The sequence below is a fragment of the Acinetobacter sp. genome (assembly GCF_050285345.1).
In the GTDB taxonomy this organism is placed as follows: domain Bacteria; phylum Pseudomonadota; class Gammaproteobacteria; order Pseudomonadales; family Moraxellaceae; genus Acinetobacter.
This window is the reverse complement of record NZ_JBLZXR010000035.1, coordinates 1-44320: the sequence shown is the minus strand read 5'-3', so window position 1 is coordinate 44320 and position 44320 is coordinate 1. Positions and strand designations below refer to the sequence as shown.

Here is a 44320-nt window from a genome sequence, read left to right as displayed (position 1 = left end):
GCCCGCTAGCTATCAGCCCGCTCAAGAGATATTTGTATGACAACTATTATCAAGCAAGATGACTTGATCACATCGGTTAAAGATGCGCTTCAGTTCATTTCTTACTATCACCCTCAAGACTTCATCCAAGCGATGAGTCGTGCGTATGACCGTGAAGAAAACAAAGCGGCTAAAGATGCGATCGCGCAAATCTTAATTAACTCTCGTATGTGTGCAGAAGGACATCGTCCAATCTGCCAAGATACCGGTATTGTAAACGTATTCGTTGAAGTGGGCATGGACGTTAAATTTGATTTAACGATGAGCTTAGACGACGCGATTAACGAAGGTGTACGTCAAGGTTATTTAGAAAATTCAAATATCCTTCGTGCATCTGTACTTGCTGACCCTGCTTTCGGTCGTAAGAACACCAAAGACAACACCCCTGCTGTGATCTATCACAAACTTGTTCCGGGTAACAAAGTTGATATCACCGTTGCTGCAAAGGGTGGCGGTTCAGAAAACAAATCTAAATTGGCAATGCTCAACCCATCTGACTCAATCGTAGATTGGGTACTTAAAACTGTTCCGACGATGGGTGCAGGCTGGTGTCCTCCTGGTATGTTAGGTATCGGTATTGGTGGTACTGCTGAAAAAGCCATGATGCTTGCTAAAGAAGCATTAATGGAAGAATTGGACATGGACGAATTGCTTCGTCGTGGCCCACAAAGCAAACTTGAAGAACTTCGTATCGAAATTTTCGAAAAAGTAAATGCTTTAGGAATTGGTGCTCAAGGTCTTGGTGGTCTAACTACAGTTCTCGACATCAAAATCAAAGATTACCCATGTCACGCTGCGGGCAAACCAGTTGGTATGATTCCGAACTGTGCTGCAACACGTCACGCACACTTCACTCTAGATGGTTCAGGTGTTGCTCACATTATCGCCCCTAGCCTTGATGACTACCCTGAAGTTACTTGGGATTCTTCATCTTCTAAACGTGTTGACCTTGATAACATCACACAAGAAGAAATGAACTCATGGCAACCAGGCGACACGCTGCTACTTAACGGTACAATCTATACAGGTCGTGACGCTGCGCACAAACGTATGGTGGACATGTTAAACAAAGGTGAAGAACTTCCTGTCGACCTTAAAGGTAAATTCATTTACTACGTTGGTCCTGTTGATCCTGTCGGTGATGAAGTAGTTGGTCCTGCTGGCCCAACAACTGCAACACGTATGGATAAATTCACACGTCAAGTGCTTGAATCGACTGGTCTTTATGGCATGATCGGTAAAGCAGACCGTGGTCCTGCTGCCGTTGAAGCGATTAAAGATAACCAAGCAACTTACTTGATGGCTGTTGGTGGTGCTGCGTACCTCGTATCAAAAGCGATCCGTGAAGCTGAAGTTGTAGCATTTGCTGACCTAGGTATGGAAGCAATCTACAAATTTGTCGTAAAAGATATGCCAGTATCTGTTGCTGTAGACGTAAACGGTACTTCGGTACACGCGACTGCACCAAAAATCTGGCAAGCAAAAATTGGTAAAATTCCAGTAGTAGACGCTGCTGCGGGTTAATTTCACCACAATAAAAGAGCACCCTTATTGGGTGCTTTTTTATTGTTTATACAACCAGATCATAGATAAATTTAAAATTTTATTTCAACCATTTACCATGTCAGTGGATTCCATAACTTAAAAGGTTTGGTCAATTGAACGTCCTCAGCAGGATCATAATCTGGTGCTTTTAACTTTTGCACACTCCTATGCACCTTCCCTGAATTTTGATCTTCTGCGACAAAGTTAAAACTATTGGATTTTAATTCAGTAAATGCAATTTCATTGCGTCCAACTTTTTCTGGCATCAGTAAGATAGGACCAGATACACTACGTTTACTGGCTAAATTTTCTTCATCATATTTAATAAAATAAGACTGCCTAGCTTCAACCTCGAAATCTAAATATTTCGGTTTCTGAAAATGATTAATCCCCAATGGCCGACTGCTTGAAAGACGATAGTTACCAGCAGGCAACTCCACCCAATAATAATGATTATTCAATAAACTCGGAATCCGCTCACCATTTAAGAATAGGCTGCTGGCAACAATTTCCTGTCGATTCCATTTTGAATCTGGACGGTATAAATACACCACAGCAGCCTGATCATGCTGTGGTTTGATTTCCTGAAAATATTGACCGTGCTTTTGATTGACCCAACCACCAATCGTAAACATCCCCAAACGATATTGTTCGATATGCCCCGGTACACTTGCGGGGTCCACCGGTTTAAGTGTTGAAGCCAACTGAGTATTTTCAATTGAAGATTTTCCATGGCAACCCAATAAAGCTAGGCTGCTTAAAAGTAGAATTAAGACTCCACGCATGATTATCCCTCACTGCGTCTTTTTTATTTTAGATCTTTTGTTTTAAGTTTTAGCTTTCAGGCATCCACGCCATCTTGCTGAGATTAACATTGCATTTTTATTTTTGGCAATAAAAAACGTGTGCAAACTCTCGATTTACACACGTTTCAGACGAACAGCGATTAGGCAGATTTAGAGTTTACAACTTTCAAATCTGACTTAGGCGCTACTGCTTCTTCTTTTTTTGGCTGACGCTCTGCTTTAAATTCTGGTGCTGCTTCACCATTAATCACAGCTTCATTCACTACTACTGTCCCTACATCATTACGACTTGGTAAGTCGTACATAGTTTCAAGTAATGAATTTTCCAAAATTGAACGCAAACCACGTGCACCAGTATTACGATCCAAGGCTTTTTTCGCCACAGCGCGCAGTGCTGAATCTTCAAAGACTAAGTCGACATTTTCCATATCGAATAAGTATTGATATTGACGAGTTAATGCATTTTTCGGTTCAGTCAGAATCTGCATCAACGCTTCTTCATCCAACTCATCCAAGGTTGCGATCACCGGCAAACGACCAATAAATTCTGGAATCAAACCAAATTTTACAAGGTCAGCTGCTTCAACTTGACGAAACAAGTCAGACAACTTTTTGGTTTCATCTTTTTTACGTACTTCTGCAGTAAAGCCAATACCACCTTTTTCCTGACGTTGTTGCACGATTTTCTCTAAACCAGAGAAAGCACCGCCACAAATAAACAGGATATTCGAGGTATCAATTTGAATGAACTCTTGCTGCGGATGCTTACGACCACCTTGGGGTGGAATCGATGCAACCGTACCTTCGATCATTTTCAATAAGGCTTGCTGAACACCTTCACCCGACACATCACGCGTAATCGATGGGTTTTCAGACTTACGAGTAATCTTATCGATCTCATCGATATAGATAATGCCTTTTTGCGCTTTTTCGACATCGTAGTCTGCTTTTTGAAGCAGTTTCTGAACAATGTTCTCAACATCTTCACCGACATAACCCGCTTCCGTGAGTGTTGTCGCATCAGCCATTGCAAAAGGCACATCAAGCAAACGAGCAAGGGTTTGCGCAAGTAAGGTTTTACCTGAACCTGTTGGTCCAACCAACATAATGTTACTTTTTGAAAGCTCAATACCATCTTCAGGTTTTTTACCCGTTGTACCGACTTTTAAGCGTTTATAGTGGTTATAAACGGCAACAGACAAGGTTTTCTTCGCGATATCTTGCCCAATGACATATTGGTCAAGTGCAGCACGAATTTCATGGGGCTTGGGTAAAGGACGAGTTGCCCAGTCATTTGATTCAACTTGCTGACTGGTCTGAACTAGGTCAAGACATACGTCCACACACTCATTACAGATGTACGCGTCCTCACCTGCAATCAGTTTCCCGACTTCAGACTGCGTTTTACCGCAAAATGAACAATGCTTTTGTCCTTGAGGATGTTCGGACATATTCACTCCAATAATTAATTCTTTAAAACTTATGGGCGTTTAGATAAAACTTCGTCCACAAGACCGTATTCTTTTGCAGCTTGCGCTGTCATAAAGTTGTCACGGTCAGTATCTCGAGCAACAGTTTCGTAGTCTTGACCGCTATGCTCTGCCATTAAACGGTTTAAACGTTCTTTAATGAATAGAATTTCACGTGCATGAATTTCGATGTCCGATGCTTGACCACGGAAACCACCCAGTGGTTGGTGAATCATGACACGGGCATTTTCAAGACAGTAACGTTTACCTTTTGCACCTGCATTGAGTAAGAACGCACCCATAGAGGCTGCTTGTCCCATACAGTAGGTGACAACATCAGGCTTAATGAATTGCATGGTATCGTAAATTGCCATACCTGCAGTCACTGAACCACCTGGTGAGTTGATATATAAATGAATATCTTTATCTGGGTTTTCTGCTTCTAAAAACAACATTTGCGCAACAATTAAGTTAGCCATGTTGTCTTCAACTTCACCGGTTAAAAAAATCACACGTTCACGCAAAAGGCGTGAGTAAATATCAAAAGAACGCTCGCCACGAGAAGATTGCTCAACCACCATGGGTACTAGTGCGTTTTCAATTGTTGGAACATACATACTTTATTTATTCCTAAATTTTTCTGACTCAACTCATAAATCACAATATGAGGGATATTTGTCAAAATTGCAAAAGTTTCCCAATTAAATAACAGATATTTTTTTCATAAGCATTGTGAAATCAGGACAACTTATTTGGGGACGAATTCCGATAAAAAAAGGCGCTTAACGCGCCTTTTTTTTGAAAGCTAAGAATTAGCCTTGTTGACGAGCTTGTTGCTCTTTCAATAAATCTTCATAACTAACTTGAGTATCAGTGACTTTAGCTGAACCCAAGATGAAGTCTACAACTTGGTCTTCTAAAATTACTGATTCGATTTGAGCGCGTTGCTGTTTATCGTTGTTGAAGTATTCGATTACTTCTTTAGGATCTTCATAAGAAGAAGCCATGTCTTCGATGTATGCATCAACACGTGCAGCATCAACTTCTAGTTTAGCGTCAGCCAATACTTTGCTCACCAATACGCCAAGTTTCACTGATTTTTCAGCTTGCTCTTTGAACAGGTCATCTGGAAGCATGCTTGAATCAAACGCTTTAGCGCCTTGAGCACCAAACTGTTGAGTGAACTGTTGGATCATTTGTTGACGTTGACGGTCAATTTCTTGAGCAACCATTGCTTCTGGAAGTTCAACTTCGTTCGCTGCTACAAGCGCATCAAAAGTTGCACCTTTCACTTGGTTACGAAGACCGTTTTTCACTTCACGTTCCATGTTGTTACGAACGTCAGCTTTAAGTTTTTCAATGCCTTCTTCTTCAGTTAGACCGAAGATTTTTAAGAATTCAGCATCAACTTCTGGAAGCTTTTGTTTTTCAACAAGCTTAACAGTGATTTTGAATTGAGCAGCTTTACCCGCTAAGTTTTCAGCTTGGTAGTCTTCTGGGAAAGTTACATCGATAACTTTCTCTTCGCCTTTCTTCATACCAACGATGCCGTCTTCGAAGCCAGGGATCATACGACCAGAACCTAGAACAAGTTGGAAGTCTTCAGCAGCGCCGCCTTCAAACTTCTCACCGTCAACAGTACCTTCGAAATCGAAAGTTACTTGCATGTCTTTTTTAGCCATGCCTTTTGTTTCAGTCCAAGAAGCACGTTGTTTTTGAAGATTTTCAATCATCTTCTCAACGTCTTTGTCGTCAACAGAAGTTGCTTTACGTTCAACTTCAAGACCTTCAAACTTCACTTCAACTTCTGGATAAACTTCTACAGTTGCTTCATAAACTAAAGCATCATCTTTCATTTCAGTTTTTTCAATGTTTGGCATGCCAACAGCATTGATTTTTTCTTGTTGGATTGCTTCGAATACTGTGTCACGAATGATGTCGTTAACCACTTCTTGGTAAATACCCGCGCCATATTCACGACGAACAACGTTTACAGGCACTTTACCCGGACGGAAGCCGTTGATCTTCACAGTTTTGGCAGTGCGTTTCAAGCGAGCTTCAAACTGCTCGTTAATACGGCTCGTCGGTACAGATACATTTAAACGACGGGCAACGCCCGAAACCGCTTCAGAAGTTACTTGCATGGCTTCCTCGATATTTTGTTAATAAAACAATTTAAAAAAAAGTGCCACATTATATGACAACAATTCAAGATATACAAAAAAGGATTATAACACCATAAATTCAAGCTTTGCTGTCCTTATTCTTTTTAGGTATTTGCGGTAACTTCAAAAGAAATATTAATTATTTCCCCTAAGCATTATTGCAAATGATAAGCTTTCTCATTATTATTCTTAACGTTAATTTTTTAATTTATTTTCATATATTTATCTTATCCATATTTGGAATTTTTTTTATGAGTAATTTTAATCTCAACCCACTTTCTGCTGCTTTAATTGGGGCAATAGCAACTATCACAGGTTTTGCCCATGCTGAAACTGATAGTGCTCAAGTACAACAAATGGAAACCATTGTTGTTTCTGCTGCCGGCTTTGAACAAAAAATTAAGAATGCACCTGCTTCAATTACCGTAATTACAGCTGAAGACTTAAAAAATAAACGAATCACATCCGTTGCAGACGCATTAAGTGATGTAGAAGGTATTGATATTAGTCCTACAGCAGGGAAAACCGGCGGATTAAATATTCGTATTCGTGGTATGGACGCCGAATATACTTTGGTTTTAATTGATGGACGCCGACAAAATAGTACAGGTGACATTGCCCCTAACGGATTTGGTGAATCGAATAATAGTTTTATTCCACCCGTTTCTGCGATTCAACGCATCGAAGTCATCCGCGGACCAGCTTCCACTTTATATGGCTCTGATGCAATTGGTGGTGTAGTCAACATCATTACCAAAAAAGTTTCACCAGAATGGACAGGTTCAGTCACTTTAGAAGGCACAGTACTGCCAAACCACTCAGACTTTGGTAACCAACGCGCTGTCGACGCATTTTTAACAGGGCCGATTATTCAAGATTTATTGGGTTTACAAATCCGTGCACGTAAAGCGGAACGTGATCAATCAGATTTAATACGTAGTGATGACGATGATACTGGCACTGAACTCAGTGGCGGAAATAGCCCAACTAAATCAGATCTAGAAACTATCGGTGCTCGCTTAACCCTGACACCGCACAGCGATCATGATATTTCAGTTGAATATGAAAAAACTGAACAATGGTATGACAATAGCAAAGGTCAATTAGGTACTCTTGGCGCGAATGGCGGTTATGGTAATGCTCAAGAATACAACCGTGAGAAAATGATCCTCGCGCATACTTGGAATAATGCAATTGGTAAACTTGAGTCAAGTATTATCAATACTCAAACAGAAACGGTTGGACGTTTAATTCCTGCACGTGCACAAGGGATGTCAACCGCCATGACTCCTCGTGTATTAGAAAGTGAAGATACAATTTTTGATACTAAATTTACCACTCAATATTTTGATGACCACAGTATTACTTTGGGCAGTCAATGGTGGGAAGCCAGTATCAGTGATGGTTTACGTGTAAAAAAAGAAGTTGCTTTTGAGCAATTGGGTTTATTTGCCGAAGATACTTGGTCGCTAAACGACAATCTTGCATTAACACTTGGTCTTCGTTATGACGACCACGATACGTTTGGTGACTTTTGGACGCCACGTGCATATTTGGTCTGGAATGCACATGAAAACTGGACGTTCAAAGGTGGATATAGTGAGGGTTATAAAGCTCCACGTTTGGAACGCTTAACTGACGGTGTGGTCAATGTCAGTGGTCAGGGGCGTACGCCAACTTTTGGTAACCCAAATCTAAAACCTGAAACCAGCAAAAACTTTGAGTTTGGTACATATTTCTCTACCAATCATAATTTTGACTTCAATATTACGGCTTTCTTTAGCCAAATCGAAGATAAAATCATGACGGGTAATAAGGAAATTAGCTGTAATACTGATAACACAACGACTTCGGGTATTAATTGGTCTAAAGCGGATTGTGAGGCTTTCATGGCATCAGTTGGAACGCCATGGGTGATGGATTATAACCGTGGTACACCAGATTCATGGAATGTGACTCGTCCTGTGAATGCCGAAGAAGCTGAAGTCTATGGTATAGAAGCTGGTTTAAATTGGGCATTTGCTGATAATTGGAAATTTGGACTGAACTACACGTGGACTGAAACTGAAATTAAAGATAGTAGTTTAGGCAATCCTGTACTTAATGACACACCAGAACATATGGTCAATGCTTCGCTTAAATGGCAAGCTGCTGACTTTGTGAATTTATGGGCACGTGGTGAATATCGAAGTGAACGTGCACGTTTCACCTCAACCTATGACAATCTAACTGCAGCGAATCAACAGGTTTATGATGCCCTAGGCGACTACAAGGAATACGCATTATTACATGTCGGTTCAAACTTTAATGTCACGCCGAACTGGGATATTGGTGTTGCTCTGTACAACGTCTTTGATAAAGACTTTAACGACTATGAGAAAGTCGCAAATAGCTATTACAACCGTTATAGCAATACTCAAGAAGGCCGCCGTGTCCAATTAAGTACTACTTTTAAGTTCTAAAGTTAATCTGCTAAATAAATAACCTGCTTCGGCAGGTTTTTTACATCAACAATTTACGATTTATTCTTATTTAATTCACAATCATGTCTATATTCATAATCTCAATCAAACAAACAAACATAACTTATTTTTTCAATATTCAATAAAAACATTAGCTTAATTTTAGTTTGTTATATCATTACATTAAATACTACTATCACATTTTAATTATTCATCGTGATTTACAATCGTATAAAGATGAAAGAACAAATAAGAATCATTATTATTCGCATACAAATTCATTATTCCAAATCAGGTTTGAAATGGCCTTCATCAAAACACGTAAGAAAATTGTTTCTTCAGCAATTGCTTCGTCACTTTCCGTTATTGCTGTAAATGCAATCGCACAAGATCAAGTCACTCAACTTCCAACTATTAGCCAAGAAGTTGCTGCTGAAAAGGCGCCGAGCTTTAAAGTTGATAAATCAGCAAGTTCAAAATTTGTTGCCCCGCTCCTTGATACACCAAAATCTGTTTCAGTAATCTCAAAACAACTATTAGAAGACACTCAAGTCACTACACTTGCAGATGCTCTTCGTACTGTACCTGGGATTACATTAGGTGCAGGTGAAGGTGGTAACCCAAATGGTGACCGTCCATTTATCCGTGGCTATAACACTGAAAGTTCGATGTATATCGATGGTGTGCGCAACTCAACATCACAAAACCGTGAAATGTTTGCTGTAGAACAAGTTGAAGTCACTAAAGGTTCAGCATCTGCAATGGGCGGTGCAGGCACTGTTGGTGGTAGCATCAACATGATCTCAAAAGTGGCAAAAAAAGGTGACTTTTTAGAAGGTTCTGTTGCAGGCGGTACAGATAACTATCAGCGTATTACACTTGATGGTAACAAAGATTTTGGCAATGGAATCGCGGCTCGTGTCGCTGTGATGGGACATCACAATGAAAAAGCGGGTCAAGATGATGGTGCCGAATATAAACGTGCAGGTATCGCACCAAGTATTACTTTTGGTTTAGACACCCCTACTCGCGCAACTTTAAGCTATTACTACTTAAAATCGGATGATACACCTGATTCAGGTATTCCTTACTGGGATGCTGGTTTAGGTAAACCCCAAGGTAAACCTGCCGATGTTAAACAAGGAACCTATTATGGTTGGAAAGACCGTGACTTCCAAAAACAGGAAAACCAAGCAGGTACAATCAAGTTAGAACATGATTTAACTGATAACTTGACCCTTACGAACACTGCGATGTACAGCAAATCTAAAAATGATTACGTGTGGACGAACCCAGATGACTCAAAAGGTAATGTAGCAAATGGCAAAGTTTGGCATCGTCTAAATTCAGCAATTACCGATAGCGATACCTTTACTGACCAATTGGCATTAACAGGTAAGTTTAACACTGGTGCAATTAAACACAGCTTTAATGCTGGTGCTGAATATAGTAAGCAAGAAACCGATAAAGGTGGCTATAACATCATCGATAAAAATGGCAAAGTGTCGACTACAGGCTTCTTTAGTGACTGTTCTGATCTTTCAACCAATTGGTGTACTTCTCTCAACAATCCAACTCAAAAACCATTCTTAGATCGTTTAGAAGCACGTCAAGATTTTGATGCCACTGTGGAAAGTACTTCGGTTTATCTCTTAGATAGCATTGAATTTACACCAAAATGGCTACTTGATTTAGGTGTACGTTGGGACAAGTTTGAAGCAGAACAAAACTTCCGTGCAACTTCTTCTGCTGCGGCATTTACAGCCAACAATGATTCAGACTTTTTCACTTACCAAGCAGGTGTCACATTTAAACCTGTTGAAAATGGTTCGATCTATGCAAGTTATGCAACATCTGCAAGTCCAGTTGGGTTAAATGCAGGTTGGGGTGATAACAGCGAAACCATCAATGCAAATAACCAAATGATTGATCCTGAAGAAGCACAAACTTTTGAGTTAGGCACAAAATGGGATGTATTAGATGATCGTTTGAATTTAACCGCTGCGATCTTCCGTACTGAAAAACAAAATACACGCGTACAACTTGACCCAACAACATATGCCAATGTGGGTGAAAGCAAAGTTGATGGTGTTGAACTTAGCATGAATGGTAAAATTACAGATAAGTGGGATATATCTGCTGGATATACTTATCTTGACAGTGAATTAACCAAAAATGGTAAATCTTGCCGTGGTTCAGGTGCATCAGCGACATGTACTGACAACAGCATTTACAATGGCAATCAAATGCCAAACGTACCTAAACAAGCAGCAACTTTATGGACAACTTATAAAGTATTACCACAGTTAACGCTTGGTGGTGGTGCTGTTTACTCTGACAAAGTGTATGGTGATGTTGCAAACATTAAATGGGCCCCATCTTATGTCCGTTATGATGCAATGGCACGCTACGATGTAAATAAACAAGTAAATGTTCAATTAAACGTGAACAACTTGTCTGATAAACGTTATTTCACCAAAGCTTATGCATCTCACTATGCAACTGAAGCTGAAGGCCGTAGTGCGGTATTGTCTTTAAACTTCAAATACTAATTTATGCTAAAAGCCATAAATTAATTATGGGTTTGGTTTAAATAAGATAAAATAGCCTCTAAGATTAGAGGCTATTTTCCATTCAATACACATTACAAACTTGTTCATCCATATTTCAAGGTGTTGAAATGATCCATCACATTCCAAACGTACTGAGTCAAGAACAAGTCGCCTACTTTCGTGCTGAAATGGCCAAAGTAGAATGGATAGATGGTCAAAAAACCACAGGTTCACTGGCTAAAAATGTAAAGAACAATCAACAATTGGATGTCGAGCATCCACTATCGCAGCATTTGGGCGATATTATTTTGCATGCATTGTCACAACATGCACTATTTACCTCGGCGGCACTGCCTTTACATATCCTGCCACCTTATTTTAATCGTTATGAAAATGGCGAAACCTTTGGTTTTCATGTCGATAATGCAATCCGCTGGATGCCGAGTTCAACGCAACGCATCCGTACCGATTTATCCTGCACCATTTTCCTCAGTGAGCCAGAAGAATATGAAGGCGGTGAACTTGTAGTGGAAGACACGTATGGTTATCACGAAGTCAAACTGCCGGCGGGTGATTTAATTTTGTATCCGTCTACCAGTGTACATGAAGTCACGCCTGTTACTTCAGGTTGCCGTACCGCCTCATTTTTTTGGCTGCAAAGCATGATTCGTGAAGATGCGAATCGTCATATGCTATTCAATCTTGATCAAAGCATTCAAAATTTACGCATGCAGCTCGGCGATGCGCACGCAGAAGTCGTGAAACTCACTAGCCTATATCATAATCTGCTGCGTAAATGGGCTGAAATCTAAGCGTCAAAAACAAAATACAAGGATGCATTGGGCTTGCTATGACTGATCAAAATATTCTGCCTCCATTGACTCAAATTCCCGCCTACTTACAAACCGTGGCGGATTATGAGGTCGAAGCACAAAAGCATCTTTCGGATATGGTGTGGCAGTATCTGCAAGGTGGTTCCATGGATGAGCACAGTGTCCGTGACAATCTTGCACAATTTGCTCAAATTCATTTATTGCCGCGTATGCTCAAAGATTTAACTCAAGGCCATACTGCGATTGAAATTTTGGGGCAAACTTTCCCACATCCAATTTTTGTCGCTCCGATTGGCCATCAGCAACAGTTTCACCCTGAAGCAGAAGCTGCAACTGCACTGGCAGCCGAAGTTTTGGGTAGCAATATGATTCTCAGCACCTTTAGCAATACTGATATGCGTATGCTCAAACAAGAAAATCCTTACAAATGGTTTCAACTGTATTGGCAAGGTACGCGGGAAAAATCCTTGGCCTTGGTTCAAATGGCCGAAGCACAGCATTTCAAAGCAATTGTTGTGACCATTGATTCGCCACATACCGGGATTCGAGATCGAGAACGTCGAGTATTTTTTCATTTACCCGAAGGCATGCAGCATCCTCACACCCCTACCCATATTCCTTTGCCAGCGTTAAATCAAGGCGATCATCCGGTTTTTCATGGTCTGATGAAAATTGCGCCCACTTGGGAGGATATTGCTTGGCTGAGCGAACAGACGTCGTTACCGATTATCCTCAAAGGCATAGTCAATCCACATGATGCCCAACTCGCTCTACAACATGGAGTGCAAGGCATTATTGTATCCAATCATGGTGGACGGGTGCTCGATGGCTGCATTCCTCCTTTAACTGCGTTGCAACTGATTAAAAAAGTAGTGCCGACTGATTTTCCAGTTCTCTATGATGGTGGGATCCGTCGCGGCTCCGATATTTTTAAAGCGATTGCTCTGGGCGCATCGGCCGTTTTGGTCGGTCGTCCATGCATTTATGGTTTAGCCACCGCAGGCGCTTTAGGCGTAGCGCATGTACTGAAAATTTTAAAGGAAGAATTTGAGATTACGATGGCTTTAATGGGAACGGCTACCGTAAGCGAAATCACGACAGATTATATTTTTCAAAAATAGCGTTTTTATAGAAAAATATTTTCCATAAACAAGCACCCAACGCAAAAATAGGAAAATATTTCCGGAATACTTAGACTAATATTTAGTTATAGATTTACAAGTCAAACGGTAAAGCTAAGTCATGTGAATCCTAAAGGATTTATTGCGACTTTCGACTAAAGACTCCGAAATGAAACTTGTAAATGGTTAGAATAGACACAATCTATATAAGTAGTACCTTGCCGTTTATCCACGACATTTAGCTGATGGTGCTATAAGGAGTTTTCACATGATGTTGGCAGATCCAAGCAAAAAATATCGTCGCATGTACCAACGTGTCGACTTACCAGACCGTCAATGGCCGAACAATGAAATCAATAAAGCGCCAATCTGGATGAGTACCGACTTACGTGACGGTAACCAAGCGATCTTTGAGCCAATGAACATTGAACAAAAGTTCAAAATGTTCCAAATGCTTGTGAAAATTGGTTTCAAACATATTGAAATCGGTTTCCCTTCTGCATCGCAAATCGACTTCGACTTTACCCGTTTGCTGATTGAAGGCGGTCATATCCCAGATGACGTTTACATCGAAGTTTTGGTTCAAGCGCGTGACCATTTGATTCAGCGTACTTTTGAATCATTGCAAGGTGCGAAACGTGCCATCGTGCATATTTACAACTCAAACTCTCCAACATTCCGTAATAAAGTGTTGAATGTGGATGTTGCAGGCGCGAAACAATTGGCGATCAATGCAGCAACCAAAGTCAAAGAATATGCAGCAAAACAGCCTGAAACAGAATTTGTTTTCCAATACAGCCCTGAATGTTTCTCTGCAACAGAATTAGAAGTCGCAAAAGATGTCTGTGATGCTGTAACTGAAATTTGGGAAGCATCACCAGAAAACAAAGTGATCTTGAACTTGCCTGCAACGGTTGAAGTATCGGGTCCAAACGTCTATGCCGACCAAGTCGAGTGGATGCACCGTAATATTGAGCGCCGTGATGGCGTCATCATTTCGGTACACTGTCATAACGACCGTGGCTGTGGGATTGCCGCTTCTGAGTTAGCGATCATGGCCGGTGCAGACCGTGTTGAAGGTTGTGTATTCGGGAATGGTGAACGTACTGGTAACGTGGACGTGGCAGCGATTGCCTTGAACATGTATACCCAAGGTGTTGCGCCAAACTTAGATTTTTCAAATATTAACGAAATCATTTCGACCATTGAAGAGTGCACAGGCTTGCCGGTACACCCTCGCCACCCATATGCGGGCGACTTGGTCTTCACCGCATTCTCTGGCTCACACCAAGATGCGATCAAAAAAGGTTTCGAGTTCCAAAAGAACGAAGAAATTTGGGATATGCCGTACTTACCAATCGACCCGAAAGATTTGGGCCGCGACTATGACGCTGTGATTCGTGTCAATTCACAGTCAGGTAAAGGTGGTATTGCCTACTTGTTAGAATCAAATTACAACGTGGTATTGCCTCGTCGTATTCAAATTGAATTCTCACAAATTGTGCAGCAAAAAACCGATGAAGACGGTACTGAGATTTCTGCACAAGCGATTTGGACGTTGTTTAAAGACACTTATGTTGCAGCGAAAGATGCACATTATGCTGCCAAAAACTATCGTTTACACGATGAAAATGGCAAGCAAGTCATTGAGCTTGATGTTGAAATCAATGGTGAAACACAGCAATTGCGTGGTGAAGGTAACGGTCCGATCTCTGCAATCTTGAATGCATTGCAATTGCCAATCGACGTATTGAACTACGAAGAACGCAGCATTAGCTCAGGCGCACATGCCAAAGCTTTGGCCTTGATTGAACTTCAAGTGAAAGGTACAGGTAAATCTGCATTTGGTGCAGGTGTACATGACAACATCGTGACGTCTTCGATTGAAGCGATTATTGCCAGCACCAATCGTTTGATTGACCAAGGTGTTTTAAGCACTGAGCAATTAATTGCGGCAGCTGTCTAATTCAATACGATAAATCATAAATAGCAGTAAAATGACTTTAGAAGGATACCCTCAAGTGGTATCCTTTTATTATTCATACTAAAGATTTAAGGCGAATAATTCCTGTGTCTTTTCCAGCTGACTCAGTGGGCTTAGTTACCCCGCAAAAGTTTACTTTTGAAGAGCCGTTAGAGCTCGAATGCGATCGCATCCTCCCACGTTTTGAGCTCATGGTTGAAACTTATGGCGAATTGAATGCTGACAAATCCAATGCGATTTTGATTTGTCACGCACTTTCAGGCCATCACCATGCGGCAGGTTATCATCATGAAGATGATCGTAAACCGGGATGGTGGGATGCATGTATTGGACCAGGCAAAGCCATTGATACCTCAAAATTCTTTGTGGTTGCACTGAACAATATTGGCGGTTGTAGCGGTTCTACCGGCCCAACCTCTCCAAACCCTGAAAATGACAATCGTCCCTACGGTCCAGATTTTCCACTGGTAACAGTGCGTGACTGGGTTAAAACCCAAGCCATGCTGTCTGACCGTATGGAGATTGCGCAGTGGTATGCCATCATTGGCGGTTCGCTCGGTGGGATGCAAGCCTTACAATGGTCAGTAGACTATCCTGAACGTCTACAAAAATGCGTGATTATTGCCAGCGCACCCAAACTTTCAGCACAAAATATTGCCTTCAACGAAGTGGCGCGTCAGTCAATTTTGTCAGACCCAGACTTCCATGATGGTCGTTATTTAGAAAATGATAGCTATCCAAAGCGTGGTTTGATTTTGGCGCGTATGGTTGGCCATATCACTTACTTGTCTGAAGAAGCCATGAAACAAAAATTTGGTCGTGACTTAAAGTCGGGCAAATTTATGTATGGTTTTGATGTCGAATTCCAAGTGGAAAGCTATTTACGTTATCAAGGTGAGCAATTTAGCCGTAACTTTGATGCCAATACTTATTTGATTATGACCAAGGCCTTGGACTATTTCGATCCATCGCGTGAATATGAACAGTCATTGAAACAAGCCATGTCGAATACTCAGTGTAAATTCTTGGTGGTGTCTTTCACCACGGACTGGCGCTTCTCACCTTCTCGCTCGGTTGAAATTGTGGATGCCCTAATCAGCAATCATAAGCCTGTGAGCTATGTGGATATTGATGCAGAGCAAGGTCATGACTCTTTCTTGTTCCCGATTCCTTTATATGTAAAAAGCTTACGTGCATTCCTAGGTGGTGAACAACACCTGCAAGCGACACCGAAGGAGACTCACTAATGCGTATTGATCATCAACTGGCTGAACGTTGGATTAAACCAGATTCAAGCGTACTTGATTTGGGTTGTGGTGACGGTGAATTACTGGCGCACATGAGCAAAAAGCACAATATTCGCGCATATGGATTAGAAATCGATCAGGAAAAGATTGCAATTGCTGTCAGTCGCGGGTTAAATATCATCCAACAGGACTTAAATTTAGGTTTAAGTCGTTTTGCCGACCAGTCTTTTGACTATGTGGTGATGGCACAAGCCTTGCAAGCTGTAGATGCACCCGATGTTCTATTACGGGACATGGTGCGTGTAGGAAAACAGGCGATTATTACCTTTCCAAACTTTGCGCACTGGAAGACTCGTTCTTTTCTTGCATTAAAAGGAATGATGCCTGTTTCGGATGCGTTACCCTATATGTGGTATAACACGCCGAACATTCATTTATGTACTTTCCGCGATTTTGAAGCGCTGTGTGCTGAAAATAACATCCGGATTATTAACCGACTTGCCGTGAATGGGGATCAACAAGACAGTTTACTGAGTAAACGTCTCCCAAATCTATTTGGTGAAGTCGCAATTTATCGAGTGAGCGCTCTATGAAAAAATTATTATTAAGCACGACGCTACTGATTGGACTTTTTAGTATACAAGCCCATGCGGATTATGTTGCTCCATCATCTTCAATTTCTAGCCAAGCTGCACAATATTCAATTATGGATATTCAAAGCTTAACCAAAGCTGCAAAAGCAGGTCAGCCCGGTGCTCAGTTTTACTTAGGCACTAAATATCAACAAGGAAAAGACGTATCGAAAGATGTGCGTCAAGCTTTTGCTTGGTATAAAGCAGCAGCTGATCAAGGTTTATCTGCTGCTCAACTTAATGTTGGTCGTATGCTGGCAGATGGTATTGGCACGAAAAAAGATGAAGTACTTGCACGTCAATACTTTGAGAAAGCCGCAAGCCGTGGGGATAACCGTGCAAGCTTTAACTTGGCAATGATGGAAGAACAAAAGAAAAACTACATGGGCGCTTATCAATGGTATGAGCTTTCGACCCGTGACGGCATGCTCGACAACAAAGTGATTAGCTTGTCTGAAGGCAAAAAAACTGCTTTGGCAGCGAACTTAAGCCAAGACCAAATCCGTCAAGCACGTGATCGTGCGGACAAATGGATTCAAGCGCAGTAAGTTCAGGTTTTCAAATAGAAAGCACCGAAAGGTGCTTTTTTATTGCCTGTAATCCACAGCAACTTGTTAAAATAATGCTCTATCTTGTTTTATGGTACGTATACACATGGCTTCAACCGATTGGTTATCTCAAGGGACTTTGGTGCTTGCAAGTAACAATAAAGGCAAAATTGCAGAATTTGAAAAGATGTTTGCCGAACTTAATCTTCCAGTTGAAGTCATTCCACAAGGTCAATTAAATATTGAAGATGCCATCGAAGACGGTCTCAGCTTTGTGGAAAATGCCATTATCAAAGCGCGTCACGCATCGAAAATTTCAGGCAAGCCAGCCATTGCCGATGATTCTGGCATTTGCGTCCCTGTACTCGGTGGCGCACCAGGTATCTATTCTGCACGCTATGCCGGTGAACATGGCAATGATGCAGCCAACAATACCAAACTCCTCGCTGACCTTAAACCTTTACGTAAAGATGGCGAAGCCATTGAAGGTATGTTTGTCTGCGTGTTAGCTTTGGTACAACATGCTGAAGATCCACTACCACAAATTTTCCAAGGTATCTGGAAAGGTGAAGTGATGGATGCTGCACGTGGGGAAAATGGTTTTGGTTATGACCCATTGTTCTGGTTACCGGAACTAAATGTATCAAGTGCTGAGCTGTCGAAGGAAGAGAAAAATAAAATCAGTCATCGTGGTCAAGCAATGCAATTATTGAAAGATAGTTTAGTGAAGTAAGACTATTTTCATCCACTCTCCTTCTAGATAAGCAGTATTGCTTCACAAGGAGAAGGGGGCAAAAAAATTAAACTGCGATCTGCTTTATCAATGAATATTTGATTACAGCCCTCTTTAACTCTCTCCCAAAAGGAGAGAGAACTTTTTATTTTTATAATCTTGACATTATAAATTCAGAATTAGTCCATATATAGTCACCACAACACAACTCATGATCGTGCCTGAGGCAATGTAACGCGCAGAAACCCCTGTCCCTTGATAATGAGTTTCGAGTGCCACAATATTGGCCGCGGGAGGCAAGCAGAACAGCATAAACATCACGCCAATATAGTTTTCAATCTGTGGAATCGGAATCAGCCAATAGGTCAGGCTACAAATTAGCGCTCCGACAGCAAGTTTCATCGCATAAATCCGACTACTATTGAGCAAATCAATCCACTGTACTTTGGTTTGACGTAACCACATACCAAGTACACACATGCCGGTAAAACTCATGCCAATTTTAGCCGCCTGATATAACAGATCCAATAGTTGATGATCTTCAAGATGTTGTAATCCAACAAGACGACAGAACCCTGCAATCATCAAAGCAAACACGGGTGGCGACATCGCGACTTTTTTAGCCACACTCGACCAAGGCAATTTTTCAGCACTGACTGCCATCACCGCCCACATATTGCCAAAGATTGAACCACCGACATACAGCGCTACCATCGCAGCACTAATTTCAGGGCCAAATAAGGCCAAGGCAAACGGAAAACCGAGCCAGGCCAAATTTAAATAGCTGACACATAAGGCGCGTAAATTATCTTTGAGAATCCATCGGAATAGATAAAACATGATGATGGCAACACTAAAGCTAAAGAGCATTAACGCCAGACTGCCTGCTTGGTAGAACACCATGTTGTAAATAATGACAGTAGGAATAAAACAACGCGCCAACACGCTGGAAAAAATGGATTTGAGTGCTGAGGTTCCTGAAATTGAGGCTAATCCAAGTCCGCATAAAAATCCAAAAATTGGAAGAAGAAATGCCACTGAACTGCCCTCAAAATTTACTGTCTGCATAGTAGCACTGAATTTACGTCATCATGCTATGTCTTTAAATTGCAATATCGTGGTCACCACACTGTCATATCTGGCTGCTGAAATGTGTTGAAGATGAATAAGAGGATAACAACATGGCTGGATTATCAATTTGGCACGTACTGATTTTTGCAATTGTGGTGATTTTATTGTTTGGTACATCAAAACTGAAAAACTTAGGTAAAGATGTCGGTGGTGCGGTAAAAGACTTTAAAAAATCAGTTCGTGATGAAGACGCGGATGCGACTGCATTAAACGAGCCACGTACGATTGATGCACAAGTCAAAACTGAAAGTTCTGTCAAAAGCTAATCGCCGAGAGCTGACACATGCTAAATATTGGAATGACCGAGCTTTTGGTGTTTGGCATTATCGCACTATTGGTTCTTGGGCCAGAGAAACTCCCTGAAGCAGCACGCTTTGCTGGCAAGTGGTATGGCAAAGCCAAACGCCTTGTTAGCAATGTGCAAAATGACATTGACCGTGAATTAAGACTGTCTGAATTACGCGAGCAAATGCAAAATGAAATGAAGCGAATTCAGGAACTTGAACAAAAGATGCAAGCTCAGATGCAACACATACAACAACAAAATATTTTGGCAAATGAAAAACACCTAGAGACTGCCACACTCGATAATAAAAATATCTCCCCTATTTATCAGTATGTGGGTCAAAAGCCCCCTGTATTACTTACACTTCAACCTATAAAACAAAAATCATCGGTAAATTCGGTACCTTATTTAGACTGTGTTCAACATCGCTTTGAACCGATGCGGGAGGCCGTATGACATCCAAGAACTTAAGCTCCGCAACAACACAAGATTCCAAACTGCTGCTTGAGGAGATGCCGATTACGAAACATTTGATTATCTTACGTGGCCATTTATTTAAAATCGTCGGTTTAATTTTGCTCTTGTTCTTTTGCTTATTGCCATTTGCCAATCACAGTTACCAAATGCTGTCTGAGCCATTAAGAGCACAATTGCCGATTAGCTCTTCGATGATTGCCACTGATGTGACCGCCACCTTTATGGCGCCTTTTAAGCTGAACTTTTTTGTGGCACTCATGTTGGCCATGCCATTTGTGATTTATCAGCTTTGGGCTTTTGTAAAACCTGCGCTATACGAAAAAGAAAAGTCACTCGCAACGCCCCTTTTGATTGGGAGTATTGGCTTATTTTATGCCGGTGTAGCTTTTGCTTATTTCATTGCGCTGCCATCCATTTTGCACTTTTTTATCAGTGTTTCACCTGACACTGTCGCCCCGATGACCGATATCAACAGCTATCTCAGCTTCTGTCTAAAACTGTTTTTGGTTTTTGGCTTAACATTTGAAATTCCTATTGTTACCTTGATACTCATCTTGATTGGGGTGGTGAGCACACAACAATTGGTTGAAAAACGAAAATTCATTATTGTCGGCTGTTTTTTTGTTGCAATGTTTGTGACCCCACCCGATGCACTTTCAATGATCATGCTTGCAGTACCGATGTGGTTGTTATTTGAGATTGGTTTATTTTTTGGCAAGTTGATTGAAAAAAAGCGAGCGGCTGAAACTTAAGCTCCCCGATTGAAAACAATGAGCAGGCAAAATTGCCTGCTTTTTTTATGGCTAAATTCATAAAAATGAAATGCCAATTTCACTTAAATTTCATACAAGCTTCACCCTATCGTCATATTTAAAATCTAAGTTATTGATAAATTTGTAAAATCAACCCAGCAAAACTTGCAAGGACACAAAATGTACAATGATGATATGACTCCATGTCAAGATTTGGTCGAAGATAGTAATACTTCAAATAATACACATTTCCAAACCATCTTAAATCAGCACATGAATCGCCGCAGTTTTATTGCAAAAACAGGCAGCGGTGCAATGGCATTAGCATTTGCTGCTTCTGTAAGTGGCTGTTCGGATGATGACGATAATTCAAATAATACAGGTACTGGACCATCAACTCCACAAGGTGATGACAAGCATGCATGGAGCGATCTTAAACAACGTCCAAGCAAATTTACTTTCGAAGCTGTAGAAAAAAATACGCAAAATGTTTTTAGTGTTCCAGAAGGCTATGAACTAAAAGTTTTATATGCGGTTGGTGATCCGATTAATAAACAAAATGCGATTAAAATTGACAGTATTTCACAATCTGGTGCTTCCTATAAATTCCGTTCAGGTGATTGCCATGACGGAATGAGCTTTTTTGGCATGCATCCTACCAACAAAAATTATGCTGCAAAAGAATCCGCTCAAGGCTTACTGGTTTTAAACCATGAGTACCTTTCTCAAAAAGAATTACATCTTCCGAATCCAATTACTACTGGTACACGTTCTGAAGATCAGGTTATGCGTGAAATGAATGCGCACGGCGTATCAGTAGTTGAAATCTCGAAAGATCCAACATCACAAAATGTCAAAATCAATCTGGACTCACCTTTTAATCGCCGCATTACTGCGCAAACTGAAATGGAACTTAATGGCCCAGCACGCGGCTCAAACCTAATGAAAACCCGTTTCTCACCAGATGGAACTTTAACACGTGGAACATTTGGCAACTGTGGTAATGGTTATACGCCATGGGGAACTTACCTCACAGCTGAAGAAAACTGGAGTGGTTATTTTGCGCGTAATGCCAATGATATTCGAGAAATTGAAAAAGAAAATATTGCCTTGCAACGCTATGGTCGTGGAGGAAGCAATGCACGTTCAAGTCAATATGGCTGGAATACGCCATTAGCTGAATTGACTGGAAACCGTGATTTTTATGATTGCTGGGATATTTCAGTTCAAGCAGAAAATGCATTACAAGATTATCGTAATGTCATGAATACTTGTGGTTTTATTGTCGAAATTGACCCTTTCAGTGCATCAGCTCGTCCTGTAAAACGTACAGCACTGGGTCGTTTTGCTCATGAAGACTGCCGTTGTAGTAACCCAATTCCAGGCCAACCATTAGCCTTTTATATGGGGGATGATGCGACTGGCGAATATATCTATAAATTTGTTACTGAAGCCGTCTGGGATCCAAAGGATATTAACGGTGGTTATACTGCTGGTGATAAATACATGGATAAAGGAACGCTCTACGTTGCTCAATTCAATGATGACGGCACTGGGGAATGGTTAGAACTCAGCTTTAATAAAAATGGATTAGATACATCAAATATAACTTATGCTTTTAATGATCAAGCTGATGTTGTTGTGCATGCGCGTTTAGCAGCTGACTCACTGAAAGCCACAAAAATGGATCGCCCTGAATGGGTTGCGGTTAATCCTGAAAATGGCGAAGTCTATGTCACTCTCACCAATAACAGTAACCGTGGCCGCTCCTATGATACTGATGCTGCAAATCCACGAAGTTACACTGATGAAAAAAATGGCAATGTGAGTAGCTCAGGTAATATGAATGGTCATATTATCCGCTTGCATGAAAATAATGAAACAACAACTGCTACTGGTTTCACATGGGACATCTTCTTGTTTGGCGCAGAAGCAGATGCCGATGCAAACATTAATTTATCAGGCTTAGATGACCTCAATGACTTCTCCAGTCCAGATGGTATGTGGTTTGACCCACGTGGTGTCCTGTGGATTCAAACAGATGATGGTCAATACACGGATGAAACTAACTGTATGATGCTTGCAGCACTTCCGGGTCAAGTTGGTGATGGTAGCAAAGCATTAGCCGCATCAACAAAACCAAATGGACAAGAAACTCTTGTAGGCGCACAACTACAAAATGACCGTGTACGTCGCTTCCTTACCGGTCCAAGTGGCTGTGAAATTACTGGTGTGACCATGACACCAGACTACAAAGCAATTTTTGTGAACGTGCAACATCCGGGAGGAACATGGCCTGCTAACCAAAGTTCTAAATACAGTCTTATGGGATCAGCGCCACGTTCAGCAACCGTAGTCATTACCCGTAAAGACGGTGGTGTGATTGCTGGGGAAGCATTGGAAACGACAAAGTCTTAAACCATTCAATAAAAAATGCCGACATCATGTCGGCATTTTTTATTGTTGAAGTGCTAACTCAATTTGCGTAATCTGTCCTTGCTGCTCACCCTGCTGCTGTTTTTCCAACCAATGCCACTTTGCCGCATGCATACAAAGAAAATTCGAACAACGCGTGCCATACACAGGACTTTGAATAAAGGTCGATGACAGCAATTCTTCCATCTCTACCTGTATACCCGTATTCGGTAACAGTTCAGGAATGATTTTGCGTTCATCTTCTAAAATATCCCAAACCGCCGCATCAAGATCAGCTTGTGGTTGATGTGACTGCAACATCGGTAAAAATTCTTGGGTAAAACGCTTACGCAAATGTCGGGTCTTTTCCCAATGTTCAGTCATTAAACCATTCGAGGTGACATATACGCCTTTTGCCAACACTTGCGGTGCTTCTCCACGATTGCTCATATACACCGCTTGATTTTGATCTCCCAGAAAGAGGTTAAATCCGGCATAGTCACATTGCTTTTTTTCCAGTTGTTGAGCAAAACGAATCGGGGTTTGCTTTGATTCTAAAAATTGCTGAATCAAAGCGCCGCGGGAAGTGGGATATGCGGTCTGATCACGACCATCACGAAAATTGGTCACAATGGCCCAACGCCCCGATGCCGTGACACCCATCCACGTACCGCCAGATTGCAAATCCTGCCCTGCAATAATTGGACTATTTTCCCACTGCTTTAAACTTACCGTGGGACGGTGATAGAACTCATCACGATTCGAAATCAGGCAAAGCGGGGTATCGTCCAACACCTGCCATGCAAAAGCCACAATGCACATAACCGACTCTCAAAATCTTTACACATTGAATGTACAACATTTTTCAGATGTTTCAGCTAAAATCTGTGCAAAACATAATGACAAGGAACAGCAATGCTGACTTATCCAAATATCGACCCTGTGGCGATATCACTGGGGCCATTACAGGTGCACTGGTATGGCCTGATGTATTTATTGGCATTTTTATTTGCTTGGGGTTTAGCCACCTATCGTGCCAAACAACGTGATGGTTGGACTTCGGAAATGGTCTCTGACCTGATTTTCTATGGCGCACTCGGTGTGGTGATCGGTGGTCGAGTGGGCTATGTATTTTTCTATGGCTTTGAGCAATTCCTTGCCAATCCACTGTGGTTATTTCAAGTTTGGACCGGTGGTATGAGTTTCCACGGTGGCTTTCTCGGTGTGATGATTGCCATGTTGCTGTGGTGTAAAAAATACAAGATGACCTGGTTCCAAACCCTAGATTTCATTGCACCGTGTGTACCTACAGGTCTGATGTTTGGTCGAATTGGTAACTTTATTGGTGGTGAACTGTATGGCCGTGCAGTGACCGATCCCAACTATGCTTTTGGCATGATCTTCCCGACCGATCCTTTACAGTTGGTGCGCCATCCATCGCAAATTTACCAAGCGCTGTGTGAAGGTTTAATTCTGTTTATCCTGCTGTGGTGGTTCAGTTCTAAACCACGTCCACGTTATGCCGTATCTGCACTGTTCCTTATTGGCTATGGTATCGCGCGCTTTGTGGTTGAGTTTTTCCGCGAACCGGACAATGGTCAACTATTCATTGGCTGGATGAGTAAAGGTCAGTTCCTGACGGTGCCGATGATTCTGATTGGCATTTGGCTTATGTGGTATGCCTACCAGAAAAAAATCTACGACTGGGGCCCACAAAAAACAGTTAAATGATAAAACGATAAAAAAGCGAGGCAATGTCCTCGCTTTTTTATGTCCAAATTTAGTCACTGAACAGCTGCTTTGATCTGTGCTAAAGTGGGTTTCGCTTAATTGAATACACGCTTCCCATGCTCGAATTTTGGTTTAACCCCACTGTTTCTGTTTTAAAAAAATTCCAGTTCTTTATTGCCATAGCAGTTTTGACTGGTGTGCTGTATTGGATGGAACCTTTAAAACTCGATGCAATTTTAATGTTCTTGGGTACGGGCGTAATTTTCCTGATCTGTCGCTACTGCAAGATTCATTTTGCTGCAAAAAAACCAACTAGCTTGCTCTATCGATTGCTGACATGGATTCCGATTGCCCTACTGTTGGCCTTAATTTTTCTCCATATGAACCAAGGCGACATCCTGATTCCCGGTGCTCAGGGGATTGGTTTTATGGCTTTGGCAATTTGCCTACTTTCACCGCTGTCCTTGCTGAATCAAAATAACCAGACTCCACCCAAAGGACCAGCTTAATGCTGAACTTTTGGTATTCTGAACACTGCACGCGAGAAATAAAACTGATCATTTCGGTCAGTACCTGTGTACTAATTTTTCTATGTTCGGCGCAGCAACAGCTCGAGCCAATATTTGCGGGATTAAGCATTGGCGTAGGTGTGCTGACGCATCTTTTATATCAATTAAAAAGCACATCACCACAAAAACTCAAATCTTACCTGAACTGGATTTGGACAGTATTACCTATCCTGTGTTTATGCTTATTAATCTATTTTTTACCGCATGAGCAGCGCTTATTCTTGGCGATTCAATGTCTTGGCTTTGCTGCAATTGGGTTATTTATTGTGTCGATTTATAGCCATCGGGAAAAACGCACTTAACCCGATCTTTATCATCATTTAACCCATCTTAGTGGTCTAAACGATAGTATTCGTATTTCACATTTTGATCTCGATATACCGCATAACCCGTTTGTCGAAAATCAGAAACCCACGCAGAACCCGAATAAGCGGCAATATGTCCATAAACGTGTTTATTGGTGCGGTTAATAATATAAATATCACCTTTTTTTGGGCGGTCAAAAGACAAGTTAATTTTTTGATAACCGATTTTTTGTAAGGTATGACCCCAATCTGCCGCCGCTACAGGATGACCATTAAAACGTGCGCCTGCTGACTCTAAAGCCAAACGCACACTACGCGCACATTTCTGTGTACTGCTTTGTCGCGTGATGCCTTGAAGAAATCCAGTTAAACGATCAATGTCGATACGTTGACCATTACGTGAAATCACATTTTTGGATGCTGACTTCTGGTTCGATCGGGCACTGCTGGTCTTGCCTATATTTTTTCCCGACTGAGAACGAATTATGATATTTGCCTGAACTGGAGCATGCACTTCGCTCAAGTTTACATTGTGATCATAAGCCATTCTTTAACCCACACTCCCGCCTTTATCATCGGCATTACAGTTTTTACAACGGCTGTGATAGTACCCCCTAAAGAATGTTTTTTCATGTAAAAAGTGTAAGATTTTTTAAATATTAATAGCTTTTTTAAAACATTTGACTGTTCTTCAATCGTATAAAATCATATGTTAATTCATGAAGTTAATCTTGAGATTCAGCTCATAAAACTTGGCTAACAAATAATAAAAACCAGTTTATTATTTAATCAAATTTAACTATTTCTTTGTGCTTTTCTCGCACATAATACCAGTGATTTTTCCCAATGTTACACTTTGTGCAACACAATTTGGTCACCTTTTTCATTACTCAAGTTGAGCCAAATTACCTTCCGAATTTGCATAATTTTTATCTTGGCTAAATAAAAACCAGCACATTTTTTCAAGAAAATTTTAAATTTTCAGCACTTCCTTTGACTACACCAACATGACAGAGTCGAGTTGTTTCATCACCATCAAAAACAAGCTAAGATGTGGCTCAAGAAATTCACCCAGTATGAGAAAGACATGCGCCAATATTTAGACCTTTTACAACACATTCTCGACAACGGTGGCGACAAAGGCGACCGTACAGGCACCGGGACACGTTCTGTATTTGGTCATCAGATGCGCTTTGATCTTTCAAAAGGCTTCCCTTTACTGACCACCAAAAAAGTGCATTTCCGTTCGATTGTGATTGAACTGTTGTGGTTTTTAAAAGGCGACACCAACGTTAAATATCTACAAGAGCATAAAGTGTCGATTTGGGATGAGTGGTCTACCGCAGAACAAACGGCACGTTTTGGCCGCCCTGAAGGTGAGTTGGGTCCTGTTTATGGTCATCAATGGCGTAACTTTGGTGCAACCAAAAAAGCCGATGGTTTATATGAACAAGATGGTTTTGACCAAATTAAATGGTTGATTAATGAAATTAAAACTAATCCTAATTCACGTCGCTTAATCGTGTCGGGTTGGAATCCAAATGAAGCAGGCAATGTGGCGCTACCACCATGCCATACCCTGTTCCAATTCTTTGTACATAACGGAAAATTGTCCTGCCAACTGTACCAACGCAGTGCCGATGTTTTCTTAGGTGTGCCATTTAATATTGCCAGCTACGCTCTACTCACCCACATGATTGCGCAAGTCTGCGATCTTGAGGTCGGTGATTTTGTGTGGACGGGGGGCGATACGCATTTATACACCAACCACTTTGAACAAGCTCAATTGCAATTAACTCGTGAACCATTAGCTCTGTGTCAATTAAAGCTCAATCCTGAGATTCAAGATCTGTTCGATTTTAAATTTAAAGATATTGAAATTGTCGGCTATGAATCACATCCAGGCATTAAAGCGCCGGTTGCCGTTTAATTTTTAGCTCTAAAACTGAAAAAACCAAATCCCACTTTGCGAAAAGTGGGATTTTGCATTTTAATAGGGATTATTTTCATTATTTCTTGAGTTTGTGCTATGGCGTTTCAGAATTTAGAAGTTGTTCATGTTGTCGCAATGGATCAGCAGCGCTGTATTGGTAAAGCGAATGATTTACCGTGGCACATTTCTGCCGACTTAAAACATTTCAAAGCCATTACCCAAGGTGGTGTGGTGGTCATGGGACGCAAGACCTTGGAGTCAATGGGACGCGCCTTACCTAAGCGTGTGAACTGGGTAATTACCCGTGACACCAACTGGTCTTTTGAAGGCACCAAAGTTGCGTATAGTATTGAAGAGGCCTTGGCTCAAGCCGTTGCGGATGTTGCTGTATCAGAAAAACCCGATAGCCTATTTATTATTGGTGGCGGTGAGATTTTCAAACAAACCATGAACATTGTCGACCGTCTTGAATTGACTCATGTTGAACTCGATGTTCAAGGTGATGCACATTATCCTGAAATCCCTGCCGAATTTAATAAAGTCGCGTCTGAACAACACATCGACGACAAAACAGGGATTGCTTTTGAGTTCGCAACCTACCGAAAATAAAGATAATTTCAATCCCAAAGAAGAGCTATACAGCAGATGGATCAACATCGGATGTTAAAAAAAATAGGACTGAATCTGCTTCATGGCGTATTCAGCCTGTTTGTCATCTGCTCATCGATTTGGCTATGCGCTGCCTTGTGGATTCAAGCCCCGGCGGGGTGGCTCGGTAGCCGAATTATTATCGGGATTTGGATTTCCTTTGCCTTGAGTATTTTGGGCATCTATATCAGCCAACATTTTTTTAGCCGTCGTAAAGATGTTCTGATTTATATCTTTGGCTTTATTTGCAGCTTGTTTTGGTATTTCGGGATGCAGCCCGAGCAAGACCGTGACTGGAATCCTGAAGTTGCTGAAATTTTGCATTATGAAAAAAATGGTGACCTTGTGCGCTTACATAATGTGCGCAACTTTGATTGGCATGCTGATGGCAGTTATACTCCGCATTGGGAAACCCGCCAATATGATCTGAATAAAATCAATGGGGTCAATATCATTACGTCTTACTGGATGGGCCCGCAAATTGCGCATACCTTAGTAAGTTTTGATTTTTCTGAGGGTCGACCGCTGACCTTTTCGATTGAAATTCGAAAAGAAAAGAATGAAGAGTTTTCTGCAATTGGTGGCTTCTTTCGTAAGTATGAACTCAGTCTGATTGCTTCGGACGAAAAGGACCTGATTTATACCCGCAGTAATACTCGAGGCGAACAAGTCTATTTTTTCCCTGTGAATATGCCTAAAGCGGAAATGAAAGCGCTGTTTATTGAATATTTACATCAAGCCGATGAATTACAAAAACAACCGAAGTGGTACAACACCCTGACCAGTAACTGTACCACCTTAGTATTTGATATGGTTCAAGCCGTCTCTCAGCACCAACTTCCCACAGATTACCGTCTATTTGCTTCGGGTTACTTACCAAATTATCTCCACGATTTACATGCAATCGATCCCAAATGGGATATGAAAACGTGGTATCAAAAAGCGCATGTCAACCCACGCGTTTCTCAGTTCAAACAGCTCAGCAGTACAGAATACTCTCAGCTTATTCGTAAAGGTTTGCCACATTCACAGTTCAATAACAATCCAAACAGTCTATAAAATTCGATATTGATACAAATTTGAGTGGTTTAGCGTATCAATATTTGATTAGATGGTTTGAGTGCATTTAAAAAGAGAATTTTCATGTTAAAACAATTATTTGTTGCTGCAACACTCAGCTCTGCTTTAGTCATGGTCGGCTGTGAAACCCTCCCTGCGCCAGACAATACAACGAATTTAAGCCAATTACAGAACCGTACATGGATTGCCACTCAAATTGGCAACACTCCAATTAAAACGGCTCCAACTGCGCACAACATTCCAAGCATTCAATTCGATTCAGCCAGTCAACGTGTCTCTGGCGCGGATGGCTGTAACCGCATGATGGGCGAATACAATGCAGGAAAAGACACCCTCACCTTTGGACCACTTGCAGGTACAAAAATGGCGTGTATGGACAATAATGGCCTCGATCAACAATACAATGCCGCACTTGCCAAAGTAACGCATTACCAAGTGTTTGGAAAAACTCTCAAATTACTCGACAGCCACGGCAATCTGTTGATTCAATATGAAAGCGCGGTACCACCTCGCTAATCCAGCAAAAGTCTGCTTCGGCAGACTTTTTTCATAACTGTGCAATTATAAAAAATACTTTTCTACAACAGATCCCCATGATAACTCTACAGACCAAGATTGCAGTTTTTCGATATAACCCCATATAAAAATTCAGTGATAAATCTTAGGAAAAATAATATGCAACAAGCAGTCTTTGGTGGCGGATGTTTTTGGTGTGTCGAAGCGGTGTTCTTGCAACTGCGCGGTGTAAATTCGGTCGTCAGTGGTTATGCTGGCGGACTGACCGCCCATCCGACCTATGAACAAATCTGTGAGGGTAAGACCCAACATGCAGAAGTGATCCAAATCAATTTTGATGACAGCCAGATTAGCTTCAACCAATTGCTAGATGTGTTTTTTGCGACGCATGATCCCACAACATTAAACCGCCAAGGCAACGATATTGGGACACAATATCGCTCGGTGATTTTCTATCAGGATGAAACACAAAAACAGCAAGCAGAGCAACGTATTGAAGAACTCAAAGCTGAAGGCTTGAATATGGTGACGGAACTCAGCCCAATGCCAACCTTCTATCCTGCGGAAGAATATCATCAGAACTTCTTTGCTCGAAATCCGAATCAAGGTTACTGCAATTTTGCGATTCCCCCCAAACTAATCAAGCTACACAGCAAATTTCAAGATTTACTAAAATCTGAAACATAAATTTCATTAGAACAAGACATAAAAAAGCGACCTCACTGGGTCGCTTTTTTATCTTCGAGATCTATCCATCTTAATGATCAGTAGCAAATGCAATATCGCTGAGTCCGGCTCCACTCGCACGCGACATCACTTGAGCAACGGTGTCATAACGTGATTCTTTATCTGCTTTTAACACCAGTGCAGGTTTATTTGCCTGCTGACCTGCTGTATTTAAACGGCTTTCTAGCTCTTCAAGGCTGATCACATCACCATTCCAAGCAATATCCCCTGCTGAGTTAATACTGATTGTGACGCTTTCAGCAGGCAGATCAATCACTTCCGCAGTCGTTTGTGGCAAGGTTAATGGAATTGATGGGTTGGCAACTGTCGCTGTCACCAAGAAGATGATCATCAATACCAACATAATATCGATGAGCGGAATGAGGTTCATCTCATTCATGCCAGCATCGTTGTCTTCACCCAATTGAAAAGCCATTAAGCTTGACCTCCAGCTAAACTTTGCTGAGTTGCTTTAACGTCATCTTTCTTTACAGCAGATTCTTGTTGCAACATGGTGTCAATTAATAGGCCATGTGCTTGATCTTGCAATTCATTTGAAAGTGTACGGTTAAAACGAACACAGATGTTATATGCCAATACAGCAGGAATTGCGACAGCTAGACCTAAGCCCGTCATGATCAGTGCTTCACCTACAGGTGTTGCCACTTGCGCTAAGCCCGCTTGACCACTTTTACCTACTGCAACAAGTGCATGGAAAATACCCCAAACTGTACCAAACAAACCTACGAATGGTGCAATTGAAGCAATCGTACCTAAGACTGAAACGCCCTTTTCTGCATTGGCTTTTTCAACTGAGATTTGACGTAACAATGCTTGTTCAGCTACAGCTTTGCGTTGCTCAAAACCAAGAGGAGTAAGTTTTGCTTTCAGTTTAGTTAGTGCATCTGCAAGGTGATCATACGCTACTTGCTTTAACTGACGAGTGCCCATAATGCGCAGGACAAAAACGGTCCAAGTCGCAATCGACATTGCGAGTAACACGAAATACAGTGTTTTGCTGACTGCATCTGCATGTTGCCAATAAACTGAAAAGTTCATATTCGAACTCCTAATGGGTTAGCCGGAATCTTATTTAAGTTTAAAGTTAAATGGTTGGTCAACACGCGTCGGCGTAGCCACACCATTTTCTATATATTTGGACAAGCGTGCACGCTTCACTGCTGCAGTCACTTTACGGTTCACTGCTGCACCACAGCTTGAGTTTTTCACCGTTGCAGATTCAATCTTGCCTTCTGCATTGGCAGCAATGGCAACGTCAAGCGAACACGAAGCTTTCAACTCACCGTCGTCAAATTGAACCTTAGGTTGTTTCACCCAACTCACCCCATTACCAATACTGACACTTTTTGGAGTAGGTGGTGCTGGCGGAGTTGGAGGTGCGGGTGGCGGCGTAACAGGTGCAGGTGGCGCTGGTTCTACACGAACCACTTTCGTTTCAGAGACTGTGGTTGAAACAACAGGAGCCGGAGGAACGTTTTCCACAGGTTTCACTGTCGGTTTGGGTGCATCTTTCTTTTTCACTTGCTCTACCTTATCCACTTTTTTCGGTGGTGGCGGTAGCGGTTTATCTACAATTTTGACTTCTTTAGGCTTTGGTGGCTCTTTCTTCGGTTCTGCTTTTGGTTTTGGAGGTTCAGGTTTCTTCTCCTCCACAATCTTCACAAAACGTACCTTAATCGGGTCTTTTTCGACCGGTGTAAGTTCTGGTGTCTTCATGTTGCTGACCGCCCACAATACCCCTACATGCCCAATCACAACTGCAACCAATGCAGTGATGATTTTCTTTTTCATAGGATTTGGAGATTGCATCATTGGAGCGGGAGATTGACTCATTAAAATTAGTTACCTTGAAGAAGCGACTGCAATTCAACTTCGAAAATGCAATCATGCTCATCGGTTAGCACAATTAAAGTACGGCAATAATAAATGAGAAGTGTTTTCATTTGCAACTATTAATTCGTCAGTTTTAATGACTTTTTCTAATCATAAAATAAAAAAGGCATACTTTAAGTATGCCTTTTTGAGCTGATCATTGTTCACGTATTATTGAAATACCACGGTTTTATTCCCGTCAACAATAATACGATCTTCAAGATGCCACTTCACTGCACGTGCCAAAACATTACGCTCAACGTCCTGCCCTAACTCACGCAACTGCTCAACGGTAAAGTCGTGACTAACACGCTCGACGTCTTGTTCAATAATTGGACCTTGGTCAAGGTCAGCAGTCACATAGTGCGCAGTTGCACCAATCAGTTTGACCCCTTTTTCATGCGCTTGCTTGTACGGATTTGCCCCGACAAAAGCAGGAAGGAAAGAATGGTGAATATTGATCACTTTCATTTCCCATTTTTGCACGAATTCTTCGTCTAAAATTTGCATGTAGCGTGCGAGGACGAGTAAATCATTGCCTTGCATCAATTCATCAATTTTTTCATAGGCTTCGCGTTTGTTTTCTTTGCTGACAGGAACAACTTCAAACGGAATACCAAAGTTTTCTACAGACTCACGTAGAGCTTCGTGATTCGATACCACTTTGGTGATTTCACACGGTAAACCACCACGTGCATGACGCCATAACAATTCAAGCAATGCATGGTCAACTTTCGAGACCAAAATACCAACTTTTTTCACATCACTGACCAAAGCCAAACGCCAGTGCATGTCATAACGCTCTGCCACATTGGTTGCGAAAGTCTGAGTTAAACTTTCTTTACGGCTTTGCAAATTATCCAGCTCAAACTCAACACGCATGAAATAACGCCCCCCTTGAGCTTCAGTCGCGTATTGATCAAGTGCGGTAATATTTGCTCCCTGATGATACAAAAAGCTCGATACAGCTTGCACAATACCCGGTTTATCTTCACAGGTAATGAGTAAGCGTGCTGTGTTAGCGGTCGACATATTCATGTTGGTTGATATCACTTAATGTTAAATTAAAAAACAGCCGAGTATTCTAACGCGTTTTAAAGCTAGACTAAAGCCTTACTCAGTATCCTGATGCTTTACGCTAGAAAGACTGGCAAATAAGTCCGATGGCCCTAAAGTTTCCAGCAGGCGTTCATAGGTTTCACGGCTTTCGCCACGTAAATATGCCCCTTCCAAGAACACCATTTGACGCAGTGCTTGCCACACCCATTTCTCTTCCAAAGTATTCGAATCAGTAAGATGACCCGACATATACAAGAAGTTGGTCCAGTTGGTCAGCACAATCCATAAGTTGATGGTCAACGCCTCAATTTCTGAGTCGGTCATTTGCATCAAACCCGCTGCGACAAAGGCTCTGTAAATTTTTTGACCTTGTTGCATCACCTGACTAGCAAAACGTGGGTACATTTTGCGGAAATCTTCGTTATTTTCCACCAAATGATAGACATCACGATGTAAGAAACGATACGCCCATAACTGGCTACTCAACACTTGGAAATAACGGATTTTGTCATTGGCATCGAGTAGACGATCATCCGGCAGTGCCAGCATTTCCAACGTTTCATGCTGATACTGCTCCATCAATTCCTTAATAATTTCGCTTTTATTGCGGAAGTGATAGTACAGGTTGCCCGGACTCATCCCGAGCTCAGCTGCAATATGATTGGTTGTCACTGAACGCTCACCACGCTCATTAAACAACTGCAAGCTCAGCTGCAAAATACGTTCTTTCGTTTTTAAAGTTTTGGTCTGAGACATTCTAAAACAACCATTATTTCAATGTATTAGAACCCTAACACATAAAGTAACTTGACTATTTAGAGTATTCGCTCTAAAAATTTAATTAATCGCTAAATTTGGATATGGTCGTGCGACATGAACAGTCAAACAAAAACAACTTCAATGACACCGCATTCTTTTGATCACCAGCAACTCAACGATATGCTGGTACAGCAGAAACAAGCTTATTTACATTACCCTTTGCCAACTGCAAAGGAACGTATAGACCGATTGGCTCGGCTTAAGCGTATCTTAGTTAAGTATCAAGATCAATTTGCTGATGCAATTAATCAAGACTACGGTAACCGCTCTGTCGGTGAAACCAAAATTGGTGAGTTACTGACCTGTCTTGAACATATTAAATATTATAGCAAGCATTTAACCGGTTGGATGAAACCGTCGAAGCGCCATGTCGGTATTATCCATCAACCGGCGAAAGCATGGGTTCAATATCAACCTTTAGGTGTGGTGGGGATTATTGCCCCATGGAACTACCCGTTGTTGCTGTCAATCGGCCCATTGATTTGTGCCTTGGCGGCGGGTAACCACGCTATGATCAAAATTTCCAGCTCATCTGCTGCATTTGGTGCTGTGCTTGAAAAAGCCCTCGCTGAAGCGTTCCCACAAGAGTTGGTGGCGGTAGTCAATGGTGGCGGTCAAATTTCAGATGACTTTAGCCATTTGGCTTTCGATAAAATCATCTTTACTGGTTCAACCAATGTCGGTAAAACCGTGATGGCCGCAGCGGCAGAAAATCTTGTTCCAGTTATTTTAGAATTGGGTGGAAAATCCCCTGTACTGGTGCATCCATCGATTGACCTTGCCGATGTAGCACAACGTCTTGCGGTAGGTAAACTGTGGAATGCAGGTCAAACTTGCGTTGCGCCAGACTATGTATTCTTACCGCGTGGCAAAACTGCTGAATTCTTAGATCACTACAAAGTATGTGTTGAAGAGATGTACCCAAGCATTGCGCATAATCAGGATTACACTTCAATTATCAATGATAAACAGTACAATCGTTTGCAGGGCTATTTAGAAAATGCCCGTGATCAGGGTGCTCAAATTATTAGCTTCAATCCGCAACAAGAAGATGTCGATGCTGTGCGTAAGATCGCGCCAACCGTGCTCACTGGGGTAACGCCAGAGATGCAAATCATGCAGCATGAAATCTTCGGTCCGATCCTTCCGATCATGGAATATGATCAAATAGACGAGGTTATTGCTTTTATTAATAGCCGACCGCGCCCACTTGCTTTATACTATTTCGACTTTGATCAGGCACGTGCCGATTATGTCGCGCAACGTACCCATTCAGGACATTTCGGACAAAATACGGTATTAACTCATGTTGCCCAAGATGACCTGCCGTTTGGCGGTGTGGGGGCTTCGGGTATGGGGAAATATCACGGTCCAGAAGGTTTCTTCAGTTTGTCGCATGAACGTTCAGTGATGTCGAATCCCAAACTTTATAGTTTGAAATTCATACTTCCGCCGTTCGATAAGCCGATTCACAGACTGATTTCGAAGACTCTTCTTCGCTAAATGATCAAGGCATGAACGATCACACTAGTTGATCCTGCGTTTTGTTCAAAATCGCTTGTCTTTTAAGCGCATTTTTGATATAAAACGCCCCTTGAATGAATTCAATGTTTTTTTTGACTGGCCATACAGATTTGCTGTTGGCTAAATCAATGGAGTTACACCATGTCTAAGGTTTGCCAAGTTACCGGCAAGCGTCCAGTCGTTGGTAACAACGTCTCACACGCCAACAACAAAACTAAACGCCGGTTCGAGCCGAACCTGCATCACCACCGTTTCTGGTTAGAAAGCGAAAAACGTTTTGTACGTCTTCGTCTAACTACAAAAGGTATGCGTATTATCGACAAATTGGGCATCGAAAAGGTTGTTGCTGACCTACGTGCTCAAGGTCAAAAGATCTAAGGAGCTACGAACATGCGTGATAAAATTCGCCTAGTTTCTTCTGCTGGTACAGGTTATTTCTACACCACCACTAAGAACAAACGTACTATGCCGGAAAAAATGGAAATCAAAAAATTTGATCCAAAAATCCGTCAACACGTAATCTTCAAAGAAGCTAAAATCAAATAATTTTAGTTTTTTGGAAAAGGCGACCTATTTGGGTCGTTTTTTTTTGCATTTTTTTTATTCAAATTGCTAAAATTTTAGCATTCTTTTTTTGACATTTTCAGTGCGTGTCATTTTTACCCTTAACATAGGCTTAAGGAGTTTTTAGTGCCTCATGATGTAGAACTCATAATATTACTTGCTGTCGGCTTTGGTTTTGCCTTAATTTTTGGCTATATTGCTGCACGTCTTCGACTTCCTCCCCTCATCGGCTATCTTGTTGCCGGTATTATTATTAGCCCAAACACTCCCGGTATCGTCGGCGATATTCATCTTGCCAATCAACTGGCCGAACTCGGCGTCATGTTTCTGATGTTTGGTGTGGGCATGCATTTCTCGCTCAACGATCTGATGCAAGTCAAACGTATTGCCCTGCCCGGTGCGATATTGCAAATTGCCGTTGCAACCTTACTAGGCATGGGAGTGTCCATGCTCTGGGGCTGGAATATGGGCTCTGCTTTGGTCTTTGGCTTAAGCTTATCCTGTGCAAGTACGGTGGTTCTACTCAAAGCTTTAGGCGATCGAGGCCTACTCAACTCAGTCAACGGTAAAATTGCGGTCGGCTGGTTGTTGGTTGAAGATCTGGTCATGGTCCTCGTACTTGTGCTGCTACCTGCAACGGCAGTCCTACTAGGTGGACAGCCATTAACTGAAAATGCTGCGGATGAAAATATCTGGCTCACCCTCGGTATAACTTTACTAAAAGTCATGGGCTTTATTGCCTTCATGCTCATCATTGGTAAACGTTTGGTCCCGATGATTATGCAAGTGGTGGCCCGTTTAGGTTCGCGTGAATTATTTACCTTAACCGTAGTTGCTGCTGCCGTTTCTATTGCCTTTGGCGCATATAAAGTTTTTGGCGTATCGATGGCCTTGGGCGCCTTCTTTGCCGGCATGGTGGTGAAAGAGTCTGACTTTAGTCATCGCGCTGAAGAAGAAACACTCCCACTTCGTGAAATTTTTTCAATTCTATTCTTCGTTTCTGTCGGGATGCTCTTTGACCCGCGCATTTTAATCGAGCAACCACTGCATGTATTGTTTGTGGTTGCCATTATCATGATTGGTAAAACCATTGCCGCGATGGCCTTAGTGCTGTTTTTCCGCTATCCCATCAATACGGCGTTAACCGTCGGTGCGAGCTTGGCACAAATTGGGGAATTTTCCTTTATTTTGGCAACGTTGGGGGTATCGCTCAATTTACTTTCCATGGAAGGCCAAAACCTGATTCTTGCTGGTGCCCTAATTTCGATTACACTTAACTATTTTGTATTCTCAGCTATAGAACCTGCACAAAAACTGATTCGTGAGCGCTCGAATTTGGCCCGTTTGCTTGAACGTAGTGGTGACCCATTAGCCATGTTGCCGGATGAGGTCTCACAGGATTACCTGCGCGATCAAGTGGTACTTGTTGGCCACGGTGAAGTGGGGCGGCGTATTACGCGTGAATTAATGCATGAAAACATTAAAGTGGTGATTGCCGAAGAAAACCGTGAAATTGTTGAGGATCTGCGTGAAAAAGGCATTGCTGCGGTATCTGGGATTGCCACCGAACCCGGCGTGCTGATTCAAGCGCATATTCAACATGCACGCCTATTGGTTATCTCCCCAATGGATATTTTAGATATTCATAAGATTGTCGATATTGCGAAAACGTTGAATCCATCCATTCAAGTTTTAGTCTGTGCAGAAAGTAAGGAAGAAGCTGAAGTGATTCGCCGTGACAACATTGGTGAGGTCTACTATGCCAAAGAAGAAATGGCGAAAAATATGAGTAATCATATTTTAAATCAAATTCAAATCGCGCATCATCAAACGCCGACGCATTAGATAGGCAACACATAAAGAAGGCCTGACAGCAATGTATCGCCTTCTTTTTATATTGCAGATCAAGGCATATTTAAATACACAAATTGGATCTATTTATCCAGTAACCCAAAATGCAATACATTGAATTTAAAAGATAACTATATAAAATAACCATAAGTAAAATATACTGCCCAAAATACACTCCAACAAAAACGAGAGAAAAAATGTTCATCATCTACTTAGGCTTGGCCATCATTTTCCTGGGTGCTTTAGGCTTTTTAATCGCTGCTTTTAAAAACAGTATTTTATGGGGAATTGGCTGTTTACTGTTTTATCCCATCTCGATTGTCTTTCTGATCTTGTATTGGCAAGATGCCAAAAATCCATTTTTCTTGCAGCTAATTGGGATCTTTATAGTGTTTTTAGGTGCCATGTTTCTCTCTCCCACCGAGCTTGAAACGATTTAAGCATTCAATTTCACGCACAATAAAAAACACACTCATCGGTGTGTTTTTTATTGGTCATAACAAGAGGCATTAGCTCATAAATTTAGGCTTTTCATCGACCACTTCGGCATGCCATTCATCTACTTGTTTTTCCAACAAACCAAAGAGCGCAGCCTGAATCATCTGTTGAGCAATCACATTCATTTGGTCGCCCAAGATATTACGCAATTCTTCATTGAATTGGATGGTGACCAAGGGATCTTTTTCGGAGCCTGCATTGCGTAATGCTAACTCACCACCTTCCAATTGAACCAACTCAAGAATCGCTTCCTGGTTCCCAAATAATTCTTTCAACTGTTCTATAGACATATAACCTCCATGCGCAACATGGTGACAAAAGCATCCGCACTTTGCATTACTTAGATAATCTTATATCGGGCTAAATTTATTAAATTCAAGTACCAATGATCAGATTAAAATTCTACCATTTCATTACGGAAGCCATCGATCAATTGTGTAAGCTCACGGTGCCATTCACGTAAAATCGCACTGTCAGGTAACCACGCTTGCGGGGTTTGCGTCACTTTGATAATTAAATTTGATGAGGTCTCATCTTCAGGTTCTGGTGCAGTAGGTTCAGGCGCATACTGACAAAAACGATAAGCGCGTTTCAACTCGGCAATAAATCCTTGCTTCGCCAGTTGCTGCATGACCGTAACTTCGGGAGAAATCTGCCCCTTTTCAGCCATGAGTGTTTCAATTGATTTTAATGTCGGTGTAGGATCATTTAAGCGATAGTAACGTACCAGTTCTTGCAAGAATGCCAATAGCGCCCCCTGCAAATGAAATACCGCAGCTTCACGATGGGCTTGAGCTTGTTGAACATGTTCTGTTTGCTCTACGTGCTGGCACGATAAACGTGCAAAATAAAGTTTCTGATTGGTACGATCGGCATGAAAGCGAGCAACACGAGACATGAGTGATTCCATTGAAATGGCGAATTGGAGAGTAATATAAATTAAATCTTGTTTATTTTTTTCGCAATCGGCTTTTTTCTATGATGCCTCCATCAAGATCACAAAACTTACTTTATTGGCTATTTTTTAAACATAAAAAAGGAGCAATCCACTGCTCCTTTTTTATTTATGCTTTTGGTTGGTCTTCCGCAGACTTCACGCGAATGCCCATACCTTTCACTTTTAGCGTATTCAGCCCTTTAATGGCTTTCACCGCTTCACGGCCATTTGGCATTTCAACAAAGCCAAAGCCTTTTGATTTTTTCGTTTCCGCATCCATAACTACGACAGCAGATTCTACTGCGCCAAAAGGTTTAAATAATTCAACCAGTTCAGCTTCAGTAATTGAACGCTCTAAGTTACGTACTAAAATTTTCATTCAATCTTCCAAATAGACCGCATCATCAAAAAGCATTGGTCTATTGTGCTTTTTAACTTGCGTGTAAATCACGTCAAAAATCTATTTTAATCGAGATCGATACCAAAATCTAAATTAATCGATTTTCTTTCAATTAATGCACTCTTCACCGTCTGCTGGCGGGGTTTGTAATGCGTTTCTAAACTACAGAGGTTTCGGGTTAAATCATTCAGGAAATAACTTTCAATTTTACGACCCTGCTCATCTACGGTTTCCCGCGCCCAATGATTTAAGTTTTGCTTGGTCAAAATCAATTCATTTTGTGCACGTGTTAAAGCCACATACAAGACACGACGTTCTTCTTCCACTTCGTCAAAATCGCCTTGCGCACGTGAATTTGGATATTGACCCGGTGTCACATTCGCTACATAGCAGACCTTTTGCTCAGTCCCTTTGGCCGAATGAATGGTAATCAAGGTCACGACATCGGTGTCGGACTGACGTTCGATTTCTGAGATTGAAACCGGATCGAGCACATATTCTTCCAAAAACTCACTGAGCTGTGCATGTTTTGAAGCCAGTTGTTTCACTAAGTCAAAATCACCCTGACGACGATTCCAATCCTTTTTATAGTTTTCTGCCAGCTGTTCAGAAATCGCCTGTATAGCGAGGTTGATACATTCTTGAACTTGATCTTTAAGCACAGACATTTGCTTCATCATCAAAATGGCGTGGTTCGGCACTTTGCCAAATTTTTCCAGTTTTTCGCTGATGACCTGCATATCCGGATCGAGCAAAATTTGCTGAGACAATTTACTCGCCCCGACATCGCCCACGCCATTCCACAAAGTCAGAAAACGCATCCACGCAATATCATCCAGCGGATTGACCACCACACGCAGCACACTAAGTAAGTCTTTCACATGTGCGGTTTCTAGTAATTTCATGCCGCCAATAAAACGATAAGGTACATTTGCCGCAATACATGCCGCCTCGATATGCCTTGCCGCAAAACTTGAACGCACCAAAACCATGTGATCTGACCATTTACTGCCTTCAAGGTAGTGACGCTCTTTGATGTCAATCGCAATCCATTTAGCTTCATCAAACTCATTCGGGAAGATGTGCATTTTCGGTTTCACACCTTCACCACGATAAGCATCCAAACGCTTGTCATATTTAATTTCGGATTGATCAAGTAACCAATTCGACAGGTCTAAAATTTCTTGAGTTGAACGATAATTTTGTTCCAACTTATAAATTTGTGCATTGGGCACACGTTCTTTAAAATGGTGAATATTTTCAAAGTCCGCACCACGAAAGCCATAAATAGACTGGGCATCATCACCCACACAGAACAGGCTGACACGTTCTTTTAGCGGCTCCAATAACGCCCATTGTAAAGGATTGGTGTCCTGCATTTCATCAACCAACATGTGGCGACAAATGGAAGCTACATAATCCACTAGCCCTTCTGACTCCGCCAAAGCCTTCGCCACAATAGCCAAAATATCATCATAATCCAGAAAGCTACGCGTACGTTTACGCGCTTCATATTCTTTCATGATGTCGGCAATTTGCTCTTTTAACGCAAAATACTCAGGCATTTGCTTTTCCAGTGCAATGCTAAGTTTTTGCCGTGTATTACGTGCAAAGGAATATAGATCACACAGTTCTTTCGGCTTGGGTAGATGATTGGGATTTTTCTTATCGTCCCGCCCACGAATCAAGCGGAACATCATCAGCTGATCATCGCGATCAATAATGGAAAATTGCTCTAGACCAAATGCTTTTGGAATTCGACGTAGTAAATACATACAAAAAGTATGAAACGTTGAGGCGCGCAGGCCTTTAGCTTGATCGCCCAAAGCCAACTCCACTCGCGCCACAATTTCACTTGCGGCACGGCGAGTAAAAGTCAAAATTTGAATTTGATTGGCCGGCACACCTTGATCGATCAAGTAGGCTGCACGTGCCACGATGGTTTTGGTTTTACCACAACCTGCACCTGCTAAGACCAAACTATGTTGTGCTTCAGTCGTTGCGGCTTGTTTTTGTTGAGGATTTAATTCATCAATCAGGTTGGCTAAACTCATGGTGTCTCATCGCGCTCAGGATGATGGCTAGTTTAACAGAGCTAGTTACAGAAAACTTGGTATGAAAATCTAGAAAGAATGGGCTTCGTGTCAGGCCACATGAATGCTGCGGTTATTTAGTGATGTGGACATATCATCTGAATAACAAGAAGTTTGGATACTCTGCAAGAGTGTAAACACATTTAAAAAATTACACATCATCAATCAAAGTGTGTACAAATACTCCTACGGCTTGCTCCAAATTCACTTCGGCATTTTTCAATGCATCCACTAAAGTACAGTCTGGTGGGTTAATCCCAATAATCTGTGTAAAGCCTAAATCATACAGCGCTTCAATCCCCTCACCGACCAAACCGGCAAAGGCAATCACAGGCTTATTCAACCCTTTCGCCACCTGAGCCACACCAAAAGGTGTTTTGCCCAATTGAGTTTGCACATCGATTTTACCTTCACCCGTCAACACATAATCGGCCTGCAAAATTTTTTCAGCTAATTGCGATACTTCGATGATCAACTCTACACCTGAGCGGATGCTTGCACCGGTAAAGGCCATCAAACCAAAACCTAAGCCACCTGCCGCTCCTGCACCTGCAATATGTCGCCTTTCAACCTTCAGCGTGGACTCCACCCTATTGGCAAAATGATTGAGGTTTTGCTCTAAGGTTCTGACCATCTTTGCATCTGCCCCTTTTTATGGTCCAAATACAGCAGACGCACCTTGCTCGCCACAGAGCGGATTATTGACATCACTGGCAATAATGATCTCTGTCTGGGCCAAACGCGCATCGAGTTGTGACAGGTCGATACTTTGGATCTGATCAAGGTTGCCGCCACAGACTGATATTTCCTGTCTCTGTGTATTTAAGAACTTCGCTCCCAACGCCTGAGCCATGCCTGCGCCTGCATCATTGGTCACACTACCACCTAAACCAATGATGATTTTTGATACACCCAGAGCTAAGGCGGCGCGAATCATTTCACCTGTACCGAACGTCGAGGTCAGCATCGGATTACGCAATTCAGGGCTTAATAAATGAATCCCATTGGCTTTTGCCATTTCAATCACAGCGGTTTTGCCCTCATCAATCAACCAAAAATAAGTTTGCACTTTTTGATCGACTAACGGTCCTGACACCTCAACCTGAATATTTTGACCACCACATGCTGCAACCAATGCATCGACCGTACCTTCCCCGCCATCGGCCATAGGCACAAGAATACATTTTGCCTGCGGATCTACTTTTTTAATACCGCGTTGCATGGCAGCACAAGCTTGCTGAGCCGTCATACTTTCTTTAAATGAGTCAGGTGCCAGTACAAAAGTCGTCATAAATTCGCTCAAATTAGGCTTGCCCTTCACCATAACGGATTTAAAATTTCAGGTACATTTAAAATTTTGATAGGCGAACAATGTCACGTATTAATTTGGGTCAATCTGCACCGGAACTATATAAAAAAATTGCTGAACTTGATGCACTTGCCATGCAAAAAATTGCCGAAGCAGAACTGTCTGAAGGTTTTGCCCATTTATTAAAATTAAGAGCCTCTCAAATCAATGCCTGTGCTTTTTGTATTCGTCTGCACACGCAAGATGCGATGCAAACAGGTGAAACTATTGAACGGATCAGCCTACTCAACGCTTGGCGTGAAACGGCATATTATGATGAAAAAGAACGTGCGGCATTAACCTTGATCGAAGCCATCACTTTAGTGGCAGATGGCCAAGTACCGGATGCTGTTTATGAAGATGCCTTGCCCTTTTTAACCGATGCACAAATCAGTGCGGTTGAATGGTTGGCCATTGTGATTAATGCATGGAACCGTATTGCCATTAGTAGTCGTTACAGCGTTCAACCTTAAATAAAGCCATAAAAAAGAGCGTCTATGCACTGCTGTCCCACAATTTTCATAAGAAGAGCCTCAATTGAGGTTCTTCTTATTTTCGCCATTTTTTATCGGGCATAAAGAGTGATCTTAATAGCTTCCTTTCAAATAAATTGACCTGAATAATCCTCA

General features: G+C 41.7%; 44 protein-coding genes and 1 pseudogene. 28 read left to right on the top strand and 17 right to left on the bottom strand.

Features of this window, described 5'->3' with window-relative positions; genetic code table 11:
• Window positions 1–36: 36 nt before the first annotated feature.
• Window positions 37–1563 (top strand): fumarate hydratase, encoded by a 1527-nt coding sequence (locus ACN6OV_RS03415; RefSeq protein WP_427949658.1) that lies wholly within the window; start codon window positions 37–39, stop codon window positions 1561–1563.
• A gap of 92 nt (window positions 1564–1655) precedes the next feature.
• On the opposite strand, the gene ACN6OV_RS03410 is transcribed toward ACN6OV_RS03415, so the two are convergent.
• The 4 genes from ACN6OV_RS03410 to tig form a co-directional block, all read right to left on the bottom strand.
• The gene (locus ACN6OV_RS03410; RefSeq protein ID WP_427949656.1) at window positions 1656–2369 is read right to left on the bottom strand and encodes a DUF2846 domain-containing protein; all 714 of its coding nucleotides are present in this window, start codon (window positions 2367–2369) and stop codon (window positions 1656–1658) included.
• Window positions 2370–2530: 161 nt separating this feature from the next.
• Window positions 2531–3841: an ATP-dependent protease ATP-binding subunit ClpX gene (clpX, locus tag ACN6OV_RS03405; RefSeq protein ID WP_427949655.1), complete on the bottom strand. Its 1311-nt coding sequence runs from the start codon at window positions 3839–3841 to the stop codon at window positions 2531–2533.
• 29 nt (window positions 3842–3870) lie between these two features.
• On the bottom strand, window positions 3871–4476 hold the full coding sequence (clpP, locus tag ACN6OV_RS03400; RefSeq protein ID WP_078192707.1) for an ATP-dependent Clp endopeptidase proteolytic subunit ClpP: 606 nt from the start codon (window positions 4474–4476) through the stop codon (window positions 3871–3873).
• A gap of 195 nt (window positions 4477–4671) precedes the next feature.
• Window positions 4672–6003, bottom strand: coding sequence for a trigger factor (gene tig, locus ACN6OV_RS03395; protein WP_427949654.1), 1332 nt, complete (start codon window positions 6001–6003; stop codon window positions 4672–4674).
• 272 nt (window positions 6004–6275) lie between these two features.
• Between tig and ACN6OV_RS03390 the strand changes: the two genes are divergently transcribed.
• The 9 genes from ACN6OV_RS03390 (at window position 6276) to rdgB (ending at window position 18136) form a co-directional block, all read left to right on the top strand.
• Window positions 6276–8486, top strand: coding sequence for a TonB-dependent receptor domain-containing protein (locus ACN6OV_RS03390; protein ID WP_427949652.1), 2211 nt, complete (start codon window positions 6276–6278; stop codon window positions 8484–8486).
• A 302-nt stretch (window positions 8487–8788) separates the two neighbouring features.
• On the top strand, window positions 8789–11038 hold the full coding sequence (locus ACN6OV_RS03385; protein WP_427949650.1) for a TonB-dependent receptor: 2250 nt from the start codon (window positions 8789–8791) through the stop codon (window positions 11036–11038).
• Between the two features lie 128 nt (window positions 11039–11166).
• Window positions 11167–11850, top strand: a complete 684-nt coding sequence (locus ACN6OV_RS03380) for a Fe2+-dependent dioxygenase (RefSeq protein ID WP_427949648.1) — start codon at window positions 11167–11169, stop codon at window positions 11848–11850.
• Window positions 11851–11888: 38 nt separating this feature from the next.
• Window positions 11889–12992 carry an alpha-hydroxy acid oxidase gene (locus tag ACN6OV_RS03375; protein WP_427949646.1) on the top strand — a complete coding sequence of 368 codons (1104 nt, stop codon included), beginning with the start codon at window positions 11889–11891 and terminating at the stop codon, window positions 12990–12992.
• Between the two features lie 268 nt (window positions 12993–13260).
• Window positions 13261–14958 (top strand): 2-isopropylmalate synthase, encoded by a 1698-nt coding sequence (leuA, locus tag ACN6OV_RS03370; protein ID WP_427949645.1) that lies wholly within the window; start codon window positions 13261–13263, stop codon window positions 14956–14958.
• A gap of 104 nt (window positions 14959–15062) precedes the next feature.
• The gene (metX, locus tag ACN6OV_RS03365) at window positions 15063–16223 is read left to right on the top strand and encodes a homoserine O-succinyltransferase MetX (RefSeq protein ID WP_427949643.1); all 1161 of its coding nucleotides are present in this window, start codon (window positions 15063–15065) and stop codon (window positions 16221–16223) included.
• A complete protein-coding gene (gene metW, locus ACN6OV_RS03360; RefSeq protein WP_067763682.1) occupies window positions 16223–16816 on the top strand; it encodes a methionine biosynthesis protein MetW in 594 nt (197 codons plus the stop codon). Before metX ends, metW begins: the two co-directional genes overlap by 1 nt.
• The gene (locus tag ACN6OV_RS03355) at window positions 16813–17403 is read left to right on the top strand and encodes a tetratricopeptide repeat protein (protein WP_427949642.1); all 591 of its coding nucleotides are present in this window, start codon (window positions 16813–16815) and stop codon (window positions 17401–17403) included. The genes metW and ACN6OV_RS03355 overlap by 4 nt, the downstream gene beginning before the upstream one ends.
• 106 nt (window positions 17404–17509) lie before the next feature.
• The gene (gene rdgB, locus ACN6OV_RS03350) at window positions 17510–18136 is read left to right on the top strand and encodes an RdgB/HAM1 family non-canonical purine NTP pyrophosphatase (RefSeq protein WP_427949640.1); all 627 of its coding nucleotides are present in this window, start codon (window positions 17510–17512) and stop codon (window positions 18134–18136) included.
• 165 nt (window positions 18137–18301) lie between these two features.
• On the opposite strand, the gene ACN6OV_RS03345 is transcribed toward rdgB, so the two are convergent.
• Window positions 18302–19174, bottom strand: coding sequence for a permease (locus tag ACN6OV_RS03345; protein WP_427949660.1), 873 nt, complete (start codon window positions 19172–19174; stop codon window positions 18302–18304).
• Window positions 19175–19317: 143 nt separating this feature from the next.
• Between ACN6OV_RS03345 and tatA the strand changes: the two genes are divergently transcribed.
• From tatA to ACN6OV_RS03325, 4 genes are all read left to right on the top strand, one after another.
• Window positions 19318–19533, top strand: a complete 216-nt coding sequence (tatA, locus tag ACN6OV_RS03340; protein ID WP_427949639.1) for a Sec-independent protein translocase subunit TatA — start codon at window positions 19318–19320, stop codon at window positions 19531–19533.
• 17 nt (window positions 19534–19550) lie between these two features.
• Complete coding sequence (gene tatB, locus ACN6OV_RS03335; protein WP_427949637.1) at window positions 19551–20009, top strand: Sec-independent protein translocase protein TatB; 459 nt, start codon at window positions 19551–19553, stop codon at window positions 20007–20009.
• Window positions 20006–20782, top strand: coding sequence for a twin-arginine translocase subunit TatC (gene tatC / locus ACN6OV_RS03330; protein WP_427949635.1), 777 nt, complete (start codon window positions 20006–20008; stop codon window positions 20780–20782). The genes tatB and tatC overlap by 4 nt, the downstream gene beginning before the upstream one ends.
• A gap of 180 nt (window positions 20783–20962) precedes the next feature.
• On the top strand, window positions 20963–23200 hold the full coding sequence (locus ACN6OV_RS03325) for a PhoX family protein (protein WP_427949633.1): 2238 nt from the start codon (window positions 20963–20965) through the stop codon (window positions 23198–23200).
• A 39-nt stretch (window positions 23201–23239) separates the two neighbouring features.
• On the opposite strand, the gene ACN6OV_RS03320 is transcribed toward ACN6OV_RS03325, so the two are convergent.
• Window positions 23240–24019 (bottom strand): NRDE family protein, encoded by a 780-nt coding sequence (locus tag ACN6OV_RS03320; protein WP_427949632.1) that lies wholly within the window; start codon window positions 24017–24019, stop codon window positions 23240–23242.
• A 93-nt stretch (window positions 24020–24112) separates the two neighbouring features.
• Here ACN6OV_RS03320 and lgt point away from each other — a divergent pair, with 93 nt between their 5' ends.
• The 3 genes from lgt to ACN6OV_RS03305 all read left to right on the top strand — a co-directional run bounded on the left by lgt (window position 24113) and on the right by ACN6OV_RS03305 (window position 25799).
• Window positions 24113–24928, top strand: a complete 816-nt coding sequence (gene lgt, locus ACN6OV_RS03315) for a prolipoprotein diacylglyceryl transferase (protein WP_427949630.1) — start codon at window positions 24113–24115, stop codon at window positions 24926–24928.
• 116 nt (window positions 24929–25044) lie between these two features.
• Window positions 25045–25437 carry a hypothetical protein gene (locus tag ACN6OV_RS03310; protein WP_427949629.1) on the top strand — a complete coding sequence of 131 codons (393 nt, stop codon included), beginning with the start codon at window positions 25045–25047 and terminating at the stop codon, window positions 25435–25437.
• Entirely contained in the window at window positions 25437–25799 is a 363-nt protein-coding gene (locus tag ACN6OV_RS03305) for a hypothetical protein (protein WP_427949627.1), read from the top strand. The genes ACN6OV_RS03310 and ACN6OV_RS03305 overlap by 1 nt, the downstream gene beginning before the upstream one ends.
• Window positions 25800–25827: 28 nt before the next feature.
• Here the strand turns inward: ACN6OV_RS03305 and ACN6OV_RS03300 are convergent, their stop codons facing one another.
• Window positions 25828–26349, bottom strand: coding sequence for a peptidoglycan amidohydrolase family protein (locus ACN6OV_RS03300; RefSeq protein ID WP_427949626.1), 522 nt, complete (start codon window positions 26347–26349; stop codon window positions 25828–25830).
• A gap of 540 nt (window positions 26350–26889) precedes the next feature.
• On the opposite strand from ACN6OV_RS03300, the gene thyA reads away from it, so the two are divergent.
• The 5 genes from thyA to msrA all read left to right on the top strand — a co-directional run bounded on the left by thyA (window position 26890) and on the right by msrA (window position 30666).
• Window positions 26890–27732, top strand: a complete 843-nt coding sequence (gene thyA, locus ACN6OV_RS03295) for a thymidylate synthase (RefSeq protein WP_427949624.1) — start codon at window positions 26890–26892, stop codon at window positions 27730–27732.
• Between the two features lie 99 nt (window positions 27733–27831).
• Complete coding sequence (locus tag ACN6OV_RS03290; protein ID WP_427949623.1) at window positions 27832–28344, top strand: dihydrofolate reductase; 513 nt, start codon at window positions 27832–27834, stop codon at window positions 28342–28344.
• Between the two features lie 51 nt (window positions 28345–28395).
• Entirely contained in the window at window positions 28396–29442 is a 1047-nt protein-coding gene (locus tag ACN6OV_RS03285) for a DUF4105 domain-containing protein (protein WP_427949621.1), read from the top strand.
• 84 nt (window positions 29443–29526) lie between these two features.
• Window positions 29527–29979, top strand: coding sequence for an META domain-containing protein (locus ACN6OV_RS03280; RefSeq protein ID WP_427949620.1), 453 nt, complete (start codon window positions 29527–29529; stop codon window positions 29977–29979).
• 159 nt (window positions 29980–30138) lie between these two features.
• Complete coding sequence (gene msrA / locus ACN6OV_RS03275; protein WP_427949618.1) at window positions 30139–30666, top strand: peptide-methionine (S)-S-oxide reductase MsrA; 528 nt, start codon at window positions 30139–30141, stop codon at window positions 30664–30666.
• Window positions 30667–30736: 70 nt separating this feature from the next.
• Here the strand turns inward: msrA and ACN6OV_RS03270 are convergent, their stop codons facing one another.
• From ACN6OV_RS03270 to ACN6OV_RS03250, 5 genes are all read right to left on the bottom strand, one after another.
• On the bottom strand, window positions 30737–31141 hold the full coding sequence (locus tag ACN6OV_RS03270) for an ExbD/TolR family protein (protein ID WP_427949616.1): 405 nt from the start codon (window positions 31139–31141) through the stop codon (window positions 30737–30739).
• Entirely contained in the window at window positions 31141–31764 is a 624-nt protein-coding gene (locus tag ACN6OV_RS03265) for a MotA/TolQ/ExbB proton channel family protein (protein WP_067763754.1), read from the bottom strand. Before ACN6OV_RS03265 ends, ACN6OV_RS03270 begins: the two co-directional genes overlap by 1 nt.
• Before the next feature lie 30 nt (window positions 31765–31794).
• The gene (locus ACN6OV_RS03260; RefSeq protein ID WP_427949614.1) at window positions 31795–32559 is read right to left on the bottom strand and encodes a TonB family protein; all 765 of its coding nucleotides are present in this window, start codon (window positions 32557–32559) and stop codon (window positions 31795–31797) included.
• Between the two features lie 210 nt (window positions 32560–32769).
• A complete protein-coding gene (purU, locus tag ACN6OV_RS03255) occupies window positions 32770–33636 on the bottom strand; it encodes a formyltetrahydrofolate deformylase (RefSeq protein ID WP_427949613.1) in 867 nt (288 codons plus the stop codon).
• A gap of 75 nt (window positions 33637–33711) precedes the next feature.
• Window positions 33712–34413, bottom strand: a complete 702-nt coding sequence (locus ACN6OV_RS03250; protein ID WP_427949612.1) for a TetR/AcrR family transcriptional regulator — start codon at window positions 34411–34413, stop codon at window positions 33712–33714.
• A 117-nt stretch (window positions 34414–34530) separates the two neighbouring features.
• On the opposite strand from ACN6OV_RS03250, the gene ACN6OV_RS03245 reads away from it, so the two are divergent.
• From ACN6OV_RS03245 to ACN6OV_RS03225, 5 genes are all read left to right on the top strand, one after another.
• A complete protein-coding gene (locus tag ACN6OV_RS03245; protein WP_427949610.1) occupies window positions 34531–35979 on the top strand; it encodes a coniferyl aldehyde dehydrogenase in 1449 nt (482 codons plus the stop codon).
• 162 nt (window positions 35980–36141) lie between these two features.
• Window positions 36142–36378: a 50S ribosomal protein L28 gene (gene rpmB, locus ACN6OV_RS03240; protein WP_000048256.1), complete on the top strand. Its 237-nt coding sequence runs from the start codon at window positions 36142–36144 to the stop codon at window positions 36376–36378.
• A 12-nt stretch (window positions 36379–36390) separates the two neighbouring features.
• Entirely contained in the window at window positions 36391–36546 is a 156-nt protein-coding gene (rpmG, locus tag ACN6OV_RS03235) for a 50S ribosomal protein L33 (RefSeq protein ID WP_001205031.1), read from the top strand.
• 144 nt (window positions 36547–36690) lie between these two features.
• Window positions 36691–38409, top strand: coding sequence for a cation:proton antiporter (locus tag ACN6OV_RS03230; RefSeq protein WP_427949608.1), 1719 nt, complete (start codon window positions 36691–36693; stop codon window positions 38407–38409).
• Window positions 38410–38612: 203 nt separating this feature from the next.
• The gene (locus ACN6OV_RS03225) at window positions 38613–38855 is read left to right on the top strand and encodes a hypothetical protein (RefSeq protein WP_427949606.1); all 243 of its coding nucleotides are present in this window, start codon (window positions 38613–38615) and stop codon (window positions 38853–38855) included.
• Between the two features lie 69 nt (window positions 38856–38924).
• Here the strand turns inward: ACN6OV_RS03225 and ACN6OV_RS03220 are convergent, their stop codons facing one another.
• From ACN6OV_RS03220 to ACN6OV_RS03200, 5 genes and pseudogenes are all read right to left on the bottom strand, one after another.
• Entirely contained in the window at window positions 38925–39203 is a 279-nt protein-coding gene (locus ACN6OV_RS03220; RefSeq protein WP_427949605.1) for a hypothetical protein, read from the bottom strand.
• A gap of 104 nt (window positions 39204–39307) precedes the next feature.
• The gene (locus tag ACN6OV_RS03215; RefSeq protein ID WP_427949603.1) at window positions 39308–39811 is read right to left on the bottom strand and encodes a DUF6586 family protein; all 504 of its coding nucleotides are present in this window, start codon (window positions 39809–39811) and stop codon (window positions 39308–39310) included.
• A gap of 166 nt (window positions 39812–39977) precedes the next feature.
• On the bottom strand, window positions 39978–40229 hold the full coding sequence (locus tag ACN6OV_RS03210) for an RNA recognition motif domain-containing protein (protein WP_427949601.1): 252 nt from the start codon (window positions 40227–40229) through the stop codon (window positions 39978–39980).
• A gap of 86 nt (window positions 40230–40315) precedes the next feature.
• Window positions 40316–42304, bottom strand: coding sequence for an ATP-dependent helicase (locus ACN6OV_RS03205; RefSeq protein ID WP_427949599.1), 1989 nt, complete (start codon window positions 42302–42304; stop codon window positions 40316–40318).
• Window positions 42305–42494: 190 nt separating this feature from the next.
• Window positions 42495–43634 (bottom strand): annotated as a pseudogene (locus tag ACN6OV_RS03200) (glycerate kinase family protein).
• A gap of 80 nt (window positions 43635–43714) precedes the next feature.
• Here ACN6OV_RS03200 and ACN6OV_RS03195 point away from each other — a divergent pair.
• A complete protein-coding gene (locus ACN6OV_RS03195; RefSeq protein WP_427949597.1) occupies window positions 43715–44164 on the top strand; it encodes a carboxymuconolactone decarboxylase family protein in 450 nt (149 codons plus the stop codon).
• Window positions 44165–44320: the final 156 nt, after the last annotated feature.

What these genes read in the sequence shown, in the direction of transcription:
- ACN6OV_RS03205 (WP_427949599.1), bottom strand. Translation starts at nt 42,304, where the DNA reads ATGAGTTTAGCCAACCTGATTGATGAATTAAATCCTCAACAAAAACAA.
- ACN6OV_RS03390 (WP_427949652.1), top strand. Translation starts at nt 6,276, where the DNA reads ATGAGTAATTTTAATCTCAACCCACTTTCTGCTGCTTTAATTGGGGCA.
- ACN6OV_RS03245 (WP_427949610.1), top strand. Translation starts at nt 34,531, where the DNA reads ATGAACAGTCAAACAAAAACAACTTCAATGACACCGCATTCTTTTGAT.
- ACN6OV_RS03415 (WP_427949658.1), top strand. Translation starts at nt 37, where the DNA reads ATGACAACTATTATCAAGCAAGATGACTTGATCACATCGGTTAAAGAT.
- ACN6OV_RS03300 (WP_427949626.1), bottom strand. Translation starts at nt 26,349, where the DNA reads ATGGCTTATGATCACAATGTAAACTTGAGCGAAGTGCATGCTCCAGTT.
- ACN6OV_RS03285 (WP_427949621.1), top strand. Translation starts at nt 28,396, where the DNA reads ATGTTAAAAAAAATAGGACTGAATCTGCTTCATGGCGTATTCAGCCTG.
- ACN6OV_RS03355 (WP_427949642.1), top strand. Translation starts at nt 16,813, where the DNA reads ATGAAAAAATTATTATTAAGCACGACGCTACTGATTGGACTTTTTAGT.
- msrA (WP_427949618.1), top strand. Translation starts at nt 30,139, where the DNA reads ATGCAACAAGCAGTCTTTGGTGGCGGATGTTTTTGGTGTGTCGAAGCG.
- tig (WP_427949654.1), bottom strand. Translation starts at nt 6,003, where the DNA reads ATGCAAGTAACTTCTGAAGCGGTTTCGGGCGTTGCCCGTCGTTTAAAT.
- ACN6OV_RS03380 (WP_427949648.1), top strand. Translation starts at nt 11,167, where the DNA reads ATGATCCATCACATTCCAAACGTACTGAGTCAAGAACAAGTCGCCTAC.
- ACN6OV_RS03210 (WP_427949601.1), bottom strand. Translation starts at nt 40,229, where the DNA reads ATGAAAATTTTAGTACGTAACTTAGAGCGTTCAATTACTGAAGCTGAA.
- ACN6OV_RS03310 (WP_427949629.1), top strand. Translation starts at nt 25,045, where the DNA reads ATGCTCGAATTTTGGTTTAACCCCACTGTTTCTGTTTTAAAAAAATTC.
- ACN6OV_RS03215 (WP_427949603.1), bottom strand. Translation starts at nt 39,811, where the DNA reads ATGTCTCGTGTTGCTCGCTTTCATGCCGATCGTACCAATCAGAAACTT.
- ACN6OV_RS03195 (WP_427949597.1), top strand. Translation starts at nt 43,715, where the DNA reads ATGTCACGTATTAATTTGGGTCAATCTGCACCGGAACTATATAAAAAA.
- purU (WP_427949613.1), bottom strand. Translation starts at nt 33,636, where the DNA reads ATGAATATGTCGACCGCTAACACAGCACGCTTACTCATTACCTGTGAA.
- ACN6OV_RS03320 (WP_427949632.1), bottom strand. Translation starts at nt 24,019, where the DNA reads ATGTGCATTGTGGCTTTTGCATGGCAGGTGTTGGACGATACCCCGCTT.
- ACN6OV_RS03270 (WP_427949616.1), bottom strand. Translation starts at nt 31,141, where the DNA reads ATGGCTTTTCAATTGGGTGAAGACAACGATGCTGGCATGAATGAGATG.
- ACN6OV_RS03225 (WP_427949606.1), top strand. Translation starts at nt 38,613, where the DNA reads ATGTTCATCATCTACTTAGGCTTGGCCATCATTTTCCTGGGTGCTTTA.
- ACN6OV_RS03375 (WP_427949646.1), top strand. Translation starts at nt 11,889, where the DNA reads ATGACTGATCAAAATATTCTGCCTCCATTGACTCAAATTCCCGCCTAC.
- rpmB (WP_000048256.1), top strand. Translation starts at nt 36,142, where the DNA reads ATGTCTAAGGTTTGCCAAGTTACCGGCAAGCGTCCAGTCGTTGGTAAC.
- lgt (WP_427949630.1), top strand. Translation starts at nt 24,113, where the DNA reads ATGCTGACTTATCCAAATATCGACCCTGTGGCGATATCACTGGGGCCA.
- metW (WP_067763682.1), top strand. Translation starts at nt 16,223, where the DNA reads ATGCGTATTGATCATCAACTGGCTGAACGTTGGATTAAACCAGATTCA.
- ACN6OV_RS03385 (WP_427949650.1), top strand. Translation starts at nt 8,789, where the DNA reads ATGGCCTTCATCAAAACACGTAAGAAAATTGTTTCTTCAGCAATTGCT.
- tatA (WP_427949639.1), top strand. Translation starts at nt 19,318, where the DNA reads ATGGCTGGATTATCAATTTGGCACGTACTGATTTTTGCAATTGTGGTG.
- ACN6OV_RS03250 (WP_427949612.1), bottom strand. Translation starts at nt 34,413, where the DNA reads ATGTCTCAGACCAAAACTTTAAAAACGAAAGAACGTATTTTGCAGCTG.
- tatC (WP_427949635.1), top strand. Translation starts at nt 20,006, where the DNA reads ATGACATCCAAGAACTTAAGCTCCGCAACAACACAAGATTCCAAACTG.
- rpmG (WP_001205031.1), top strand. Translation starts at nt 36,391, where the DNA reads ATGCGTGATAAAATTCGCCTAGTTTCTTCTGCTGGTACAGGTTATTTC.
- clpX (WP_427949655.1), bottom strand. Translation starts at nt 3,841, where the DNA reads ATGTCCGAACATCCTCAAGGACAAAAGCATTGTTCATTTTGCGGTAAA.
- ACN6OV_RS03410 (WP_427949656.1), bottom strand. Translation starts at nt 2,369, where the DNA reads ATGCGTGGAGTCTTAATTCTACTTTTAAGCAGCCTAGCTTTATTGGGT.
- leuA (WP_427949645.1), top strand. Translation starts at nt 13,261, where the DNA reads ATGATGTTGGCAGATCCAAGCAAAAAATATCGTCGCATGTACCAACGT.
- ACN6OV_RS03325 (WP_427949633.1), top strand. Translation starts at nt 20,963, where the DNA reads ATGTACAATGATGATATGACTCCATGTCAAGATTTGGTCGAAGATAGT.
- ACN6OV_RS03305 (WP_427949627.1), top strand. Translation starts at nt 25,437, where the DNA reads ATGCTGAACTTTTGGTATTCTGAACACTGCACGCGAGAAATAAAACTG.
- thyA (WP_427949624.1), top strand. Translation starts at nt 26,890, where the DNA reads ATGCGCCAATATTTAGACCTTTTACAACACATTCTCGACAACGGTGGC.
- ACN6OV_RS03220 (WP_427949605.1), bottom strand. Translation starts at nt 39,203, where the DNA reads ATGTCTATAGAACAGTTGAAAGAATTATTTGGGAACCAGGAAGCGATT.
- ACN6OV_RS03290 (WP_427949623.1), top strand. Translation starts at nt 27,832, where the DNA reads ATGGCGTTTCAGAATTTAGAAGTTGTTCATGTTGTCGCAATGGATCAG.
- ACN6OV_RS03280 (WP_427949620.1), top strand. Translation starts at nt 29,527, where the DNA reads ATGTTAAAACAATTATTTGTTGCTGCAACACTCAGCTCTGCTTTAGTC.
- rdgB (WP_427949640.1), top strand. Translation starts at nt 17,510, where the DNA reads ATGGCTTCAACCGATTGGTTATCTCAAGGGACTTTGGTGCTTGCAAGT.
- ACN6OV_RS03265 (WP_067763754.1), bottom strand. Translation starts at nt 31,764, where the DNA reads ATGAACTTTTCAGTTTATTGGCAACATGCAGATGCAGTCAGCAAAACA.
- clpP (WP_078192707.1), bottom strand. Translation starts at nt 4,476, where the DNA reads ATGTATGTTCCAACAATTGAAAACGCACTAGTACCCATGGTGGTTGAG.
- ACN6OV_RS03260 (WP_427949614.1), bottom strand. Translation starts at nt 32,559, where the DNA reads ATGAGTCAATCTCCCGCTCCAATGATGCAATCTCCAAATCCTATGAAA.
- tatB (WP_427949637.1), top strand. Translation starts at nt 19,551, where the DNA reads ATGCTAAATATTGGAATGACCGAGCTTTTGGTGTTTGGCATTATCGCA.